Source organism: Micromonospora sp. NBS 11-29 (assembly GCF_002140155.1).
Classification (GTDB): domain Bacteria; phylum Actinomycetota; class Actinomycetes; order Mycobacteriales; family Micromonosporaceae; genus Micromonospora.
In genome coordinates this window covers 474957-532627 of record NZ_NAPR01000013.1, presented here as the reverse complement: position 1 = coordinate 532627, position 57671 = coordinate 474957, and the positions used below count along the sequence as shown (strand labels likewise).

General features: G+C 72.3%; 50 protein-coding genes and 3 pseudogenes (1 of these 53 only partly in view). 19 read left to right on the top strand and 34 right to left on the bottom strand.

Annotated features, from left to right (window positions below):
- Together B1205_RS18865 and B1205_RS18860 are read left to right on the top strand one after the other, a co-directional pair.
- Positions 1 to 178: the 3' end of an endonuclease gene (locus B1205_RS18865; RefSeq protein WP_089156788.1), read on the top strand. Its footprint begins 1004 nt before the window's first position; 178 of the gene's 1182 nt are visible here — the last part of the coding sequence; its start codon lies off the left edge, out of view; its stop codon occupies positions 176 to 178.
- 140 nt (positions 179 to 318) lie between these two features.
- Positions 319 to 1173, top strand: coding sequence for an aldo/keto reductase (locus tag B1205_RS18860; RefSeq protein WP_089156787.1), 855 nt, complete (start codon positions 319 to 321; stop codon positions 1171 to 1173).
- Between the two features lie 55 nt (positions 1174 to 1228).
- On the opposite strand, the gene B1205_RS18855 is transcribed toward B1205_RS18860, so the two are convergent.
- Together B1205_RS18855 and B1205_RS18850 are read right to left on the bottom strand one after the other, a co-directional pair.
- Positions 1229 to 2773 (bottom strand): carboxypeptidase-like regulatory domain-containing protein, encoded by a 1545-nt coding sequence (locus B1205_RS18855; RefSeq protein WP_140158097.1) that lies wholly within the window; start codon positions 2771 to 2773, stop codon positions 1229 to 1231.
- A 216-nt stretch (positions 2774 to 2989) separates the two neighbouring features.
- Positions 2990 to 3196 (bottom strand): hypothetical protein, encoded by a 207-nt coding sequence (locus B1205_RS18850; protein ID WP_089156785.1) that lies wholly within the window; start codon positions 3194 to 3196, stop codon positions 2990 to 2992.
- Here B1205_RS18850 and B1205_RS18845 point away from each other — a divergent pair.
- A pseudogene (locus B1205_RS18845) lies at positions 3125 to 3832 on the top strand (snapalysin family zinc-dependent metalloprotease); the annotation flags it as partial. The gene B1205_RS18850 and the pseudogene B1205_RS18845 sit on opposite strands and share 72 nt — an antisense overlap.
- A gap of 69 nt (positions 3833 to 3901) precedes the next feature.
- On the opposite strand, the gene B1205_RS18840 reads toward B1205_RS18845, so the two are convergent.
- The 5 genes from B1205_RS18840 to B1205_RS18820 form a co-directional block, all read right to left on the bottom strand.
- Positions 3902 to 4921: a hypothetical protein gene (locus B1205_RS18840; RefSeq protein WP_254910039.1), complete on the bottom strand. Its 1020-nt coding sequence runs from the start codon at positions 4919 to 4921 to the stop codon at positions 3902 to 3904.
- Entirely contained in the window at positions 4918 to 5352 is a 435-nt protein-coding gene (locus B1205_RS31815) for a hypothetical protein (protein WP_254910038.1), read from the bottom strand. The genes B1205_RS18840 and B1205_RS31815 overlap by 4 nt, the downstream gene beginning before the upstream one ends.
- Before the next feature lie 708 nt (positions 5353 to 6060).
- A complete protein-coding gene (locus B1205_RS18830; protein ID WP_254910037.1) occupies positions 6061 to 6453 on the bottom strand; it encodes a DUF6403 family protein in 393 nt (130 codons plus the stop codon).
- A 49-nt stretch (positions 6454 to 6502) separates the two neighbouring features.
- Complete coding sequence (locus tag B1205_RS18825) at positions 6503 to 6706, bottom strand: hypothetical protein (RefSeq protein ID WP_089157083.1); 204 nt, start codon at positions 6704 to 6706, stop codon at positions 6503 to 6505.
- A gap of 63 nt (positions 6707 to 6769) precedes the next feature.
- Positions 6770 to 8050: an AAA domain-containing protein gene (locus B1205_RS18820; RefSeq protein ID WP_089156784.1), complete on the bottom strand. Its 1281-nt coding sequence runs from the start codon at positions 8048 to 8050 to the stop codon at positions 6770 to 6772.
- A gap of 1029 nt (positions 8051 to 9079) precedes the next feature.
- Between B1205_RS18820 and B1205_RS31810 the strand changes: the two genes are divergently transcribed.
- The 3 genes from B1205_RS31810 to B1205_RS31800 all read left to right on the top strand — a co-directional run bounded on the left by B1205_RS31810 (position 9080) and on the right by B1205_RS31800 (position 10915).
- On the top strand, positions 9080 to 10312 hold the full coding sequence (locus B1205_RS31810; RefSeq protein WP_254910036.1) for a choice-of-anchor J domain-containing protein: 1233 nt from the start codon (positions 9080 to 9082) through the stop codon (positions 10310 to 10312).
- 58 nt (positions 10313 to 10370) lie between these two features.
- Positions 10371 to 10634 (top strand): hypothetical protein, encoded by a 264-nt coding sequence (locus B1205_RS31805; RefSeq protein WP_254910035.1) that lies wholly within the window; start codon positions 10371 to 10373, stop codon positions 10632 to 10634.
- Complete coding sequence (locus B1205_RS31800) at positions 10610 to 10915, top strand: flavoprotein (RefSeq protein ID WP_254910034.1); 306 nt, start codon at positions 10610 to 10612, stop codon at positions 10913 to 10915. The genes B1205_RS31805 and B1205_RS31800 overlap by 25 nt, the downstream gene beginning before the upstream one ends.
- Here B1205_RS31800 and B1205_RS31795 read toward each other — a convergent pair.
- The 4 genes from B1205_RS31795 to B1205_RS18790 form a co-directional block, all read right to left on the bottom strand.
- Positions 10890 to 12239, bottom strand: coding sequence for a DUF6082 family protein (locus B1205_RS31795; protein WP_089156783.1), 1350 nt, complete (start codon positions 12237 to 12239; stop codon positions 10890 to 10892). The genes B1205_RS31800 and B1205_RS31795 overlap by 26 nt on opposite strands.
- Entirely contained in the window at positions 12232 to 12501 is a 270-nt protein-coding gene (locus B1205_RS18800) for a hypothetical protein (RefSeq protein ID WP_089156782.1), read from the bottom strand. The genes B1205_RS31795 and B1205_RS18800 overlap by 8 nt, the downstream gene beginning before the upstream one ends.
- Before the next feature lie 98 nt (positions 12502 to 12599).
- Positions 12600 to 12977: a GIY-YIG nuclease family protein gene (locus B1205_RS18795; protein WP_089156781.1), complete on the bottom strand. Its 378-nt coding sequence runs from the start codon at positions 12975 to 12977 to the stop codon at positions 12600 to 12602.
- 51 nt (positions 12978 to 13028) lie between these two features.
- Positions 13029 to 14024: an FAD-binding oxidoreductase gene (locus B1205_RS18790; RefSeq protein ID WP_089156780.1), complete on the bottom strand. Its 996-nt coding sequence runs from the start codon at positions 14022 to 14024 to the stop codon at positions 13029 to 13031.
- Positions 14025 to 14511: 487 nt separating this feature from the next.
- Here B1205_RS18790 and B1205_RS18785 point away from each other — a divergent pair.
- Positions 14512 to 15794, top strand: a pseudogene (locus B1205_RS18785) (helix-turn-helix domain-containing protein).
- A complete protein-coding gene (locus B1205_RS18780) occupies positions 15791 to 16690 on the top strand; it encodes a phosphotransferase enzyme family protein (RefSeq protein ID WP_254910032.1) in 900 nt (299 codons plus the stop codon). Before B1205_RS18785 ends, B1205_RS18780 begins: the two are co-directional and overlap by 4 nt.
- A gap of 560 nt (positions 16691 to 17250) precedes the next feature.
- On the opposite strand, the gene B1205_RS18770 is transcribed toward B1205_RS18780, so the two are convergent.
- Both B1205_RS18770 and B1205_RS18765 read right to left on the bottom strand, forming a co-directional pair.
- A complete protein-coding gene (locus B1205_RS18770; protein WP_089156778.1) occupies positions 17251 to 18096 on the bottom strand; it encodes a GIY-YIG nuclease family protein in 846 nt (281 codons plus the stop codon).
- Positions 18089 to 19273: a DNA cytosine methyltransferase gene (locus tag B1205_RS18765; protein WP_254910031.1), complete on the bottom strand. Its 1185-nt coding sequence runs from the start codon at positions 19271 to 19273 to the stop codon at positions 18089 to 18091. Before B1205_RS18765 ends, B1205_RS18770 begins: the two co-directional genes overlap by 8 nt.
- Positions 19274 to 19395: 122 nt before the next feature.
- On the opposite strand from B1205_RS18765, the pseudogene B1205_RS33075 reads away from it, so the two are divergent.
- Positions 19396 to 19955, top strand: a pseudogene (locus tag B1205_RS33075) (DUF3427 domain-containing protein); the annotation flags it as partial.
- A 72-nt stretch (positions 19956 to 20027) separates the two neighbouring features.
- Here B1205_RS33075 and B1205_RS18755 read toward each other — a convergent pair.
- Positions 20028 to 21422: a cell wall-binding repeat-containing protein gene (locus B1205_RS18755; protein WP_140158096.1), complete on the bottom strand. Its 1395-nt coding sequence runs from the start codon at positions 21420 to 21422 to the stop codon at positions 20028 to 20030.
- Positions 21423 to 21855: 433 nt separating this feature from the next.
- Between B1205_RS18755 and B1205_RS18750 the strand changes: the two genes are divergently transcribed.
- Complete coding sequence (locus tag B1205_RS18750) at positions 21856 to 22308, top strand: PH domain-containing protein (protein ID WP_140158095.1); 453 nt, start codon at positions 21856 to 21858, stop codon at positions 22306 to 22308.
- Positions 22309 to 22365: 57 nt separating this feature from the next.
- On the opposite strand, the gene B1205_RS18745 is transcribed toward B1205_RS18750, so the two are convergent.
- Positions 22366 to 24525 (bottom strand): MMPL family transporter, encoded by a 2160-nt coding sequence (locus B1205_RS18745; protein ID WP_089156775.1) that lies wholly within the window; start codon positions 24523 to 24525, stop codon positions 22366 to 22368.
- A gap of 1928 nt (positions 24526 to 26453) precedes the next feature.
- Here B1205_RS18745 and B1205_RS18730 point away from each other — a divergent pair.
- On the top strand, positions 26454 to 27269 hold the full coding sequence (locus tag B1205_RS18730) for a hypothetical protein (RefSeq protein WP_089156772.1): 816 nt from the start codon (positions 26454 to 26456) through the stop codon (positions 27267 to 27269).
- Positions 27270 to 27383: 114 nt separating this feature from the next.
- Positions 27384 to 28118 carry a YqjF family protein gene (locus B1205_RS18725; protein WP_089156771.1) on the top strand — a complete coding sequence of 245 codons (735 nt, stop codon included), beginning with the start codon at positions 27384 to 27386 and terminating at the stop codon, positions 28116 to 28118.
- A 118-nt stretch (positions 28119 to 28236) separates the two neighbouring features.
- Here B1205_RS18725 and yidD read toward each other — a convergent pair whose 3' ends face one another.
- Complete coding sequence (yidD, locus tag B1205_RS18720) at positions 28237 to 28605, bottom strand: membrane protein insertion efficiency factor YidD (RefSeq protein ID WP_254910073.1); 369 nt, start codon at positions 28603 to 28605, stop codon at positions 28237 to 28239.
- Between the two features lie 126 nt (positions 28606 to 28731).
- Here yidD and B1205_RS18715 point away from each other — a divergent pair, with 126 nt between their 5' ends.
- Complete coding sequence (locus tag B1205_RS18715) at positions 28732 to 29592, top strand: AraC family transcriptional regulator (RefSeq protein WP_089156769.1); 861 nt, start codon at positions 28732 to 28734, stop codon at positions 29590 to 29592.
- Here the strand turns inward: B1205_RS18715 and B1205_RS18710 are convergent.
- Both B1205_RS18710 and B1205_RS18705 read right to left on the bottom strand, forming a co-directional pair.
- On the bottom strand, positions 29589 to 30899 hold the full coding sequence (locus B1205_RS18710) for a phosphotransferase family protein (RefSeq protein ID WP_089156768.1): 1311 nt from the start codon (positions 30897 to 30899) through the stop codon (positions 29589 to 29591). The two genes, B1205_RS18715 and B1205_RS18710, sit on opposite strands and share 4 nt — an antisense overlap.
- Positions 30900 to 30963: 64 nt before the next feature.
- Entirely contained in the window at positions 30964 to 32085 is a 1122-nt protein-coding gene (locus B1205_RS18705) for a hypothetical protein (protein WP_089156767.1), read from the bottom strand.
- A 208-nt stretch (positions 32086 to 32293) separates the two neighbouring features.
- On the opposite strand from B1205_RS18705, the gene B1205_RS18700 reads away from it, so the two are divergent.
- Positions 32294 to 33835 carry a gluconokinase gene (locus tag B1205_RS18700; RefSeq protein WP_089156766.1) on the top strand — a complete coding sequence of 514 codons (1542 nt, stop codon included), beginning with the start codon at positions 32294 to 32296 and terminating at the stop codon, positions 33833 to 33835.
- A gap of 22 nt (positions 33836 to 33857) precedes the next feature.
- On the top strand, positions 33858 to 35375 hold the full coding sequence (locus B1205_RS18695; protein WP_089156765.1) for a GntT/GntP/DsdX family permease: 1518 nt from the start codon (positions 33858 to 33860) through the stop codon (positions 35373 to 35375).
- A gap of 8 nt (positions 35376 to 35383) precedes the next feature.
- On the opposite strand, the gene B1205_RS18690 is transcribed toward B1205_RS18695, so the two are convergent.
- The 11 genes from B1205_RS18690 to B1205_RS18645 form a co-directional block, all read right to left on the bottom strand.
- Positions 35384 to 36142, bottom strand: coding sequence for a MerR family transcriptional regulator (locus tag B1205_RS18690; RefSeq protein ID WP_089156764.1), 759 nt, complete (start codon positions 36140 to 36142; stop codon positions 35384 to 35386).
- A 62-nt stretch (positions 36143 to 36204) separates the two neighbouring features.
- Positions 36205 to 36450 (bottom strand): EAL domain-containing protein, encoded by a 246-nt coding sequence (locus B1205_RS31790; RefSeq protein ID WP_254910072.1) that lies wholly within the window; start codon positions 36448 to 36450, stop codon positions 36205 to 36207.
- A gap of 35 nt (positions 36451 to 36485) precedes the next feature.
- On the bottom strand, positions 36486 to 37511 hold the full coding sequence (locus B1205_RS33445) for a putative bifunctional diguanylate cyclase/phosphodiesterase (protein WP_441338523.1): 1026 nt from the start codon (positions 37509 to 37511) through the stop codon (positions 36486 to 36488).
- Between the two features lie 1152 nt (positions 37512 to 38663).
- Complete coding sequence (locus B1205_RS18680) at positions 38664 to 40217, bottom strand: glycosyl hydrolase (RefSeq protein WP_089156763.1); 1554 nt, start codon at positions 40215 to 40217, stop codon at positions 38664 to 38666.
- Positions 40218 to 40314: 97 nt separating this feature from the next.
- Entirely contained in the window at positions 40315 to 41787 is a 1473-nt protein-coding gene (locus B1205_RS18675; protein WP_089157081.1) for a hypothetical protein, read from the bottom strand.
- 148 nt (positions 41788 to 41935) lie between these two features.
- A complete protein-coding gene (locus B1205_RS18670) occupies positions 41936 to 43006 on the bottom strand; it encodes a hypothetical protein (protein WP_089156762.1) in 1071 nt (356 codons plus the stop codon).
- A gap of 248 nt (positions 43007 to 43254) precedes the next feature.
- Positions 43255 to 43488 (bottom strand): zinc-ribbon domain-containing protein, encoded by a 234-nt coding sequence (locus tag B1205_RS18665; RefSeq protein WP_089156761.1) that lies wholly within the window; start codon positions 43486 to 43488, stop codon positions 43255 to 43257.
- An 86-nt stretch (positions 43489 to 43574) separates the two neighbouring features.
- Positions 43575 to 44402, bottom strand: a complete 828-nt coding sequence (locus tag B1205_RS18660; protein ID WP_089156760.1) for an SRPBCC family protein — start codon at positions 44400 to 44402, stop codon at positions 43575 to 43577.
- On the bottom strand, positions 44395 to 44955 hold the full coding sequence (locus tag B1205_RS18655; RefSeq protein WP_089156759.1) for a winged helix-turn-helix domain-containing protein: 561 nt from the start codon (positions 44953 to 44955) through the stop codon (positions 44395 to 44397). Before B1205_RS18655 ends, B1205_RS18660 begins: the two co-directional genes overlap by 8 nt.
- Positions 44956 to 45046: 91 nt before the next feature.
- The gene (locus B1205_RS18650; RefSeq protein WP_089156758.1) at positions 45047 to 46390 is read right to left on the bottom strand and encodes a class I SAM-dependent methyltransferase; all 1344 of its coding nucleotides are present in this window, start codon (positions 46388 to 46390) and stop codon (positions 45047 to 45049) included.
- Positions 46387 to 47772 carry an FAD-binding oxidoreductase gene (locus B1205_RS18645; protein WP_089156757.1) on the bottom strand — a complete coding sequence of 462 codons (1386 nt, stop codon included), beginning with the start codon at positions 47770 to 47772 and terminating at the stop codon, positions 46387 to 46389. Before B1205_RS18645 ends, B1205_RS18650 begins: the two co-directional genes overlap by 4 nt.
- Before the next feature lie 82 nt (positions 47773 to 47854).
- Between B1205_RS18645 and B1205_RS18640 the strand changes: the two genes are divergently transcribed.
- Both B1205_RS18640 and B1205_RS18635 read left to right on the top strand, forming a co-directional pair.
- Positions 47855 to 48139, top strand: coding sequence for a DUF427 domain-containing protein (locus B1205_RS18640; protein ID WP_089156756.1), 285 nt, complete (start codon positions 47855 to 47857; stop codon positions 48137 to 48139).
- Between the two features lie 57 nt (positions 48140 to 48196).
- Positions 48197 to 48913: an RICIN domain-containing protein gene (locus B1205_RS18635; RefSeq protein ID WP_089156755.1), complete on the top strand. Its 717-nt coding sequence runs from the start codon at positions 48197 to 48199 to the stop codon at positions 48911 to 48913.
- 4 nt (positions 48914 to 48917) lie between these two features.
- Here B1205_RS18635 and B1205_RS18630 read toward each other — a convergent pair whose 3' ends face one another.
- Complete coding sequence (locus B1205_RS18630) at positions 48918 to 50216, bottom strand: MFS transporter (RefSeq protein ID WP_089156754.1); 1299 nt, start codon at positions 50214 to 50216, stop codon at positions 48918 to 48920.
- A gap of 70 nt (positions 50217 to 50286) precedes the next feature.
- Here B1205_RS18630 and B1205_RS18625 point away from each other — a divergent pair, with 70 nt between their 5' ends.
- A complete protein-coding gene (locus B1205_RS18625; protein WP_176308672.1) occupies positions 50287 to 51282 on the top strand; it encodes a GlxA family transcriptional regulator in 996 nt (331 codons plus the stop codon).
- Here B1205_RS18625 and B1205_RS18620 read toward each other — a convergent pair.
- From B1205_RS18620 to B1205_RS18605, 4 genes are all read right to left on the bottom strand, one after another.
- The gene (locus B1205_RS18620; protein WP_089157080.1) at positions 51256 to 51732 is read right to left on the bottom strand and encodes a hypothetical protein; all 477 of its coding nucleotides are present in this window, start codon (positions 51730 to 51732) and stop codon (positions 51256 to 51258) included. The two genes, B1205_RS18625 and B1205_RS18620, sit on opposite strands and share 27 nt — an antisense overlap.
- A 120-nt stretch (positions 51733 to 51852) precedes the next feature.
- Positions 51853 to 52404, bottom strand: a complete 552-nt coding sequence (locus B1205_RS18615; protein ID WP_089156752.1) for a hypothetical protein — start codon at positions 52402 to 52404, stop codon at positions 51853 to 51855.
- Between the two features lie 756 nt (positions 52405 to 53160).
- Entirely contained in the window at positions 53161 to 55113 is a 1953-nt protein-coding gene (locus B1205_RS18610) for a vWA domain-containing protein (RefSeq protein WP_089156751.1), read from the bottom strand.
- Positions 55114 to 55115: 2 nt separating this feature from the next.
- Positions 55116 to 56573, bottom strand: coding sequence for a magnesium chelatase (locus B1205_RS18605; protein WP_089156750.1), 1458 nt, complete (start codon positions 56571 to 56573; stop codon positions 55116 to 55118).
- An 85-nt stretch (positions 56574 to 56658) separates the two neighbouring features.
- On the opposite strand from B1205_RS18605, the gene mgrA reads away from it, so the two are divergent.
- Positions 56659 to 57648, top strand: a complete 990-nt coding sequence (gene mgrA, locus B1205_RS18600; RefSeq protein WP_089156749.1) for an L-glyceraldehyde 3-phosphate reductase — start codon at positions 56659 to 56661, stop codon at positions 57646 to 57648.
- Positions 57649 to 57671: the final 23 nt, after the last annotated feature.

Genomic DNA, 57671 nt, shown 5'->3' with positions numbered 1-57671 from the left:
GGTCGCCAACGGCAGCGCGCCCCGGCTCGGCCGGTTGACGAAACTGCTCGCCTGGCACGAGCAGGACCCGCCGGACGCCTTCGAGCAGCGCCGCAACCAGCGCATCTACGAACGCTGGCAGGGCAACCGCAACCCGTTCGTCGACCACCCGGAGTGGGCGCGGGCGATCTGGGGCTGACCGCGTTGTCCCAGATCACCTGCCGGGTGCCGTGAGGACGCCCGGGAAGCGGGTAGGAACACCGGGTGGCACGGCCCGGGAGCCGCCGCGTGGAAGCGCTCCCCCGGGCAACCCCCGAACGATCGGAGATGAGACACGACATGGCCCCGAACAGCGTTCCGGACATCTCGCTCAACGACGGCAACTCCATCCCGCAGCTCGGCTTCGGGGTGTTCCAGATCGAACCGAAGGACACCGCGCAGGCGGTCGGCACCGCGCTGGAGATCGGCTACCGGCACATCGACACCGCGCAGATGTACGGCAACGAGGCCGAGGTCGGGCAGGCGGTGCGCGCCTCCGGCCTGGACCGGTCCGAGGTCTACGTGACCAGCAAGCTGAACAACGGCTTCCACCGCCCGGACGACGCCCGCAAGGCGTTCGAGCAGTCGCTGCGGGAGATGAAGTTCGACTACCTCGACCTGTTCCTGATCCACTGGCCGCTGCCCACCCTCTACGACGGCGACTTCGTCGCCACCTGGAAGGTGCTGGAGGAGTTCCGCCGCGACGGCCGGGTCAAGTCGATCGGCGTGTCCAACTTCCAGGTGGCGCACCTGGAGCGGCTGGCCGCCGAGGCGGAGGTGGTGCCCGCGGTGAACCAGATCGAGGTGCACCCGTACTTCGGCAACGAGGAGGTGCGGGCGTACGGCACGGCGCACGGCATCCCCACCGAGGCCTGGTCGCCGATCGCGCAGGGCAAGGTGCTGGACGACCCGACCGTGGTCGACGTCGCCGAGCAGACCGGGCGCACCCCGGCCCAGGTGGTGCTGCGCTGGCATGTGCAGCGCGGCGACATCGTCTTCCCGAAGTCGACCACCCCGAAGCGGATCGAGGAGAACTTCGCGATCTTCGACTTCACGCTCGACGACGCCGCGATGGACCGGATCACGGCCCTGGACAAGGGTGAGTCCGGCCGGCAGGGCCCGAACCCGGACACGTTCGACTACGTGCCGGACTGAGGCCGACGCCGGCCCCGGGTCGGGTGGGTGCCCATCCGACCCGGGGCCGGAGCAGTCAGCCGGCCGGGAAGCGGTCCACCTCGACGTCGAGCCGCCGGGTGCCGGTGGCCGGCACGGTCACCCGGGTGGCGTCGGCCGGGCCGGTCGCGCCGTCGTACCAGCCGGCGTAGCGGACGAACGGCGGCGTCCAGAGCCAGGCCATGGTGACCGACTGGCGGCCGAGCACGCGCAGCGCGTACCGGCCGTCGTTGTCCAACGTCCACCCGACGACCTCACCGGTGTCCGCGTTGCGGACGGTCAGCTCCGCGCTGACCGCACGGCCCTCCGGGTCGACCAGCCGACCGGTGACCAGCGTGCCGACCCGCAGCGCCGGGCTGTAGACGGTGGTGGCGCCGGCGCGGACGACGACCGGTTCGGCCCCGCCCCGCAGGGCCGCCCCGCCGGACCACTGCGTGGCGTGGTCGGCGGCGGTGAAGAGCAACGGCCACCGGTACGGGCCGAGCCAGTCGATGCGGTAGCACCCCTGGTTGTCCAGCTCGACCCCCCACTCCGGGGTGGCGTCGCCGGGCTCGTGGCTGAGGGTCACGCTGCCGGCGGTCACCGGCGCACCGGTGGCGGTGCTGGTCACGGTGCCGGTGACCACGCCGGCCCGGTCGAGGCGGATCGGCGGGACGGTGACGGTCCGCCCGGCGTCGACGGTGACCGTGCGGGCCCGGCGCGGGTCACCGGTGCCGCCCGTCGCGCCGACCCACTGCGCGCCGTACGGTGACGACGTCGCCGGGCGGGCGAACAGGTTCCAGGAGCCGGCCTCGACCAGGTCGAGCCGGACCGCGCCGGTCGCGTCCGAGCAGTATCGCGGATAGGCGGGTGGCAGATCGCCGGTGCCGGCCGGCGCCAGGTGCACGCACGCCCCGGCGACGGCGGCGCCGGTCGCGGCGTCGACCACCCGCGTGACGACGTGCGCGGCCGGGGTCAGGTCGACCACGGCGGTGCCGCTGCCGTCGGCCAGCACCGTGACCGTGGCGGACCGGGGCAGGTGGGAGTCCGACTCGGTGTAGACCCAGACCTCCTGCGGGCCGGGCAGCAGCGGCGGCACGGTCACCTCGGTCCCGCCGCACGGGTTGCGGCGCGGGTCGACGAACACGCAGACGCCGTCGACCGGGGCGCCGGTGCGCGCGTCCCGCGCCCGCAGGGTGGACCGGCTGGGCGCGAGCAGCCGCTCGGTGACGTCCGTCGTGTCCCCCGCGGACACCCGGACCGTGCCGGCCTGGGCCCAACTCGTCCGGCCCGGCACCCACTGACGAAGCACCTCGTCGGGCAGGTCGGGCACGTAGGCCGGGTCGATGGCGATCTTGTAGTCGTTCGGCGGCAGCTCCAGGCTGAGCCGCCCGGACTCGTCGAGCTGCTCGTACAGCCGGCTGTCGCCGCTGTCGGCGGCCACCACGTTGACGGTGCCCTGGATCGGGGTGCCGTCGGGCCGGGTCACGCTCAGGTGGAGGACGCCGGTGGCCGGTTCCCCGGCCGCCGCGGCGGTGATGGGCACGGTGGCGGCGAGCGCCGCCACGGCGAGCGCGGCGAGCGCTCGGTGGACAATGGACACGGTGGACCCCTCTCCGGTCGGTGCGCGACGAGGGACCCGCGTGGCCGTAGCCGAGACGCGCCCCCGTGCGTCAGATGCCGGGGCAGCCTACGGCGACCGGACAGTCACGCACTGTCCGCAATCCGCCTCTCGACCGACTCCTGCGGGAAGGGGCAAATCGTCACCCTCCGGTCGAGCCCTCGACCCTTTCGCGCGTCCGGCCCACCGGCCGCGACGTCACAGGCTGCCGCCTCCGGTGCTCCGCAGGTTGCTGCCGTCGGTCGGGTTGCGATGGTCGTCGAGTCGGCGACGGGCCTCGGCGGACGCGGCCAGGTCGCGGATCTGACCGGCGTCCGGACTCCGCCGGAGGCGATGACGCCGCAACGCCAGGGCCGTCAGGACCACCAGCACGACGACGGGGATGAGGATGAGGATCCAGCGCATGACGTCCTCCTCAGGAAGAGCACCCGCATCCAGTGTCCGCCGGCCGGTCAAGCCGGGTGCACGCCGCCGAGCCGAGGCGTCCCGCCCCTTGATATTGATTCATGCCTATCTATAGGCTGTCGGCGTCCGCACACCCCCATCCCCCAAGGAGTGCGAATCATGCGTACGCCGAAGCTGTCCCGGATCCTCGCCACCCTCGCGGCCGGCACGCTCGCGGCGCTGGGCGCGGTCGCCGTCAACCCGGCACCGGCCTCCGCCGCCGTCCGCAACGTCTGCTTCACCACCAGCCAGGCCGGCCCGTTCGCCAGCACGGCGGTGCAGGCTGCGTCGATCTGGAACAACTACACGAACAACATCAACATGGCCCAGTGCGGGTCGAACCTGGTCATCTCCTACACCTACGGCGGCGGGTCGTACGCCCAGCGCACCAGCCTCGGCAACGGCCGCGTGGTCATCGACTACAACCAGGCCCAGCAGTACTCGCCGCTGCGCATCATGACGCACGAGATCGGCCACATCCTCGGCCTGCCGGACAACTACAACGGCAACTGCGCCATCCTGATGTCCGGCGGCAGCGCCGGCACCAGCTGCACCAACCCGTACCCGAGCTCCGCCGAGGCCGCCCGGGTCGACTCGCTGTTCGGCTTCGCCGCCCGCAGCGCGACGTCCGCCGAGGTCTTCAGCGGTAGCTGGCCGGCCGNCGGGTCACCGCCGGCCCCGTCCGCGCGTCCGCGCCCCGTTCCGCCCCGACCGGGCCGCCGGGACCTCGCCGGCCCGCTTCCGCGGCGTCGCGCCGGGCCCCTGCCCCGACGCGCCACGGACGCCCCGGCCGGAGGCTTCCTCGGCCAGGTCCGCCGCCCGACGGCTCAGCTCCGCCACCCGTTCCCGCAGCCGACCCGCCGCGTGCCCGTCGCCGTCGTCCAACCCGGTCACCTCGTCGAGCAGCCCCACGTAGTCGCCGGCCAGCCGCCGGTACGCCGGACCGCCCGGCCCACCCGCCCGGTCCAGGTCGATGATCTGCTGGGCCAGGACCGCGGTGGCGGCACCCAACGCGGCCCGCTCGTCGGCCCGCGCGTCCCGCCCGGCCCGCCGCGCGTCGGCCAGGCGACCGGCCCGCCGGCCACCCAGCCACAGCACCACCGCGCCGGCCACCACCCCGGCGACCGCGCCGCCGGCCAGCAGGTAGCGGGGCAGCGACGGGCTGATGGTGCGGGCGCCGTCCGGCATCAGACCGGTCCGGACCAGCCGGTCGTAGTTCAGCACGATCACCTTCAGCGCCTCGACCGGCCGGTCCACGAACGCGTCCGCCCCCTGGCTGACCACGGTCTCCACCACCACCGAGCGGCCGACGTCACGGGGGCTGTCGCCGCCCACGCGGGAGCAGCCGTAGGTGTCCCAGTCGTCGCCGTCGCGGCTCATCGCCAGCACCAGCGTGCCCTGCGTGGCGCGCTCGGTGTCGTCGCACGCCGCCGACAGATCGGCGCCCGGCGCCATCATCAGCACCACCAGCCGCCGGTTGCCGATGACCCGCTCGGCGGCGGCCCGGTCCAGGTCGACGCCGGGCGCGGCGTACACGGACGAGGCGCGCACCTGCCGGGCCGCCGGCCCGTCGAAGAGGCCGGCGGACCACAACGCCCACCCGGCCAGCACCAGGCAGGCCAGCACCGCCCGGCGGAACGCGGTGCCGACCAGCCAGCCGAGCACCCGGCGCGGCGTCGCGGTCACGACAGCCTCGTCCGCAGGTAGACGTCCGGCCGGTAGCCGGGCATCCGCACGTCCCGGGCCACGGCGTCCAGCTCGGCCGCCGCGTCGGCCAACAGCCCGCGTACGTGCCGGTCGGGCAACCCGTCGTCGATGGCGTCCCGGGCCGCCCGCAGCCGGCCGACGCCCCGCACCAGCGCCGGGTCGGTATGCGCGTCGGTGAGCAGGGACAGCTCCACGGCCAGCGCGGAGAGCCCGGCCAGCCGCGCCGGCGTACCGCCCGGCCCGCCCTCGCCCGGCCGGCCGCGACCGGTGCCCCGCACGGTGCGGATGGACAGCACCACGAACCCGGCCACGCAGCCGGCGAAGATCCAGGGCAGCGCCGGCAACGCCACCCGCAGCGGGTCGAACGGCCGGTACGGCAGCGGCCGGTCGAACAGCCCCGCGTACCGCACGTNCTCAGCCGAGCGCCGAACTGGGCGTAGAAGCTGGCGGCGGCCACCTCGGCGAAGTCCGCGGCGGCGGGACCGTGGTACTCGATCCAGCCGCCGTACATCACCACCACCGGCCGGTCCGGGGCGAGCCGGTGCAGCGCCGGCCCGTACGCCGGCAGTGGCGTCCCGTACGGCTGGGCCGGCAGCGCCACGAACCAGGCCGTACCCGGGAACGCCTCCTTCGCCGCCTTTTCCGGCAGCCGGGGCAGCGTGGCGCCGGGTGCCGCGTACCGGCCGGTGGCCCGCAGCGCGGCGGTCACCGGCGCCAGCTCACCGGCGGTCGGCTCCCGCCAGCGCAGGTCGTCGCGGTCCGGCGGGGACGGCTGCTTACGCACCGCGGCGATCAGCGCGAGCACCTGACCGGTGACGTCACCGGTGGCGAACTGCGCCCGCCAGCTCGGCAGGTCGTCCGACGAGGCCACGTAGAAGCCGCCGCCGACCTCGGTGCCGACGATCCGGATGGTGGCGTTCTCCACGTCCTTCACCCGCCGGCGTTCCGCCTCGTCGAGGCCGGGCGGCGCGACCAGGATCCGGGTGTCGTCGCCGCCGATGGCGGCACGGACCCGGGCTTCGTCCCAGCGGGCGACCGCCCCGGGCAGGCGTACCACCGGCTCGGCCGCGACCAGCGCGGTCATCTCCGCCACGGACGGGACGGTGGCGTCGCTCAGCTCACCGGCCGAGCCCTCCGGCAGCGACGCCGTGGCCGGCGAGCGCCCGTAGCTGACCTCGACGCTCTGCCGCTGCGCCACCAGGAACACCGCCAGCACGGCCGCCGCGACGACCAGCAGCGACCAGCGCAGCACNCGCCGCGCGGGCCGCGTCCGGGCCGCCGCGCCCGGCGGCGAGCATCTCGGCGCGGGCCAGCAGCCGCTCCGCCTCGGGCACCGGCGCACCGGCCGCGTCCCGGCTGACGGTGGCGTCTTGGATCGCCGCCCGCGCCGACGACCACGCCACCCGGCGGCCCTCCGCGCGGGCGCGCCGCCGGGGCAACAGCGTGGCCAGGAACCCGGCGGCCACCGCCACCACGGCCCCGACCAGCCAGGTCAGCACGCTTGCGGTCATGATCCCGTTCTACTGCACCACCGCCAACCCCGCGCGTCGAGGGGCCCGCCTACGACGACGAGTACCCCTCCTGGAAGCCGTCCATGAACGCCCCCGCGAAACCCGACACGACGCACCCGGCGCAGCAGAGGATCACCAGGAGCGCCGGCACCGCGACCCACAGCACGGTCGACCACCGGAACGTGTCCTGCTCCGGCTGCGGATAGTGCGGCGGATAGTACGGCTGCTGCTGGTACGGGTCGTGAGGATGCATCCGGCCATCCTGCCCACCGCCCGCCACCGCCGGAAGATCCAAACGGACCGCCCGGGGCGGCCGTCAGGCGCGGTGCGCGTCGAGGTGGGTCAGCACGGTCTGGTTCGCCTCCCACCCGTCCGGGAACCGCACCGGCACGTCCAGGTGCACCCGCTCGGTCGACGGGTACGCGTCGAGCAGCTCGCCGATCCCGGCCCGGGCCACCACCACGCAGGCGTGCCGGTGCCGCGACGCCAGCACGCACAGCCGCCCCGACTCCAGGTGGAACGCGGTCGCGTCGCGCCGGCCGGAGAGCGGGTGCAGCACGATCGTCACGTCGTACTCCCGGCCCTGGAGCCGGTTGGCGGTGTCCACCGTGATGCCCGCGCCGGCCGCGCCCAGCCGGGACCGGATGGCCGCGACCTGGTCGCGGTGCGCGGCCCCGACGGCGATCCGGTCCGCGGTCACCGGGGTCCCGCCGGGCGCGGCCTCGCTGACCGCGACCGCGCCGCGCGCCAACACCCGCAATGCCAGCTCCGCGCAGGCCGAGGCGGCCTCGGCGTCGGTACGCACGGTGTGCCGGGCCGGCAGCTCGTGCAACGCCCAGCCGGTGGCGGCGGCCAGCTCCACCGAGGCGTCGTAGTCGTCGCCCGGACCGGCCTCGGTGAACGTCAGCGCCCGGTCGGCCGGCCCGGTGCCGGCGCGGAACCCGGTGAACGGGTAGAACGCGGCGGACACCACCGGCGCGGCGGAGGCGGGCAGCCGCCACGACACCGGCAGTCGGTGCACCGGCAGCTCCGGGTTGTGCCGCAGCAGCGTGGCCACCGCCGACTGCATCGGATCCCAGGTCAGCCCGGTCCAGCGGGCGGTTTCGACGGTGGAGAACGGATCGAGCTGCCCCGGGTCGCCGACGAACAGCGCCCGCTCGAACCGTCCGGCCACGCGCAGCAGCGCGTCCGCGCGCATCTGGTACGCCTCATCCACGATCGCCCACGGCCAGGTGCCGTCGGTGACCGTGGCCCACTTGGCCGCCGTACCGATGGTCACCACCGGCCCGCCCAGGTCGACGACCTTCGCCGCGACCCGGACCGTGCCGTGGCCGGCCACCCGGTCGGTGGGCCGGTAGTCGGTCGCGGAGAGCCGGCCGATGCGCAGCTCGGGAGCCTTGCGGGCAAGCCGGTCGATGAGATCGTCAACCTGCTCGTTGGTCTGCGCCACGATCATCAGCGGCTCGCCGGTGACGGCGAGTTCGTGGGCGGCGCGCACGACGAGCGTGCTCTTCCCCGCCCCCGGCGGCGAGTCGACGACGACCCCCCGGTGCGTACCCTCACGCACATCGCGCAGCACATCCTCGACAACCTGCAAGGCGGGGGCCCTTCTTAACGGATTTGGTAGAGGCGGGGCCCCTTCTTAACACGTTCAACTGGTTGCCAAAGGCAACGGTGTGGCGTACGAACGACGTGACTGTCACTCCGGTGGATACGACGGTGACCCCGTCGGCCGGATTCCGCACACCCGACAAGGGGGGCCAATGGCACGCAGCCGGATCGCCGGTACCGCAGCCATCGCACTCGTCCTACCGTTCCTCGGCGTCCTGCCCGCCACGGCCGCGTCCGCCGCACCGGCCAAGGCGAAGGCCAAGCTGGTCGTCGACGACACCCGCGAGCTGACCCGCAAGGACTTCACGCTCGACGGCAAGCCGGTCAAGACCCCGGCCCGCTACCAGCAGCGCGCCCAGGCCCGGTCGAAGGCCGCCGCGGCGGAGACGCCGCCGGTCGGCACCGTCCGGCAGTGGCTCGGCATGGACGACTACCAGGGCAGCTACTACCGCAAGGACTACACGCTGCGCGGCGTCGGCGACAACGTCGAGGTGTGGGTCGCCAACGACATCGCGTTCCCGGCCGACGACTGCCGCAACCAGATCCCCACGTCGACGCAGATCACCGACGCCCAGGTGCAGAGCTTCGTGCGCGAGTTCGACACCAACATGTATCCGAAGGAAACAGTGGTGTTCAGCCGGCCGCCGGACCGCGACGGCAGCAACGCCCTGCTCGGCGGCGACTACACCGGCGGCGGCAACAAGACGGTCACCCTGATCGACAACGTCCGGGACGACAACTACTACGAGTTCCCGGCCGCGCCGACGTACATCGCCGGCTTCTTCTCGGCCCAGCTCAACGAGCTGTTCGACCGCAACGTGATGACCGTCGACGCGTTCGACTGGCTGCACCGCACCGGGGCGAACCCGCCGAACGAGCCGACCGACGACCTGTGCACCAGCCGCCCGGCCCGCCCGTTCAGCTACGAGGGCACGTTCGCCCACGAGTGGCAGCACCTGGCGCACTACTACAGCGACCCGTTCGAGACCACCTGGATGNGCAGGGCTTCGGCCCGGTGCAGACGCCGTACAACGCGAACCCGCGCGACTGCGGCGGCCCGGAGAACTCGCTGAACCTGTGGGGCGAGAGCCCGAACCCGAACGCGGTGCTGGCCGACTACGGCAACGCGTACGCGTTCATCCAGTTCCTCTACGACCGCTACGGCAACGACATCGTGCACCGGCTGCACAACGACGCCGACCTGCAGGGACTGACCAGCCTGGACGCGGCGCTCAAGGCCGAGGGCGCGAAGAACATGTACCAGGTGCTCCACGACTACCAGACCATGACGCTGGTCGACAAGGTCGTCGGGGAGTCGCGCACGGGCGTCATGCTCGGCGTACCCAAGAGCCGGGTGACCACGAAGAGCCTGCGCTCCACCGTCAACCTGGCCAACCCGGCCGCGTACGCCACGCCCGGCGCGGCGCCCAACGGCGCCGACTACGTCCCGCTCGCGAAGGCCGACGGCACCGTGCTGCGCGGCCGTGACCTGCGGTCGTTGTCGTTCCAGGGCGCGAAGACGCTGCCGGCGCTGCCGCTGGCCTGGACCGTGGTGAACAACGACCCGGACCGCCCCGGCAACCCGGTGCTGTTCTCCGGCAACGCGAACAACACCGACGCCGCCGCGGTCACCCCGGTCACCGTGCCGACCGCCGACCCGACGTTGCGCTTCCTCGCCAAGTACGGCGCGGAGCTGGGCTTCGACTACGGCTACGTGGTCGTCTCCACCGACGGCGGCGCCACCTACACCGCCGTCGCCGGTGACAAGACCACCGACGGGCCGCTCGGCCCCGCGCTCAACGGCACCACCGACGGCTTCGAGCCGCACAGCTTCGACCTTTCCGCGTACGCCGGCAAGAACATCCTGCTCGGCTTCCGCTACGTCAGCGACGGCGGCGTCAACGAGGGCGGCCTGCTCGTCGACGACGTCACCGTCGGGGGCGCCACGGTCAGCGACGGCAGCAGCCTCGCCCCGTTCGACTCGCCCACCGAGATCAAGCCGATCGCCGTCGCCAACTGGAACGTGCGGCTCATCGGCCTGGACGAGAAGCACTCGTTGGCCTGGCAGTTCGAGTTCGACGGCAAGTCGAGCCTGACGCTCAACCGGGCGCAACTCGCGCTGCTCGCGCTCTTCCCGAAGGTGGTCGCCGTGGTCGCCTACGACGAGCCCACCGAGCAGGTCCAGCAGTACGCCCCCTACACCCTCAAGGTCAACGGCGTGACCCAGAAAGGCGGGGCCCCCTTTTAACGCCTCCGNCCGAGCACCCGGTGCTCGGGCGGGGCCGTTTGCGGGTAGAACTGGCGGCATGAGTGAAGCGCCGGTGCTCCATCTCGTCGTCTGCGCCGCTCCCCCGGCCCAGCGGATCGGCGAACTCGCCGACCTGCTCGCCGCCGACGGGTGGCGGGTCTGCCTCATCGCCACCCCCGTCGCCGGAAGCTGGCTCGACCGCGACGCGCTCGCCGAACAGACCGGTCATCAGGTACGCGTCGAGTGGCGCCGCCCCGGCGACCCGAGCCGCACCCGCCGGCCGACGCCGCCGCGGTCGTGCCGGCCACATTCAACACGCTGAACAAGTGGGCGGCCGGCGCGAGCGACACGCTGGCGCTGGGCATCCTCAACGAACTGCTCGGCACCGGGCTGCCGATCCACGTCTTCCCCCGGGTCAACGCCGCCCTGTCGGCGCATCCGGTCTACCAGCCCAACCTGCGACGGTTGCGGGAGGCCGGGGTGGTGGTGCACGGCGGGGACGTGCTGCGGGCGCCGGACGAGATGACGCCGAGCCGGTGGGCGGTCGTGGTCGACGCGCTGCGCGCCGCTCGCCCCGCTAGGACCCACCTCGACGAGCGGTGAGCCGTCGAACCAGGTAGTGGCCGGCGAGCGCCATCCCACCGCCGAGGACGACAGCGCTTACGAGGGAGGCGGCGGGACGACTCGGCTCCGGGCTGCTCGACTCTGGCCGGGCACATACCGCGTCGGCTGCCGGGCCCGCCTCGACAGCCGCCTGGTAGCGCCGGTCCATGACCAGGGTGAAGCGCCGGGCCCGCCGCGACGTCTCGGCCTTCATGCGTGGGCCTCTTGCCTCCGCCCAGAAACGTCGGCCGGCGGTGCCCTTGAAGAACTGGTCGGCGAGCACTTCCAAGTGCGGCTCGCTCAGGGTGTCCACCTCCCACATGAGCTGCCAGTGGGTCACGATCAGATTGCTGTAGACATGCTTGCGGAACCAGCTCAGATCCGTCGACTCCTCGATCGGGCCCCAGCACTTCAACAGCCCGGGATCGTCGATGGCCATCTTGAGCAGGTCGGTGTGCAGGGCCCGAAGTGCCTGCTCACGCGCCGCCTTGGCCTCGCGCGCCTGCACGATCAGGGAGGCGACCACGCCGATCAGCGCGAGCGCCGCGAGAATGGCGGAGGCCGCGCCGTACGCCTGGCCGACGTTCCCGAGCAGCGGCCAGTCGTAGCCGGGACGCTCACCGATCCAGAGCAGGCCGATCGGCGTGAAGAGCACCGCGGCGAGCACGGCCAGCACAGCGAGCAGCAGCACCGTGGGCGTCGCTGACCGACGGGCCAGGCCGGTGACCATCCGCAGTCGGGGCACGCCTGCCTCCACGGTCGCTCGTGCGGGCAGGCTACAACAGGCGAGCGGTGGAGGGCGTCCGGCCGTCGACCTCCCGACGGAAGAACGACTCGAATGGCTCGGCGCGGTCGAGNCCCCCGCCTCGTCGTAACGGACGTCATAGACGGCACGGCTACCGGCCACCATCAGCTCGGGGATCCGGCCGTGGTCCCGCTCCAACTCCGAAACACCCTCTGCGGCAAGCACACCGATCCGCTCCCCCACCCGGGCGCGGTAGCGGAGGAAGTTCAGCTCCCAGATCAGGTACGGCGTGAGCGGCAGCTCCACGATCCGCAGCCGGTGCAGCCCGGAGCCCATCCCGTCGAGGCGGGCGAAGAACTGCGCCAGTTCGGGGTTGGGCTGTGCGGCGATCCTCAGCGCCTCGTCCCACCGGCCGGCAGCGAACGCCTCCCAGCTCGGGCTGCCCGGCTCGCGGAACGTCTGGATCCGCTCGGTCTTGAGGATCGTCCCGTCCACGGACTCGACCGTGGCGTAGAAGTCGGTCTCGTACTCGGGCAGGCTCAGTTGTCGGGCGGACGCCGTCCGCAGCAGGTCACGCATCCGGGATGTCCGGCTTGGCGGCCCGGATCATGCTGCGCGGAACGACGACCAGTCGCTCGTCGGGACCGACGCTGACGCCGTCCGGCAGGCGTCCGTCGTACGCGGTGGTGAGGTCGCGGCCGATGACTGCCACGTCGCCGTTGGAGAGTTCCCAGATGTCGGGGCAGGTGGTAGTGCCGCCACTCTCGCCCAACTCGGCGGCGGACCGCCCGAGGCGCCGGGCGAACGTCGCGGCGGGTTCCGCTTCCCAGCCACCAGCCATCGTCAACTCCTCGGAGTAACGGATCGAGCACTCAGAATAGCGAGGGTCGGCTCACGGACGCCCCTGGATTTTCGCGAACTGAACTGAATCTCCGATGGTCAGCGGGTGCGGGGCACCTGGCGGTTGAAGCGGGGACGCAACGCCACCACCAGCGCTTCCTTCGTACCCTCGGGGTTGTCGGTCTCCTGCCAGCGGACCTCGCACCGGCCCAGCCACCCGGCGACTTCGTCGCGGGTCGCCGGGCGACCCGGCGCGTCGAGGAGCTGGCCGACCTGGTCGTGCAGCACCGACGAGTCGCGGTTGCCGGTGAGGTGCTGCCGCAGCCGGGCGCGCAGGTTGCTGGTGTAGCCGACGTAGACGACCACACCTCCGTCGAGCACCAGGTGCACGCCGGGCGCGGCGGGCGCGCCCGCAACGACATCCCTGGTGTACGGCCGGGCGGGCGTGAACGCGGCCAGCAGGTCGGTGTCGAGCATCTCCGGGACGCAACCGGCACCGGCGCCGCCCTGTTGCCCCGTGCGTCGTCGTCAGCGCTCCCCGATCCTCGGCAGGTGCAACCGTTCGGTTGGCACGCCGGCCAGGGTCAGCCGCCGGCGGGCCGTGGTGAGCATGGCGGGCGGCCCGCAGACGTGCACATCCTGGCCGGGCCGGTGGTGGCGGGTCGCCACCTCGATGGCGGTGCCCCGCTCGGTCGGCTCGGCCTCCGGGTCGTCGGAGAACGCCGGCACGATGGTCAGCCAGTCGTGGACCTGCTGGAGCTTGTCCAGCGCGATCGCGTCGTACACATCGCTGAACGTGCGCGCGCCGAGGACCAGCGTCGCCCGTCGGGCGACCGGCGCCTGCGCGGCCTGCTCCACCAGGGCGCGCAGCGGCGCCAGCCCGGTGCCACCGGCCACCAACAGCAGATCGTCGTCCCCGTCGGTCAGCTCCAGCCCGGAGTCGGCGGGCGCGCCGAGATGGAGCAGGTCGCCGGGGCGTACCTCGTGGACCAGGCTGCCGGAGACGGACCCGCCGGCCAGCGCGCGGACGTGGAACTCGACGGTCCCATCCGCGCGCGGCGTGTTGGCCGGCGACAGCCACCGCCATCGTCCCGGCCGGTGCGGCGTGCAGACCGGCACCGCCTGGCCCGGCCGGTGCGGCAGCCGCCACCACGGTCGTACCGTCAGCACGGCGATGCCCTCGGCGGCGCCGTCGCGGTCGACCACCTCGGCCGGCCACCAGGCCGGGCCGTCGCCCACCCGGGCCGCGGTCCGCTCGACCAGCCGCCACACCCGCCGCCACCGCACGCCGGGCACGGCCAGCAGCGCGCCGCCGATCGCCGCCGCGTGCCAGGGCCGCCAACCCAGACTGCGGTACGCGGACCCGAGCACCCGCAGCGACGCCAGGCGTACCGGCCGGTCGTCGCCGCCGTCGAGCAGGCGCAGCAGGGTGGCGTGCAGCAGCACGGCGTCCCGCTCGGACAGCGGCCCCGAACACCGGTCCTGCACCGCCGCCCAGAACCGGCCCGCCGTCTCGTCGGTCACGAGAGCTGCCCCGGACCGACGTGCTCAGTGGCGTGCCCCGGGCGACGCGGGTACGGGGTGCGCTCGCGGCGACAGGGCGGTCGGCTTTCGGGCACCGGGACGCGCACGGTCGGCGCGTCCGGGGCGGCGAGCGGGGGCAAGCCGGGGCAGTGATCGGGTACGGCGGGCATGGGTGGGCGCCTCCGGGGTTGGGTGTCGGTAGCGGCACCGGGGCGGGCGGGAGCGGCGAGAAGCGCGATCGGGAGCGCGGTACCGCCGGAGCCAGCACCCGCCCCGGGCCATACGTCGACTCTCACCCTTGATCGGCCAAGGCTGTATTCCCTGGTGATCGTCGACTTCATACACGCTCGGCATACTTTCAGTAACGGTTAGCTCGCATTACGTGAGCGTCGACGATATGCGTGGTATGCATACCGGCACGCCGCGGATCGGTTTGAATGGTTAGGCTCGATTTCGGACACAGCCACCCGCGAGAGCGAGGTTGCCGGTGACACTCGCGAACTGTCCCCGCTGCGGCGGACGCCTGGCCCGTGACAACTCCAGTGGGCGCTGCGCGCCCTGCCAGGCCGCCGAGCGGGATCGTTTGAGCGGGCCACCGGTGGTGCCGGAGTCGTTCTGGGAACACGAACCGGTGCGGACCGCGCTGGCCGAGCGGCACCTCGGTCGAGTGATTCGTGCGTACCGATACCACCCGTATCACGGGCGGAGCCCGCTGCCGCAGACCGTGGTGGCGCGGTGGTTCAGGATCACGCAGGCCCAACTAAGCCGGATCGAGAACGGGCCAGCGCTGGTGCACCTGGATCGGCTGGCGCATTGGGCGGCGTTACTTGGCATCCCACCGACACATCTCTGGTTCGCAACCGGCCCGCACTCCCCGGCAGACGCTCCATTCGGCTCGAACCATGTCGGACCTGACGAGGGCAGGCGTGCACTGCTGGCCGGCATCGCCGCTGTGGCGGTCGGCGCCGGACTGGTCGGCGGAGCCGGGGATGCCCCGCCGCGCCGCATCGGCAGTGCGGACGTCGCACGGCTGAACGCCGTACTGGACCTGTACCGGTCGGTGGACCGCGAGAGCGGCGGCGGCCTGCTCTACCGGGAGATCGCCCGTTTCGCTGAGTCGGTGTACCGCACGCTGGACTGGTCTCATCCGACAGGGCTAACGCCCAGCCTGGTCGCCGCAGTAGCGGCGGCTCGTCAGTTGGCCGGTTGGACCGCGCTCGACGCCGGCCGACACTCGGACGCCCAACGACATTTCGTTGCCGCTGAACGGGCNCTGCAGTTGGCGCACACCCAGCTCGGATCGCGGGCTACGCCGGCAGTGAAGGCTTTACTCTGGGGTGCGGAAGCCGCCTCGGCTGCGGCGCTTGCAGACCACCAGGAAGCGCTGAACCTGCTCGGTCGGGCGACTGAACAGTTCGAGCGCATAGACCCTGATCGCGAGCCAACGTGGGTGGCCTTCTACGACCGAGGCGAGCTGCTTGCCCAGTACGGTCGGGTGTACCGAGACATGGCACGGCAAGCGGGCACACATGCTTTGCGGGCGGTGCAGAGTGCGGAGAGCGCCATCGCGGCCTTCGGCCCTGCGAATGTCCGCAGCATGGTGCTCAACGAGGTCGGCCTGTGCAGTGCGCTCTTCCTGGCNCCCTCAGCTCCCGCCGCGTGGTCGACCGAGTCGTCAACCTGCGCCGTGACCTCAGGCAGTATCGCAGGATGCCGAAGGTCGCCGAGTTTGAGCGTGCGCTGAAGGCGCGGGCTGCGGTCAGCATATGAGCGGACGCTTCTCGAAAGAAGTGATGACCCGAGCCATGCGGGAGATCGCGGCCGGTCTCGGCGTCCCGACCGAGGATGCTCGGCTGCTCCGCCTGACCAATAATGCGGTGTTCGCGCTGCCGAGTTCTGGTCTCGTCATCCGGATCGCCCGGACGCATCGCCTACGAGACAGGGTCACGAAGGTCGTCCAGCTCGCCCGCTGGTTCGCCGAGATCGACGCGCCGACGATCCGCCTAGCGCCGGAGGTCGTGCAACCCATCGAGGTCGCCGATCTGACTGCATCGGTGTGGACCTACGTTCCTGGGAACGCCTCGGCTCCGACTGTGGAAGACTTGGGTTCAGCCTTGCGCCGCTTCCACGCACTCGACTCGCCGCCTTTCTCCGTCGCTACCTGGGATCCGGTTGAAGATGCCCGTAGACGCCTGGTTGATGCCGACGGGCTAAGCGCGGAGGATCATGACTATCTCAAGGCGCGGTGCGACTACTTAGAGCCACAGATTGCCAAACTCAATCAGCGTTCGGAGCGAAAGCTGATTCATGGAGACGCCCATGTCGGCAACCTGCTGCGCGATCCATCTGGCCGGGTCGTCTTCTGCGACTTCGACGCCACCTGCGTCGGACCGTGGCAGGTCGACTTGGCGGCGGTCGCTGTCGGCGCGGCACGTTTTGGGAATGGCGAAGCGCACCGTAGGCTCACTGACGCCTACGGGTACGATATCACCTCCGACCGCGACTGGACCGTTCTGCGGGAGGCGCGCGAACTTAAGATGATCGCAGCTGCAGCCCCTCTTCTCGCTAGTTCTGCAGCGGTGGCGGCTGAATTCGCCCTACGAATGCGGTCCATCTATCAAGAAGATCCAATTAGGCATTGGACGCCATTTGCTGATCTCATGTAATTACGCTGCGATGCAAGCGCAGAGATCGTCGGCTGATATCTCCCGGCGTGTCAGCCCACGCGAGTCATCCAGCATTCGCTGCCCTATCAATCAATCCTCAGCACCCCTCCCCGGTAGCAAGGGCACGCCGCCGGCGGACCGTCTCTTCGACACGGGAGGCAGCGGCACTAGGGGCTTCGTGCTCCCATACCGTGATCAGCACCCAACCGGCATCTCGTAGCAAATCTTCGTTCTTTCGGTCCCGAGCAACGTTTCGATCGATCTTGGCGACCCAATATTCACTATTGGCGGTTGGCCTGCGATGGTGTTCAGGGCAGCCATGCCAAAAGCAGCCACGTACTTCTACGGCCACCCGAGCCGGCCGAAAGACTATGTCAGCCTTCATCCGCAGCTCAGGAAGCGGCTTTACANCTTGGTGTCGCGACTGCGGTTCGACTGCATAGACCGGCGCACAGCCGGTGTGGACGCCCAAGAGCCACCAGCCGTGCTCCTTTTCCCGAGAGACATATCAGCAAACAGCCAAACCGCTTTGGCCGGTGACTATCTGACGTCTCGCGAGCCTATTCGTTTTCCAAGCCGCCGTTCTCTTCTTCTTCCTCAGTTTCTGTCTCATCCTTGTCTTTCCGTCCCCGCGGATCGGAGGGTTCGTACAGAACGGTGCCAACGAGGCCCTCGACATCGATTGCCGAAGCGGAGGGCTCGGGTCGTCCTTCAACATATGCGAGGCGGACGGCTGAGATGTGCGCTAGACGTACGGCCTGGATCACCAGAACTCTCCGCAGACCCTCTGACACTTCCCCGCGTTCATGAGCCACCGCAGCAAGCCGGGCGATGGTTTCTGCTCGCCGCGCGATGCGCACATCTGGATGACCCCGCTCCTTGCGAGTATCAGCACTAATCAAGGGGAATCCCTGCGAGGGCGGCAACTTAACTGGATGAGATAGCGGAGGGATTTTTTCGTTGAGAATGGCGTGAAAACGGCTTTCCTCAATCGCCCTCAAGTAGGCGGCGTACTCCACCGCATCTAGACGCTTTCTCGCCGCCTCGTAGCCCTCCTTGTCACCCTTCTTGGTCAGCGTCTCATACTCCCACAGAGGCCACAGCCGCATTTCCGCAACCTCAAACACGTCCAGAATCCTCATAGCGACAGCATCAGTCCGCTGGTTCGTCAAATGCCGCCGGATGCGTGTGCGAAGCTTCTCGTTTGTTTGTCCGACGTAGATGGGCTCGCCGTCGTAATCATAGAAGGCGTAGACACCCCAGCGAGCATCAGCCCATTTGCGACCATAGGCGTCACTCGCCGATAGAGCCTCCTCCAGAAGGCCGCGAAAATCACGAACAGAAGTTGCTGGAAGCTTGCTCTTCGCCGGCTTGCTCTTCTTCGACGACCGGTTGGCGTCAACCATTGACGACTGCCAACTTGAGTGCAGTGCGCGTCTGCAAGCTACCCAGCACGAGAGGCACCAAGTAGTGCTTCGCCAGCCACGACACCACCGGCACACATACGGCGTCACCGAAGCCAAAGAGAACCTGATTGCTACGGAGGTTGTCGAGCGTGTAGTTCCCGGCTCCCATCAGGCGCGCATACTCAAGCGGAGTCATCCACCGTACGCGGACGGCTCCATTGCCCACTTCTACTACCGCCTGCTTTGATGACCCGCCGCGGGCGGTCCGCAGACATCCAGAGATGTCATCGGGACGAATTTCCCAAGTCGGCTTACCGTTCCGTGTCCGGCGGTAAGCAGTGCGGTAGGTCACGTTGGCCTGTGCCTTCAATTTCTCAAGCCGCTCTGCCTGCATCGGCGACAAGGAGCCGAGGAACGCGTCCCGACGCTTCTCCTCCCACCAGCCGTCAGGAGCGACCTGCTCCACGAGGTCAGAGAGCCCGGAGGTGAGGGGAGGGGGCGGAGTGGGGAGCTTCGCCCGGTGAGTCCTTAGGGAAGGGTCGCCAAAGGGTGCGAGGAGCCAGTCAGGGCGAAGCTCGCTGTTTGGAACCGGCTCATCGGCTGGAGGGTTCAAAGCCCCAATGACGAACAGGCGGGGACGCGACTGCGGCACGAAACGCCTTGCATCGAGGGTCAAGACGTCCGCTGAGTAGCCGAGGCGATTGAGTTCACGGATGGCAGTCGCCAAATCTTCGCCGCCGTGGCTTGTGGCGAACCCAACGACATTCTCAAGCGCGACGACGGGCGGGCGGGCGTCTTGCCCCATCTCGTCCAGGACGTTGGTGAAGCCCCAGAATGTCGATGATTCACTGCCGCTCAGCCCTCTACGCCAGCCGGCCAGGGAGAGATCGGTGCAGGGGAAGGAGGCCCATGCGAGAGCAAGGTTGGAAGGCATGTCGCTGCCCTTGACCTTACCGACGTCGCCTGGCTTGAAGACGTGGCCGTCGTCTTTCCCGAAGTGGCCTTCGTACATCTCCTGCTTGGCTGGCTCGATGTCGTTGGACCACACAACGCTGAGACCGGCTTGCTCCAAGCCAAGGCGGACAAGGCCGATGCCCGCGAAGAACTCGGCGGCTGTGGGCTTGGAAGCGACGTCCGGCCCTGTCGGGACACTCTTCAGCGTTGGTGCGATCTTCACCCTGGCGACCCTAAGTCAAAACCCTTCGTAGGTCGATCCTGCGTGGCAGGTGTCGCAGGGCCACTTGAGCCCTCCGCTGGATCCAACGATGCTCACGGTAGCGAGACTTGCTGATGGCACCGCCCACCTCGAGCAGACGGCTGGTGAATTCCCAGTCAATCTGGGGGCCGGCGGTGCCGTTGACCGAACGCGATGCTCGGCTCAAGCGGCTGTGGGCGGAGCCGGCGCGGTGCGCGGAGCTATGGCAGGTCGCCGACGTGCTGCGCGACCGGATCCACCGGGTGAGCGAGCGGCCCGCCCCTGGGCGGGTGCCGCTGCGGGTCCACTCCCGCTACAGCCAGAACGAGGCGTGCGCGGCGTTCGGCATGACGAACCCGGGATCGTTGCGCGAGGGGGTGAAGTGGTTGCCGGACGAGAAGGCGGATCTCTTCTTCGTCACACCTCGGAGGCGTCGGCGAACGGCCGGCGGTACGTCGGCCATGTCGCGCAGGGGTCGACGGTACACCTGTTCGTGCGGGAAACCAGGGTGGCCGACCGCGACCTTGGCGCACCGCCGTACCTGTATGCCGGGCCGATGACCTATCAGGAGCACAGCGGTGACCGACCGATGCGCATCGTCTGGGAGCTGCGGCATCCGCTGCCGGCCGACATGTACGCCGCCGCCCGGGCGGTCGCCGCATGACTGGCTGATGACGCCCTACGACTCAGCTCGAAAGGCGGGAAGAGAGCATCACTGCCAAACGCGTCCGCCCGGTCAGTTGCCGCCGTCGCCGTACCGGCCGCCGGTGGCCTGCTTCCACACCCGCCGGTTCGACATCTCCGAGATGTAGTCGACGTGCGCCTGCAACGGCCACGACAGCATCGAATAGTCCCCGATCACGAACGTCATGTTGTACGGCCCGTCGGCCGGCGTCGTGATGAACGTCGGCGCCACCATCTTGTAGTAGTCCTCCACCTCCGACGGCAGTTTGCCGGAGTTGTCGGTCAGCAGCAGCGGCGCGTGGTAGCCGAGGTGCGACAGCGGGGCGGACGCGACCGCGCCCTGCCAGTTGTCGATGTTCACCAGCGTGAAGCCGTGGCCGGGGCCGAGGATGTTCCAGCCCATCATGCCGGCCGGGTCCCACATCTTCGCGAACGCCACGGACAGGTTGAACGGCGTGGTCGTGGCCGGCGTGTTGAAAGCGACCGCGTCGTCCGCGTCGACGCGGGTCACGCTGCCGTATTCGCCGAGTTTCTTCACCACCGACGCGGACACCTGGTCGGGGCCGCCGAAGACGTAGATCAGGGCGTGGCCGTTGCGGCGTTTGAGCGCGTCGATCGTCGGCTTGGGAATGCTGTTCCGGTGCGACCAGAGCAGCCCGGCCGGCATGTGCGACGCCCAGTGCGTGGCGGGCAGGTAGTACTGCCAGTCGCGGCCGTCCGCCGAGCCGATCAGCACGTCCTGCGCCCCGTTGCCGCCGGTGCTGGCGCTCGTCTCCATCTGCGGGACGCCCAGGTCCGGGTTCTGGATGCTCCCGTACAGCTTGTCGATGTTGTTGGACAGTTCGAAGACGTTGCGGCCGGTGACCGCCTCCCATTTCACCCCGATGGCGGTGAGCTGCCGTTTGACGGCGTCGTTCGCGGCGGTGCCGACCAGGAACGCGTCGACGTCGTTACGCCGGACGATGCCGGTGTCACCGAGACGCTTGATCTCGTTGAGCGTGACCGCCGGGATGCCGGTCCGGGTGACGTACAGGATCGGTGCGTCGTCCGGGAAGTGCAGCAGCGGCACGGCCGAGATCGCCTGGAGTGGGTCGTCGGGTGTGACCAGCGTCAGCCCCCACGGCCGGTCGGGCACGTTGTCGGTTTCCCCCGGTGCGTTCTCCGGCAACGCCGCCGGCCAGATGTGCTGGGTCACCGACACCGCCTCCTGGAACGGGTCGGTGCCCCAGAGGCGGGTGGTCGTCTTGGTGGCGATGGTCGGCACCAGGCTCGGGGCCTCGGGCGGCGACGGGACGTCGAAGTCCCGGCCGCACACCACCCCGAACGGCCACAGGTTCGGGTCCGGCGACGGGCACGAGCTGCTCGGCGTGGGCTCCGGACCGGCGGCCGCCGGGGTGGTAGCCAGCGCCGTCCGGGTCACGCCGCCCGGGATCGTCACACCCACCACGAATGACAGGGCGCACAGCACCGCCACGCCCGCCACCGGGAACGGTCCCGGATGACGCGCTGACACTCGGGTCCACCTGAGGTTCCACATGCGGATCACCCCTCGCTCGGCCGGGGACCCGATCCTTCCTCGGGCGACGTCATCCGAGCGTGACCAGCACCCGGCGGTGGCGTGCCGGGATGGTGACGGCCGACCGGCTCAGCGCCAGCCAGGAAACCCGGACGAGCCTCGGGTACGACCGCGAGTGCGTCCCCGTGAGGGCTGAGCGCCCTTTGCTACGGTCGGCGGACCGGCGGCCTGGCGCACCACATGGTGGCGGAAGAGGTGAAGCGTGCACGTCGATCCGATGGGGCGCAGGGGCAGGGATCGAGTCTTCCGGGGGGTCGCCGATCGGTGGATCGGACGGCTACTTCTGCTGTTCGTGGTGGTGGCGGTGCCGAAGGCGTTGTCCGAGCCGAGCCTGGCCGGAATCCCGTTCGACCTCGGCACCGCCGCCGTTTTCGCGATCATCGGCTGGGTCTGCTTCCGGATGGGCTTCCGCGCCCAGTTGGCGGCCCGCCGCGACCACTTCGAGGTGGTGAATCTGCTGACCGTCGAACGTATCCCCTACCATGACGTGGCTGATGTCCACATCGATCAGCTCTCGGTCCGCATCACCCTGACATCGGGACGACGTGTCCGGGCCTGGGGTCTCGCCGACTCGCTGCTGAACACCGGCGGATCCGAGCGACAAAACCTGGCGGACCGCCTCCGCCTGATCGCCGCCGAGCGGCAGACCGGTGCGGCCCCGCGCCGTACCCGCAGTCGCCTCCCCGACCGGTGGGCGCCGGTCGCCCTGTTCGCGCTCTTCTCCGGCGCGATCGTCCTCCGCCTCGTGACGCAGTGACTCCACCGGCAGGCGGTCCGCCCCGGCGGGAGTCGACCCGGCCGGGGCGGACCACCGTCAGACCTGGGTCGCGGCCACCGGCTCCGGTGGCGGGGTGGCCGTGCCGCCGTTGCGCCGCTCGTCGCCGTGCCCCGGCCACCACGCCTTGTGTCCGATCAGCCCGGTCAGCGCCGGCACGAAGAACATCGACATGACGAACGCGGACAGCACGATCCCGATCGCCACCGCGAAGCCCATCTGCTGGAGGAACGAGATCGGCGCGATGATCAGCACGCCGAACGTGCCGGCCAGGATCAGCCCGGCCGCGGCGACCGTCGGGCCGGCGTGTTCCACCCCGATGGCGGCGGCCTGGTGGGGTTCGTGGCCCTCCCGTGCCTCCTCGCGTAGTCGGGCGATCATCAGGATGTTGTAGTCGGTGCCGATCGCCACCACGAACAGGTAGAGGATGATCGGCAACTGGAACGTGACGCCGGGATTGCCCTGGAGCCCCTGGAACACGTAGACGGTCGCGCCCAGCGTGGCCGCGAAGTTGAGCAGCACCGCGATCACCAGGTAGACCGGCGCGACGAGGCTGCGCAGCAGCAACGCCAGGATCAGCGCGATCAGACCGGCGGCGACCGGCAGGATCACCGACAGGTCGCGGTTGTTGGCCGAGTTGATGTCAGCGAAGATCGCGGTGGGCCCGCCCACCAGCGCCCTGGTGCCCGATGGCGCCTTGGCGTGCAGGTCGTCACGCAGGTCGTCGCGGACCAGGCTGATCGCCTCGTTGGAGACCGGGTTCTCGTCGAGCAGCAGGTTGATCCGGGCGACGCCCGGGTCGGTGGTGCTGCGCTCCGCCGGCTGCACCCGGGCCACGCCGGGCGCGCTCGCCGCCGCGGTGGCGAACTCGTTGACCTGCTGCTCGGTGAGCGGGGTGCCGTTGCCGGTGGTCAGGTACACCTCGGTGGGCGCCAGCGCGCCGGCCGCGAACCCACGCTGGAGGTCCTTGGCGGCCCGCGCCGACTCGGTGTCCTGCGGGAAACCGGCGCTGAAGTCGTAGTCGGCCTTGTACCCGAGCACCCCGGCGGCGAGCGCGACCAGCAGCGCGCCGGAGGCCGCGGCCACCACGGCGGGCCGGCGACCGATGGCGGCGCCGAGCCGCCGGGACAGGGTCGCCTCGGGTACGCGCTGCCACGCCTTCGACGGCCAGAAGACCCACCGGCCGAGCAGCGACACGACCGCCGGGATCAGGGTCAGCGAGGTGATCAGCATGACGCCGACGGCGATGGCGAGCGCCGGGCCGAGTGAGCCGAAGAAGCCGAGTGAGGCGAGCAGCAGCACCAGGAACGCGACGATGACCGCGCCCGCGGCGGACGTGATGACCTCGCCGACCCGCTGCACCGAGACGATCATGGCGGTGCGCTTGTCGTCGCCGGCGCGCAGCCGTTCCCGGTAGCGGAACAGCAGAAAGAGGATGTAGTCGGTGCCGATGCCGAACAGGACGATCAGCAGGATGGTCTGGAGGTCCTGGCTGACGTTGAGGTCGAACGCCTTTCCGGCGGCGGCGACCAGCCCGGTGGTGACGGTGATGACCACGCTGATCACCACCACGGGCAGCAGCGCGGCGATCGGGCTGCGGAAGATGATCAGGATCAGACCGATGATGAGGACGATGGTGGCGATGCCGACGACCGCGAACGCGGAGTTGAACGTGTCCTCGTTGTCGACGAAGCTCGCCACGTCACCGGCCACCCCGGCGGTCAGCCCGCTGCCGGACAGCTCCGGCCCGATGGCGGCGCGCAGGTCGCGTACGGCGTCGAGCAGGCCCGGGTCGTCGGGGGTGTCGGCGTCGAGACCGACGGCGACCACCTGCACCGACTTGTCCGGCGCGACGGCCTGCGGGCCGGTGACGTAGCCGCTGGTCTGCGGGATGTTGCGGGCCTTGAGCGCCTGGGCGAGCTGACCGACCCGCGCCTCGTCGGCCGGGGTGAGCGGCGTCCCGTCGCTGCGCTTCACCACCACGCTGGCGGTGGCGGTCGCCGCCTGCGGGAACGACTTGCTGGCCAGCTCGGTGGCCTGCACCGACTCGTAGGAGTGCGGCAGGAAGCTCTCCTGGTCGGCCGAGGTGATGTCACTCAACGACGGGCTGGTGACGATGATGGCGATCGCGGCGAGCAGCCAGCCGCCGATCACCCACCATGCCTTGCCCACGACGAATCTGCCCAGGCGCTCGAACATCGTTTCCCCCGTGTGTTCGACTGTGTCGCGGGCATCTTACCCTCCGCCACCAATCCTTTTCGGACGGCACGCGTTAATCAGTCGATGGCTCCGACGGTCGGCCGAACGTCCGTACCCGATCGGTCCGGCGGCCGTGAGCGGGGTGCGTTCGCCCCCTGGGCTGGTTAGGCGGGCGTCGATACAGTCCGGTCCATGGGGCCGGTGGGCGCGATCACGCGAAGGGCGGGCGTCGTCGTGGCGGTGGCGGCGTGGGTCGCCTCCATCTTCCTCATGTCCCTCGTCGTGGGAACCGCGGCGGAACCCACCGAGACGCCCAGCGACCCGTCGCCGCCGCCGTCGTGGATCCGCCCGGAGCCCGACCGTAAGGGGACCGTGACCACCGTCCTGTCCCCTGCGGGCGACCGGGTCGACATCCGCACCGACTACGTGGTGTCCATGCGGGCCGATGATCCGCTCGCGGTGGCCGCGCGGGCCGGCGACCTCGACGGCGCGGAGGCGGCCGACCGGTTGTTCCACGAGGACGTCACGGCCAACGGGTTGTTGCATGTCGACACGTCGCCGCCGACGGTGTCGTGGAGCAGCGACGACCCCACCTGCGTCATGCGTTTCACCACCAGTGGCTGGCTGAGTCTGCTGCCGGGCGAAACCACACTCCTGAGCCTGCAGTCGCTGCGGGAGGACCATCCTGCGGTCCCCCGTCAGCACCTGAAGGTGCGCGTCGTGGGCGACCTCCGGATCGTGGGGAGCGCGGGCGCCCGCCTGCTCCGCCAGAGCGATCGGGAGGCCGAATTCGACGGGCCTCCCGGCGGGGTGAGCATTTCGCTTCATCGGGAGGATGGCACCGCGCCGCCGACGGCGGCTCCGGTGGTGGACTTCTCCGACGACGAGTCCGGCAGCGACCTCTTGACGCTGGCCAGTGGTTGGAGCATCCCCGCCTCGGCGCTCCTCCTGGCCCTCCCGTGGCTGGTGCTGACGGCGTCGACCCGACGGGATGGTGCGTTGGGTCGACTGCTCCGGCCGGTGTGGCCGCTGCGCTGGCTCGTCGGTCTCGCCGTCCTCGCGGGCGGCATTCTGGCCTTCCTCACCCCCGGGCCGACCAACGGGCCCTGGTTCAGCGAAGGCTTCCTCGCGCTCAGCTCGTTGCCCCTGTCCACGGCGGTCGGGGCCATCCTGCTCACCGGTATCGTCCTGCCCAGCGAGCCGAACCGGCGGCCGCCGGGCTGGCCGACCGCGACCGGACTGCTGCTGTTGCTGCTCGCCGCTGTCTGGCTCGTACTCTCCAACGGCGAAGTGGCGCCCGGTCACTCCTGGGCGGACCTCACCGACACCATGTCGCTCGCGGTCGCCGCCGGCACGGCCGCCGCGTGGCTGCTCACCTCCTGGCGCTGGGCGCCCCTGGGCGGTGCCGTCGCCGGCATGGCGTGGGCGCTCGCCACCCTGACGCTGGTCTGCGCGGGCCGGTATCCGGAGCACGGACTGACGGCCCTCGCGATCGCCGGAGCCGGCCTGGCGCTCTTCGTGGTGCCCGCCCTCCCCGACAAACGCTGGCCGGTCCTGGTCGCCGTGGCGCTGCTCGGAGCCACCCTGTTCATTCCGATCTGGGGGATCGGCGCCTACGGCCCCGACGACGTCTACTACTCGACGGACTTCGACGACCCCACCGGCACCACGGTCGACGGTGCCCGGCTGGCGCAGGTGATGCTGCTGGCCTGGACCTTCCTCTACCTGGCCCGCGTCGGCCGGCGGATGTCGAACACCGTCGCGTCCTGGTCGTGGGCGCTGGCCTTCGCCGGCCTGCTGGCTCTGGCCAGTGAGGTCGGGCCGAGCACCTGGTTCAACCTGCTCGGGGTGGCCGCGACCGCGGCCCTCTGGCCCTGGGCCACCGGCCGGCGGAAANGCGGGCCGAGATCCGCCGCCGGATCGCCGAGTTGGGCGCGCACGACTTCTACCGGTCCGCGCGCACCCAGTTGCGGGAACAGACCCTGAGCCTCGACGAGTACGACCGCGGCCAGCACAAGCTCGACGAGGCCGCAACCATCAGGGGTAAGAGCATCCGGGGCGTACCGCTGTCCGGCGCGCTCGCCACGAACGCCGGGGAGACGCCGTCGGCGAACGCGCTCGCCGCGATCTACTGCGCGGTGCCGGTCGCCGTGACCATCGCCGGCTTCGACCTGTGGAACTTCCTGGCCGGTCCGGGCCACCCGTGGGCGTACTCATCGGGGTTGGAGCTCGCCTGGACGCTCGTGCGTGTCTTCCGGTGGATCGGCTACGCCGCCCTGTACGGGTTCTTCTACCCCCTCATCCGGGGGCGCACCCCGGTCGCGAAGGCCATCACGCTCGCGTTGCTCGTCATGCCGTCCGAGTTGCTGTCCGTCACCGGCGCGCTCGACTTCACGCCCCCGGCGGATGAGGCCGGCATCTACCGCAGCCTGCTGCTCGGCCTCGCCATCCGGCTGGGACAGGTCATCGTCTTCTCGGTCGTCCTCGGGCTCGCCTGGGAACGCCGGCTGGCACGTCTCGCCGGGTACGGGTGGAGCCGGGTACGCAACGTCCGCAGCCTGCGTGCGCTGGCCACGCCCGCCACGACGGTCGTGGTGGCGGCCGCAACGGCGCTCGGGACGGCCCTGGCGGGAACCGCGGTCGCCGCCCTGTTGTCCACGCCCGGCCCGACGGCACCCTCACCCGGCCCGTCGCCCGCCCCGCCCGCCACGTCACCGACCTCCGCGCCGCCACCCGGTCGCTAGGCGCGGAGTGTCGCAGGGGGCTCGTAGTCTGGGCCGGTCATCGACGATCGCAGGGAGGCGACGTGCGCGATGTGGTGGCCAGCGGCCCGGTCTGCCGCCGTCCGGAGTGACGCGGTGGAGATCGAGCCGGTCGAGCACGCCCCCGTCCGCGCCATCCGCCGGGCCTGGCTGGCGCAACGCTGGCACGACCTGACGTTCCTGCACTGGGCGGTGCCGCCGGAACGGGTCGCGCCGCTGCTGCCCGCCGGCACCCGTCCCGACACGATGGACGGGCTGACCTACGTCGGGCTGATCGGCTTCCAGATGGTCGGGGTGGGGCTCGGCCGAGGGCCGGGCGTGCCCTACCTCGGCACGTTCTGGGAGACGAACGTGCGGCTCTACTCGGTCGACGGCGCCGGCCGGCGGGCGGTGGTGTTCCGCTCGCTCGACGCCTCCCGGCTGCTGCCGGTGCTGGTCGCGCGGGTCAGCCTGCGCCTGCCCTACATGTGGTCGGCCATGCGACTCGACCGGGCCGGCGACACGCTCACCTACCGCTGCCGCCGCCGCTGGCCCGGCCCGACCGGGGCGACCAGCCGGATGACCGTACGCGTCGGCCCGCCGATCCCCGAGCCGACGCCGCTGGAGCACTTCCTCACCGCGCGCTGGGGCCTGCACACCCGGGCGTACGGGCGCACCCGGCACCTGCCGAACTGGCATCCTCGGTGGCCGTTGCACCGCGCCGAGCTGCTGCACCTGGACGACGAGTTGGTCACCGCCGCCGGCCTGCCCGCGCCGGACGGCCCGCCGGTCAGCGTGCTGCACTCCCCCGGCGTCCCCGTCGTCTTCGGCGGCCCCACCCCGGTGCCCTGACCGGCTTGATCACCTGCCAGCTCGGCGAAGTGGCGGCATCCACCGCACCGGGACGCCACCACTTCACCGAACTGGCGACGCGACCGCCGGGCCGAGGCGACGCGCCCGGCGAACGCGGTCAGCGCGGCGGGTCGGGAGTGCCGAGCGGGACGTCGGGGCGGCAGCGGCGCACCCGCTCGGCGGCCATCCGACCGCCCACGGCCAGCCCGTGGCGTTCCACCGCGGCCAGCCCGTACGCGCTGCATGTGGGCGTGTAGCGGCACGTCCCCGGCCAGCGGTGCGACAGCCAGCGCCGGTAGCCGAGGATGGCGGCCCGGCCGGCCCGGTCCACCGTCGGCGTCCGCACCAGCCCGGCGGTCACCGAGCCGAGGGTCAGCAGCATGGAGAAGAGGCCGAGGTCGCAGCAGCCCGGTCCGTCACAGTCGGGCAGGTCGCAGTTGCACCCGTCCCCGCTCTTCTTCTTTTTGTTGTGGCGTCGCGTCCGCATGATCACGACGCCATGATGCGACACCCCCGCCAGTCTTGGTCAGCCGACCGCAACGGGTCCGGCGAGGTCGGGTCGGTGGGCGGGCGGACGCCTAGCGTCGAGGACGTAACCAGGAAGGAGCACCGGGTGTTGGATCGCCTCAACCAGGCCATGGACGACCTCGAACAGCGGCTCGACCAGCCGCTCGACGTGGCGGCGCTGGCCCGGGTCGCCTGCGTGTCGGAGCACCACTTCCGGCGGCTGTTCTCGGCGCTGGCCGGGATGCCGCTGTCGGAGTACGTGCGCCGCCGCCGGCTCACCCTGGCCGCCGCCGACGTGCTCGCCGGCCGGGAGTCGCTGCTCGACGTGGCGGTCCGCTGGGGGTACGGCTCGAACGAGGCGTTCGCCCGCGCGTTCCGGGCCGTGCACGGCGTCGGACCGGCCGAGGCCCGGCGGGCCGGGTCGGTGCTGCGGTCCCAGCCCCGGATGTCCTTCCGGCTCGTCGTCGAAGGGAGCACCAGCATGGACTATCGGATCGTGACCAAGGACGCCTTCCGGCTCGCCGGGTTAAAGGCCCGGGCGCCGCTCGTTCACGAGGGGATGAACCCGCACATCGTGGCGTTCGTCAAGGGCATCGAACCGGCCACCGTACGCCGGATCGAGGCGCTGTCCGACCAGGAGCCGAGCGGCATCGTCAACGTCAGCGACGACCTGGCCGGCTCCCGCGCGGAGGGCACCGAGCTGGACTACTGGCACGGCGTGGTGACCGGCGCGGACGTGCCGGACGACCTGGACAGCCTGCCGGTGGCGGCCGGCGACTGGGCGGTGTTCCACAGCTCCGGCGCGTTCCCGCAGACGTTGCAGTACCTGTGGCGGGACGTGTTCACCCAGTGGTTCCCGTCGAACCCGTACGAGACGCGCCCGGGTCCGGAGATCTCGAAGGTACGGATCGCCGAGGGCGGCGGAACCGCCGACGCGGAGCTGTGGATCCCGGTGCGCCGGGTCTAGGGTCGCGCCTCGGCGGCGGCCCGCGCCAACGTGGCCGGCACGTCGTGTACGTGGTAGGGGTGTTCGCTCGGCTCGATGGCGGCGAGGAACATCGCGTACACGGCGGCCAGCCGCAACGCCGCGACCGGCCGCAGCAGGTCGGCGGCGCGGTGCGGGTCGCAGCCGGGCGCGTCGGCCCGCCACCGGTCGGCCCACGCGTCGACCAGCCGGGCGGCGGTGGCCGCGTCCAGGCCCTCGGTGAGGCGCAGAATGTCGAACGCGGGGTGACCGACGAACGCGTCCGCCCAGTCGATGACGACCCGCCGGGTGCCGTCGCCGCGCGCGTTGCCGGGGTGCAGGTCGCCGTGCACGAGCGTGTCGGGCAGCCCGCACCCGCGGACCCGGCGGAGCCGGTCGTCGAGGCCGGCGAGCAGCCCGGCGGCGGCCGACACGTCGTGCCCCGCCAGTCGTTCCCGGATCCACCCGGCCAGCCCCGGCCCACGAAGGTCGGGTACGCCGGCCGCGACCAGCCGATCCACGTCTCCGGCAGCGCGCACCTGCACGCGGTGGTGCTCGGCCGCGATCTCCGCCCGCTCCCTCGGGTCCGCCCCGTACCGGTCCTCCCCCGGCACGTCGTCGAGCAGCACCCGCCCCACCCCGTCGGCGGCCAGGACCCGCACCCCGTCGATCAAGGAGTTCGCGTCCGGAGGGAGATCGACGCCGACACGAACTCCTTGATCACCGGGGCGAGGGGGAGGGTCAATGAGCCAGGTCAGGACGGTCGGCTCGTGGTGGGCGAAGGTGGGGAGCTGTTTGAGCCAGGCCGGGCCGGCCGGGGTGTCCAGGCGCCAGATCGCGGAGAGGTTCCAGGTGCGTTGCTGCGTCACGGCGGTCACCGGGCGACCGAGGCGGCGCAGCTCGTCGGCGGCCCAGGCGACGCTGCGGGCCGGGCCGCCGGGCTCCGCCCACGGCTGGCGCAGCGGATGCGGCGTGCGGTCCACGGCGACCGGTTCCAGGGGTACCGCGGGCGCCGCGGCGCCCACCCCCAGGGGTACGGCGCCCACCCCCAGGGGTACGGCGCCCACTCCCAGGGGTACGGCGGGCGCATCGGCGACCTGCGCCAGGTAGCGGACGTGGCCGCCGGGTGGGCGCGGGCGGTCGGCGTCGAGCAGCCGTAGTACGGCCACGTCGAGGCCGTACCGCCGGCGGGCTCCGTCGACGACCGAGTCGACCTGCTGCCACCACGGTTCGGGCACGCCGAACGGGGGCAGCGCGCCGAGCGGGGCGCCGGCGGCGTCGACGAGGACCAGGGTCACGGTGCGGGACACGGCCGGACGCTATCCCCGACCGGCGGCGACGGCGAACGGTTAAGCGGCGAGCGGCGAGCTGGCCTCAGGTTCGCACGACACGGCGGAGTCCCTGGTGGCCGGCGCACACGTCGGGCTGCCCGCCGGTGCGGCTGACCATGCCGTCGCGGCACTGCACCAGCCAGCCCCGCCCGGCCCAGAACCCGGGTACGCAGGCAAACCAGTCGCAGATCCCGGTGGCCGGTTCGCGGATCCGCTCGCCAGCGCAGAAGTCGTACCCGAAGGGGTTCGCCGGGGCACCGCAGCGGCCCGGCGCGGGTCGGGTGCGCGTCGGCGTCGGGGCGGCGTCGGGGCGTACCCGGGCGGCGGGGGCGACCGGCGGCGCGGGCGTGCCGGTGGACGCGGGGGTGGCGGCGGCGGCCCGCTCCGACCCGGCCCGGGTCGGCGGGTTGGACTCGACGAGCAGGGCCGGCACGGCCAGCGCGAGCGCCGCGCCGACCGCGACCGTCCGCCGCCCGGCGGGTAACCGCGCGGCGGGTCGGTCCTGGCCGGGGGTGAGCACGGCCGGGCGTTCCGGGCGCAGCTCGGCGTGTTCCGCGATCAGGTCGTCGAGTTCGGCGACGACCGCGGCGCGCTGCTCGATCGCGTCGGCGAAGGCCAGCGTCAGCGTGAACCGGAAGTCGGCGACCGCGTTGGTGGGCAGCAGCAACCCCGAGGTACGCCGCCGTTCCAGCACCTGGATCAGGGTGACCGGCGCGGCCGGGTCGTGGGACAGTCCGGTCATCCGCCCGTACGTCCAGTCGCGTCGACCTCGCCCGCCGAGCAGCGCCAGGCGTCGGTTGGTGAGCACGGCCAGCCCGGCGTCGACCACCTTGACGCCTTCCGGGCGGCGGGGGCGCAGCACCGGCGGGTCGGGGTCGACGATCAGCTCCGGGGCCGGCAGCACGGCGGTGTGCCGCACCTCGACCAGTTGCGCGGCCGGCAGCGTCCAGAAGACCACCTCGCCGGGGGCCAGCTCCATCGGCAGGCCCACGCCGGCCTCGACCGACCCGTGGAAGGACACCGCGAGGGTACGCCGCCGCCGTAGTTCGTCGGCGCGGCGGCGCCACGCCTCGTCGGCCGCGCGGAAGGCCCGCTGCCGCCGCTCGTCGCGCCGGTGTGCCCACCGGTGACGCCATGTGGAACCCGTCGAATCAGTCATCGCCACGCCGACTCCTCCGCCGCGCGAGCCCACCGGGGTGTCGTTCAGTTCAACGACGAGACATGGGTACGAAGACACGCGAAAGTCAACAATTGGTCCGATCGGCTGATTGACCGTCAGGATCGCTTCGCCATGCGGGCCGGTGAACTCGTCGGTAACGTCAGCCGCAGGACGGGGCGTACCGCGGTCCCCGGCGGCGAGTGGAGGTGCACCGGTGGGCGACGCGGCCGTGGTGGTGGGTGTGGACATCGGCACCACCAGCAGCAAGGCGGTCGCGTTCGACACCGACGGGCGTCAACTGGCCAGCCACTCGATCGGCTACCCGCTCGACGAGCCGCACCCCGGATGGGCCGAGCAGGACCCGGACCTCATCCACGAGGCGGTCGTCGGCGTGATCCGCGCGGTCGTCGACGAGCTGGACCGGCCGGTCGCCGGGCTGTCGTTCAGCACGGCCATGCACAGCCTGATCGGGCTCGACGCCGACGGCAACCCGCTCACCGGGTCGATCACCTGGGCCGACTCGCGGGCCAGCCGGCAGGCCGAGCGGCTGCGCGCCACGCCGTCCGGGCTGGCCCTGCACCGGCGCACCGGCACCCCGGTGCACCCGATGGCGCCGCTGCCCAAGCTGATCTGGTTCGCCGAGCAGGAACCGAAGCTGCACGAGCGGGTCGCGCACTGGGTCGGCATCAAGGACCTCGTACTGCGGCGGCTCGCCGAGGCGCTGGTCACCGACCACTCGGTCGCCTCGGCCACCGGGCTGATGGACATCCGCCGGCTGGCCTGGGACGCCGAGGCGCTGCGGATCGCCGGCATCACCGAGGAACAGCTCCCCCAGCTCGTGCCCACCACCCATGTGCTGCCCGGGCTGACCGCCGAGGCGGCCCGGGCCACCGGCCTGCCGGCGGGCACGCCGCTGGTGGTGGGCGCCGGGGACGGGCCGCTGGCGAACCTCGGGCTCGGCGCGGTCCGGCCGGGCGTGGTCGCCTGCTCGATCGGCACCAGCGGCGCGATGCGGGTGATGGTCGAGCGCCCCGGCGTGGACCCGCTCGGTGGTGTCTTCTGCTATGCGCTGACCGAGGACCGCTGGGTGGTCGGCGGTGCGATCAACAACGGCGGCATTGTGCTCCAGTGGGCCAACGACGCGCTGGCTCCGGAGCTGGGCGAGGGCGCCGAGGAGGAACTGCTCGACCTGGCCGCCCAGGCGCCGGTCGGCTCCGGCGGGCTGATCATGCTGCCGTACCTGCTCAGCGAGCGGGCTCCGCACTGGAGCGCGCTGCCCCGCGGCGCGTACGTCGGGCTGACCCACGGCCACGGCCGACCCCACCTGGTGCGGGCCGCGCTGGAGGGCGTCTGCCAGCAGCTCGCGCTGGTCCTCGCGTCCGTCCGGGCGGCCGGCAACGAGGTACGCGAGGTCCGCGCCAGCGGCGGTTTCGCCCGCAGCCCGCTGTGGCGGCAGATCCTCGCCGACGCGCTCGGCATGCCGGTGCGTTTCCCCGCCGGGCACGAGGGGTCCGGCTTCGGGGCCGCCCTGCTCGGCATGCAGGCACTCGGCCTGATCCCCTCGATCGAGGTGGCGGCCGACCTGGTCCGAATCGAGGAGACGGTCCAGCCGGACCCGGCCGCCGCCGCCACGTACGCGACGTTGCTCCCGCTCTTCTCCGAGCTGTACGACGCGCTCGTGCCCACGTTCGCGTCGCTGCGGCGGCTGGCCCCGAGCCTGCCGCCGGAACCACCGCCCACCGCTCCTCCCCGATGACCGAACAGAGGTCGTGACAGCCATGGTCACACTGCTCGCCGCACCGGCGGAACCACTCACGAACGCCGGCAGCACCCAACTCGTCGTCGCCGCCCTGCTGGGCATCGCCGCGGTGGTGCTGCTCATCGCCTGGGGCAAGGTGCACCCGTTCCTGGCGCTGATCCTCGGCGCGGCGGTGCTCGGCGTGGTCGCCGGCGTCCCCGCCGACAAGATCGTCACCTCGTTCAGCGGCGGCGTCGGCTCCACCGTCGGCGGCGTCGGCCTGCTGATCGCGCTCGGCGCGATGATCGGCGGCATGCTGGCCGAGTCGGGCGGGGCGGACAGCATCGTGGAACGGGTCGTCGGTCGGGTCTCCGGCGGCGCGCTGCCCTGGGCGATGGCCGGCGTCGCCGCGCTGATCGGCCTGCCGCTGTTCTTCGAGGTCGGCGTGGTGCTGCTGGTGCCGATCGTGCTGCTGGTGTCCCTGCGGGTCGACGTGCCGCTGATGAAGATCGGCATCCCGGCGCTGGCCGGCCTGTCGGTGCTGCACGGCCTGGTGCCGCCGCACCCGGGCCCGCTGGTCGCGATCGACGCGCTCGGCGCGAACCTCGGCCAGACGCTCGCCTTCGGGCTGCTGGTGGCGATCCCCACGGTGATCATCGCCGGCCCGGTCTTCGGCAACCTGATCGCCCGGTACGTGCCGGCCACCGCGCCGGAGGCGCTGCTGCCCACCCGGCGCGACGCCGCGGTCGCCGGTGACCGCAGCCCCACCCGCCCCGGTGACGGCCGGGCCGACGCCGACGGCGACCTGGTCACCGAGGACGACCTGCTCAACCCGGGCGCCGGGCGGCCGGGCGCGTCGATCGAGGAGCCGACCGGCCGGCGTTCCCGCCGGGCACCGGCGCTCTGGGCCGCCGTGGTCACCGTGCTGCTGCCGGTGGCGCTGATGCTGCTGCGGGCCATCGGCGAGCTGACCCTCGACGAGGGCACCGCCGGCCGCAAGGCGCTGGACATCGTCGGCACCCCGATCGTCGCGCTGCTCGCCGGCGTCATCTTCGCCATGGTCTTCCTGGGCTACCGGACCGGCTTCAGCCGTACCCAGGTCTCCGGTTTCCTGGGCGGGTCGCTGCCGGCCATCGCCGGCATCCTGCTGATCGTCGCCGCCGGCGGCGGCTTCAAGCAGGTGCTGGTCGACGCCGGCGTGGGCAACCTGGTCGCGGACGCCGCGGAGGGCGCCAACCTGTCGCCGCTGCTGCTCGGCTGGCTGGTCGCGGTCGGCATCCGGGTGGCCACCGGCTCGGCCACCGTCGCCACCATCACCGCCGCCGGCATCGTCGCGCCGCTGGCCAATACGCTCGCCGGCCCCGAGGTGGCGCTGCTGGCGCTGGCCATCGGCTGCGGGTCGCTGTTCTTCTCGCACGTCAACGATGCCGGCTTCTGGCTGGTGAAGGAGTATTTCGGGCTGACCGTGGGGCAGACCATCAAGAGCTGGTCGGTGATGGAGACCATCATCTCGGTGGTCGGCTTCCTCGGTGTCCTCCTGCTCGACGTCTTCGTCTAGCCGGCGGGTCAGGCCCGGGTGATCGCGTTGGCGTGGATCGCCACGTTCAGGTAGGCGGCCATCCCGGGCCTGATCGTGTCGTAGTAGGCGGTGAACCGCGGGTCGGCCACGTACATGTCGGCCAGCCCGGTGTGCATCTCGTACGGGCAGTCGTACCACCAGTGGTTGATGAGCTGGCGGTGCTCCTCGGCCAGCGCCATCGCCTCCGGCCCCTCGGCCGGCGCGCCCGAGTCCATCAGCGCGGCGAACCGCCGCCCCCAGTCCTCGTTCTGCGCCTTGTTGCGCAGCCAGTCCTCCTTCGAGTAGCGGCCGGTCCGCTCCTGCGACTGCCGGTACGCCTCCGTCTCACCCCAACGCCGCTCGACCTCCTCGGCGTGCTCGTCCGGGTCGTAGTCCCCGAACACCTCGAACCGCTCCTCCGGCGTCAACTGGATCCCCAACTTCCTCGCCTCCATCGCGTGCTCGATCGCGGTGACCATCTCCTGGAGCTTGCCGATCCGCCCGGACAGCAGCTCGTGCTGCCGGCGCAGGTGCGCCGGCGGGTCGGCGTCCGGGTCGTCCAGGATCTGGGCGATCTCGTCCAGCGGGAACCCCAGCTCGCGGTAGTACCGGACGAGCTGCAAGCGGTCCAGGTCGGCGTCGTCGTAGCGGCGGTAGCCCGCCGGGGTCCGCCCGCTCGGGCGCAGCAGCCCGATCTCGTCGTAGTGGTGCAGCGTGCGAACCGTCACCCGGGCCGCCCGCGCCACCTGACCCACCGTGTACGCCATGGTCCCCTCCCTTCCGCGACCAAGGCTCCCGCCTCACGCGGCGTGAGGGTCAAGTCCTCCGGTCAGCGGACGACGCCGGTCGGCGCCAGCGTGGAGAGCAGGGCGGGCAACGCGGCCGGGCGGCCGTACCGCCAGCCCTGACCCTGCCGGCAACCGATCGCGGTGACCGCCGCGTGCTGGGCGCCGGTCTCCACCCCCTCGGCCACCACCGCCAGGTCGAACGCGCCGGCCAGCCGGTTGACCATTTCCACCGTCGCGTACGCGCGGGCGTCGCCGGCGTCGAGCCGGGACACGAAGGAACGGTCGATCTTCAGCTCGGTGGCCGGGATCCGGTGCAGGTAGCTCAGCGANGGGCGAGACGGTCCAGCACCGCCTCGCTCCCCTCGATCAATGCCGACTCGGTCAGTTCGAGCGTGAGCGCCCGGGGCGGCAACCCGGCCGCGCCCATCGCGCCGGTGACGGTGGCGATCAGGTCCGGCCGGCAGAGGTGCGCGGCGGCGATGTTGACCGCGACGGTCACCTCCGGCGCGTGCTCGCGCCAGGTCGCCGCCGCCCGGCACGCCTCGTGGATCACCCAGCGGTCGATGGCCAGGATCAGCCCGGTCTCCTCGGCCAGCGGCAGGAACTTCGCCGGGGTGAGCACCCCGAGCCGGGGATGCCGCCAGCGCACCAGCGCCTCGGCGCTGCGTACCGTGCCGGTGGCCAGGTCGACGATGGGCTGGAACTCCATCAGGAGCTGGCCCTCGTCCACCGCGCGGCGCAGGTCGGCGATCAGCTCGGCCCGGCTGACCGCCGACTCGCGCAGCTCCGGCGTGCACGTCCGGTACGCGGACTTGCCGGCCGCCTTCGCCGCGTACATGGCGATGTCGGCGTCGCGGAGCAAATCGGTGTGGGAGGTGTGCTGCGGGCCGTACTCGGCGATGCCGATGCTGGCGGACGGGTGGACGCCGAGGTCCTCCTCGCCGGGCAGCGGTTCCAGCGCGGCGAGCAACCGGCGGGCGAGCCGCTCCGGCGGCACCGGGCGGTCACCGGCGACCAGCACGGCGAACTCGTCCCCGCCGAGCCGCGCGATCATCCCGTCCGGGCCGATCGCGTCCCGCATGCGCTCCGCGGTCGTGGTGAGCAGGCGGTCACCGGCGGCGTGCCCGAACCGGTCGTTGACCTGCTTGAACCCGTCCAGGTCGAGCAGCACCACGGCGACCGGGCCACCCGCGCGCAGCGCGCGGCGCAGCCGCCGGATGAAGGTCAGCCGGTTGGGCAGGCCGGTGAGCTGGTCGGAGTACGCGAGCCGGCGCAACCGGGCGACCAGCCGCAGGTTCTCGTTGGCGGCCAGCCCTTGGCGCAGCGCGAGCACCCCGAGCAGCGTCATCATGCCGATGAAGACCAGGTGCGGGGTCTGCCCGGTGGGCCGCCGGGACAGCGTCACGGCGACGATGGCCCCACCCACCGGCAGGTACGGCAGCGCGACCCGCCACCACGGCGGCAGCGGCGACTCACCGGCGTCCTCCTCCCCGTCCCCGCCGGCCGGCGGCGGGTAACGGGTGGCCAGGCCGACCAGCAGGTAGCTCAGCGGCCAGCAGACGTCCACCGGGTGCCCCGGGACGTAGTCGCCGTGCGCGACCAGGGACACGTAGACCGCGTCGGCGCCGGCCCGGATCGCCAGGCCGGCGCCGATCACGGTGAGCGCCCGCCACATCTGTCGGCCCGGCCCGGCGACCGCCACCAGGATGGTGAGCTGCATCAGGTCGAACATCGGGTAGAGCAGCCCGAACGTGCGCAGCGGATCGGACAGGTCGGCGTCGGCGAGGTCGCGGAAGACCACCACCCAGCCGACCGGGATGAGCGCCAACGCGACGATCACGCCGTCGAGCAGCGTGCGGGCCTGCCCGACCATGCTGCGCGGGCCGGCCCGGGAGCAGAGCAACGCGGCGGTGCCGGTGACGATGCCGGCGGTGAAGAGACCACCGACCAGCGGGGTGTGTGGCAGCTCGATGCCGCCGAGCCGCTCGGCCGTCCACACCGCACGACCCAGCGCGGCGAGGACCATGGTGGCCGCGAGCAGCCCCCAGAACCGGCGCAGGCCGGCGGGGTGACGCCGGGCCGCGCCGACGCAGAGCACCGCCGCCCAGCTCGACGCCGCCATCGCGCCGAGATCGCTCACCAGGGCCGCGCCCGGCAGGGCGGCGACCAGCCAGACCGTCTCCCCGAGTACGACGACGGCGGCCGCGACGAGTCCGACACGGCCGGCGAGCGGGTGACGTGCCGACGCCGCGGCGGCGGGGCTCACGTCGTGCTGGGGTACAACGATGCGCTCCGGCTCTCTTCCAGACGTGCACCCTCGACGACGAGGACCGGACGGCGGACTACGAACGGCGCAAGCCTAGCCAGCGCCGGGGGCCGCCGCCAGAGTCGTTACCTGTCAGTCACCAGACCTCGACGAGACGCCGGTGGAAGCTCCGCCGGCGTGGCCGGAAGCGACGGTATCCGGCCCGGCACAACGGCCGGGCCGGACCAGGTGTCGTCACTGGACGGTGACATCGTCCACATAGATCGCGGAGGTGCCGCTCGCGCCGCTGCCCGGCACGAACTGCACACCGATCTCGCGCACGTCGCCGAGGTTGGCCACCCCGGACAGGTTCAGCGAGAGGTTCGCCCCGGACGGGGTGACGGCGACGCTACCGCCGTCGAACCACTGCCAGCCGGCGCCGGTCTTGACGTACAGCTTGGCCTGGCTGCCCGTGCCGAGGCTCCCCCACGGCGCGACCCGGGCGGTGGCCCGCAGCGTGCCCCGACCGCTCAGGCTGGTGGTGGCGGTCTTCTTCAGGTACGCGGCCCCGGCGCCCAGGTTGACGTCGGACTTCAACGAGCGGGTGCCCTGCGACGCCCACTCGGTGACCTGCCAGGGCCCGCCGGTGACGCCTACGCCGGTCCAGCCCTCGGTGCCGGACTCGAACCCGTTGAGCAGCGTGCCGCCGGACGGGGGCGGGGTGGTGGTGCCGCCGCCCGGCTCGGTCACGTTGCCGAGGTCGACCTCGCCCCGGTTGGCGATCCAGGAGTTGTTGAACAGCGTGCTGCCGCCGGCGTTGCGCGCCGGGCCCCAGCCGTCGTTCCAGGCCAGGAAGTAGGACGTCTTCGGGTAGTTCTGCTGGAACGCGGTGACCCAACGGCCGTAGTCGAACGAGCCCTGGCTGTCCGGCCCGATCTCGGCGAACGCGAACGGCTTGCCCAGCCCGACCAGCTCGGAGTACGCGGACTGGATGCCGGAGACCTGCGGGTTGTCGTCGTAGGCGTCCATCCCCACGATGTCCACGTAGGAGCCGCCCGGGTAGTAGGCGGTGCGGTTGCCCCGGCTGAAGTCGGCGGAGTAGACCCAGAGCAGGTTGTCCAGACCCTTGGTGTTGGTGAAGTAGGTGTACGTCTGCTGCCAGACCTGCTTGAACGTGTTCGGGTCGCGGTTGCCCCACCAGAACCAGTCGCCGTTGACCTCGTGGAACGGCCGGAACAGCACCGGCACGCCGGCGTTCTCCAGGTCTTGCAGGCCGGCGGCCATCTTGTCCTGGAGCTGACGCCAGCGGGCACCGGCGGCGGTGGACGGGTTGAGCAGGTCGGCGAAGTTGCCCATCGGCGTGTTCAGCCCGCCCCCGTTGGCGTTGGCCGGGCTGGGCAGGTGCACGCTGATGGTGACCAGGCCGCCGCTGGCCGACCAGGACTTCAGCGACGAGTTGCAGGAGTAGTCGACGAGCGCGGTGATGGTGTTGTTGGTCGCCCAGCCGGAGCCGTAGTCGCAGCTCAGGATCGCCGGGTACTGGCCGGTGGCGGAGCGCAGCTCCTCGGTCTGGCTGAGCGAGAAGCCGCTGTTGCTGTAGCCGCCGAAGAAACCGGAGGCGATCCGGTTGCTGCTCCGGTTGGGCAGGTGGGCCAGCCAGTTGAGCACGGCGCGGCTGGCGGTGGACGCGTTGGCGTTGGCCGGGGCGACGGTGTGCGCCTCGGCCGGGGTGACGACGGAGAGCGCGGTGGCGGCGGCCAGGACGGTGGCGGCGGCGGTCGACGCGAGGCGGAACCTGCTGCTTCGCATGGGTCACCTTCTCGGTTCGGGAGGTCGGTGGGGTGTGGCTGCCACCAGTGCACTACTGAACCGGTTAAGTTTCAAGCATGTAAATAAAATGATGCCGTTACTCTTCGTGGTGCTCCGGCGGGCCGCCGTGCGTCCACGGTGTCTCCTCCGGCGCCGGGAACGCGCCACCCGGCAGGAACGCGTCCGACAGGCTGGTCAGACAGATCCGCTCCCCCACCTCCGGGACGCTGCCGGCCGGCGCGGACAGCCCACGCCCCATCCCGCCGGACAACTCCAGCACCACCTCGGTCTTCCCGTCCCCGCCCGGGGTCACGAACACCACCTTCGCCTTCTGCCCCGGCCGGGCCGGCGACCACAACGTCGCGCCCACCGGCATCGGCACCGGCTCGGCGGTCACCACCTGGATCCGTGGACGCAGCACCGGCCGCTTGCCGGAGTCGTCCACCCGCGCCGGGTCGGCCAGGGTCACCTCGCCGACGAACGCCTCCCCGGCCAGCCGGTGCTCGGCCATCACCAGCGGATCGTCGTACGCCCGCTGCACCGCCCACCCGGTCAGCGCCCGCTCCAACCGCTGCAACCGCAACGCCGCCGCCACCGCGCCGTCCCGACGCGGCTGCGGCCCGCCACCGGCGTCGACGTGCTCGGCGTGCGCGGTGAACGCGTCCCGGTCACCGGCCCACCGGCCGGCCACCCGCGCGCCGGGCGGCAGCCCCCGCAGCAGCCCGACACCGCGCCACATCAGCTCCCAGGTGGGCGCGAGCTGCTCGCGCAGCAGGCCGGCAAGCTCGTCGTACGCGGACGTGCGGGCAGCCGGGTCGTCCCCGGCGGCGGCGTACGCCTCGACGGCCGGGGCCAGCCGGTGGTTGTCGAACTCCGGATCGGTGGCCGGCCCGGCCGGCGGGCAGAGCGCCGGGTCCTCGGCCCGCGCCGCCGCCTCCGCGCCGGTGCGCCCCGGCGGCGGATCGATCCAGCCCAGCACCGCCGGCAGGTGCAGATCCTCCACCGCGCTCTGCCCGGTCGCCCAGTGCAGCGTCAACGCCTCGGTCAGCGGCAGCAGAGCCGCCGAGCCGGGCTGCTCGGCGCGTTCGGCGAAGAACGTCAGCCACCGGCCGAGCAGCGGCACCGACGGATGCACCGGATAGTCACCGTCGACGCGACGGAACCGGGTGGACCGACCGAACAGCCGCAGGAACGTCACCCCGGCCGGGTTCGGCACCAGCAGTTGCGGCGCGTCGACGCAGCGGTACCGGACGTCGCGGCCCCGGTCCACCGCCACCGCCTCGGTCACCTGACGAAACGAGTCCAGGTAGGGCAGGAGGACGCCGGCCAACTCGGCGGCGAACGCGAACCGCTGGTCCCGGTTGCGCGGCTGCGGCACCACCAGCAGCCGCGCCTCGTCCGGCGCGGACCCGACCAGGGCGGCCAGCGGAGCGTTCGCCTCACCGGCCAGCGTCAGCGGCACCAGCACCAGCGGCCGGTCCGACAGGTGCAGGTGCCGGACCACGGCCACCGGCTGCGCCCGCCCGGCGGCGACCGCCTGCGCCCTGGCCAGCGCACGCAACGTGCTCACCGACGCCCTCCCGACCGACGTCCAGACCATGCCCCCCGGGCCAACACACGCGGGGCGCTCACCGACGCACTCCCAGCCGGCGTCGGGGGCGGGCCGGCGGACGCGGGGCGGTCACCCGGCGTCGCCCGGTGCGGGCGTCGGGGCGTACTCATGCGGGGTTTCCGGTGAGGGCCTCGGCGCGCAGGCGCGCGGCGGCCCGGAGCACCGCGGCGGCCTCCGCCTGCTCCGGCTCGGGGGCGCGGGTGCCCTCGGCGAGCGCCAGCACGTCCGCCACCTCGACCACGCCGCCGAGCGCCTCGCGCACCGGCCGGCCCAGCGCACCGGTGTGGCCGCGCGCCTCGTGCCGGCAGAAGTAGGCCAGCTCGCAGGCGGCCAGGCAGTCCGGCGCGTAGCGGGCCGGCACCTCGCGCAGCGCGGCGGCCAACCTCGCCGGGTCGGCCGTCGGGTCGGCGGTGAAACCGGCCGGCACGGCGGCCAGCAGCTCGTCGACCCGGGCCATCCGGGCGAGCTGGCGGCGCAGCACGAGCAACTGCTTGCGGACGTCGAGCAGGCTGGCCATCGGCCGGTTGCCGAAGTCCCGCGGACAGATCAGCACCACCTCGTGCGAGACCAGCTCCGGGTCCCGCCCCTCGGCGGCGAGCAGCTCACGCAGCGCCAGCACGTAGACCGCGGACTGGATCGCGGCGGCGGCCACCTTGGCCGGGTCGGCCTGCCCGTCGATCACCGGGAACGACTTGATCTCCACGACGTGGAACCGGCCGGCCAGCCGGGCCGCCACCAGGTCGGGTTCCAGGTACACCCGTTGGCCGGCCACGTCCAGGCCGAGCAGCGGATGGTCGAAGAGCGCCGGGCCGTCGCCACCGGCGGTCAACGCCACCCGGGACCGCGCCGACCGGTCGTCGTCGCCGCCGAGATCCGTCCAGGTCGCGTCGGGCGGCACCGGTACGCCGAGCCGCTCCGCCACCAGCCGCAGCAGCTCCGCCCCGCCGTCCGCCTTGACCTGCGCCTCGAACGCGTTGCCCCGGGTGATGGCGAACCGGGACTGCCCGAAGCGGGCCGGGAAGCCCAGCCGCTGCGCCAGCGCCGGCTTGTCCGCCCCGGCGCTGTCCAGCACCGCGCGCCGGGTGCACCCGGGGTTCCCGGTCAGCGCGGCGATGGTACGCGCGTTGTGCCGCCGCGCCGGCCCACCACCCCTGATGTCCCTCAGCCGATCCTCCACCCGACGAAGTGTAAGGAAGGGGCCCCGGTTAACGCCTCCGGTAGAGGAAGGGGCCCCTGTTAACAACCGTCAGCGGCCGGCGGAGCGGTTCCACGGGGAGCGGGGGGACGACGCGCCCGCCGTCGGCCGGCGGCGGCGACGGTGTCGGCGGCCCGGCGTGCACGGCGGGCGGGCGGCGGTGTGCAGCGGCACGGCGGGCGGGGTGACCGGCGGGCGTCCGATCAGCCAGCAGAGGAAACGGGTCACGGTCAGCCGACCGGGAGGCGCTCGGCCTCGGCGCGCGACACGTCGTACTGGGCGCCGCAGAACGTGCACTGCTGCGCGTACCGGGTGCGGATCGGGATCAGCGGGATGAAGAAGAGGCTGAACTTGGTGACCCGCCGGGTGATCACCTGTGCGGCCTGGTTGCCGCAGTGGTGGCAGACCCGGGTGACGACGCCGGACCGGTCGACCTTGGTCCGCAGCCCGAAGATGAAGAACATCGCCTGCCATTACCCACCCGTGGCAGGTGTTAAGCGGGGCCCCCTGCTATACCGGAGGCGTTAACCGGGGGCCCCTCCTTACACCGTCAGAGCCAGATGGGCTGCCAGGCGGGGACCTCGTGGAAGCGGCGCAGCTCGGCGAAGCCGGCCACGGCGCCGGTCCAGGCCCCGTACGGCGGGTTGCCCTCGTCGAAGCCGGACTGCACGAACGTCAACTTCGTCCGGCCGTCGGACTCGGCCAGCTCCCACGTGCTGACGCCGGTGGGTCCCCAGTCGACGGAGATGGCCCGGCCGGGCGTGACGTCCAGCACCTTGGCCGCGTAGCCGGTTTCGAAGCCACCCATCGCGTAGCGGCCACCCGCCCAGGGCTCGATGCCGACGGGGTAGCCGAACCAGGCGCTGGTCCGCTCCGAGTCGATCAGCGAGGTCCACACCTCGTCCATCGGCGCGTCGATCAGCAGCTCACCGCGCAGGTCGGCGCTGGTGAAGTCGGTGCGTGGCAGCAGTGGCCGCCCCTCCAGGTGGGCGTTGAGGTTGGCGACCGACAGCGCCCAGAACGTCTGGAGCACACCCCGGATGCTGCTGCCGGTCATCGCCTCCTCGAACGAGAAGTGGCTCTGCCGCAGCGTCAGGATCGTGGCGTCGCCGTCGGGCGCCAACTCGATCTCGGTGGTGGTTTCCACGCCGTCGAGCGTCCAGGCGAACCGCAGCGACTTGTCGTCGGCGTGCAGCAGCCGCTGCTGTGGCGTGTCGCCCTCGGGCGTGTAACGGCCCCAGAACTCGTAGCGCGTGGGCAGGTCGACCTCGGCGTGCTCGGCCAGCCACACGCGCAGCTCGGCCGGGTCGGTCAGCGCCCGGTGCACGGTCGCCACCGGGGCGGCCAGGCGGGCGCGGACGGTCATCGGGTCACTCATGGTTGTCGCCCTTCGGGTAGCAGGCCACGGCGAGCTTGAAGGCGTCTCCCTCGGCGCCGCCGTAGCGGGTGAACAGGTCCTGCAGCGTGGACTGCAGGTCGCGCAGGAACTCCTGCCGCCGCTCGGCGGGCACCCGGATCTCGCCGGAGACGCCGATCGAGGGCAGCTCTCCGGCGGTGCGGTCCAGCCCGGCGATGTCGGCCTGGACCTCCTCCATCAGGTCGAGCAGGTAGCCGAGGCTCAGCTCGTCGCGCACCCGGCGTGCCCCGCCGATCCGGCCGACCAGCCGGGGGGAGAGCCAGTAGGACCGGGCGACGGCCTGGTAGATGCCCTCGGTGATGCCGCGCACCCGCCGTTGCGCGACCTGCTCGGCCAGACCGGCGGCGACGAGCTGCTTGACGTGGTAGTAGACGCGCTGGGGCGTCTGCTCCAGCCGGGCGGCGACCTCGGTGCAGGTGCGGGGCTCGGCGAGCTGCCGCAGCACCTCGATGCGCTGCGGCTTGAGCAGGATTTCGGCCTGCTCGCGCTCTTCCAGGTACAGGACGTCTCTCATGGCAAAAACAAGTTTGAACGTACAAAACTTCTTTGTCAATAGCGACGGGAAGAGGCCGCGCGGGTGCGCGCGGCCTCTTTCTGAGTACGGGTCAGGGCGTCCAGTCGGGACGCAACGGGTAGCCGTTCACCCCCTGCGGGCCGTTGTGCGTGGCGAGCACCTGGTGCAGCTGGATGCCGTTGCGCTCGAACGCCATCCGGGAGCCGGCCATGTAGAGGCCCCACACCCGCGCGGTGCCCGGGCCGACCTCGCCGACGCAGAAGTCCCAGTGCTCGACCAGGTTGCGGCACCACCCGGCCAGCGTCAGCGCGTAGTGCTGGCGCAGGTTCTCCTCGTGGTGCACCTCGAACCCGGCATCGTGGATCTCGCTGATCAGCCGGCCCGGACCGGCCAGCTCACCGTCCGGGAAGACGTACCGGTCGATGAACGCGCCGGAGCGGTGCGGAGCCCGGTTGTCGGCGCGGGTGATGCAGTGGTTGAGCAGCCGCCCACCCGGCTTGAGCCGGGACCGCAACGCGCCGAAGTAGGCCGGGTAGTTGCGCACCCCGATGTGCTCGGTCAGGCCGATGGACGAGATCGCGTCGAACTGCTCGCGCGGCGCGTCCCGGTAGTCGAGGTGCCGCACCTCGGCCAGGTCACCCAGCCCTTCCCGCTCGATCGCCGCCTGCGCCCACTGCGCCTGCTCGCGGGACAGCGTCACGCCGAGCGCCTTGACGCCGTACTCCCGGGCCGCGTGCCGGACCATGCCGCCCCAGCCGCAGCCGACGTCCAGCAGCCGCATCCCCGGCTTGAGCGCGAGCTTGCCGGCGACCAGGTCGTACTTGGACCGCTGCGCCTCCTCCAGGGTGTCGTCGGGGCTGCGGAAGACCGCACAGGTGTACGTCATGGAGGGGCCGAGCACCTTCTCGTAGAAGGCGTTCGACACGTCGTAGTGGTGGGAGATCGCGCTGCTGTCCCGCACCCGGGAGTGGCGCAGCCCGGTCATCACCCGCTTCCACCGCGGCGCCGCCTCCTGCGGCGGGGGCGGCGGGGGCCGCAGCCGCTCCCAGCCCAACCCCTTGGCCAGGGCCAGCGCGTCGGCCACCGGCGGCATCCGCAGCGGCAGGTCGTCCTTGAGCACCCGCAACGCCTCGTACGGGTCGCCGGGGTGCACGCCCTCCAGCCCCAGGTCGCCGCTGACGTAGGCGCGCGCCATGCCCAGGTCGCCGGGCGCGGTGAGCAGGTAGGACAGGCCCCGCTCGGTGCGGATGGTCAGGGTGATCCCCGCGTCGGCCGGGCCCACCGCGCTGCCGTCGTACCCGATGATGCGCAGCGGCAGGTCGCCGGTGGTGACCGCGCGGATCACGTCCGCGACGGTCGGCGTGGGATGCCGGCCGCCCGCGGGCGGCCCGGCCGGGGCGCTCGCCGCCCCCGGTGTCCGGTCGGTCAGACTCATGCTCGGGTTACCGCCTTCTCGTACAGTCCGGTGAGTCGGTGGTCCGGGTCGTAGCGTTCCTTCACGGCGCGCCAGGTCTCCCCGCCGTAGAGCCGGTCGAACGCGGCCCGGTCGTAGTACGCGTCGGAGTAGAGCGACTTGTGGCCACCCGACTCCGACACCATGCGCTCGATCTGGCGGTTGACGTCACCGTCGGCGGCACCGGCCGCGATCGGCACGCTCCCCCAGAAGCCGATGTTCACATAGGTCTCGCCCGGCCGGAGCGGATAGAGCGGCCAGGCCCGGGCCGACCCCGGGCCGGACGGCTCGCGCAACCGCAGCGGGCAGAGCCAGACCGGCGTCATCCCGACGTGGCCGGCGAACCAGCGCAGGAAGTCGGCCGTGCGGTCCAGCGGGATCTCCACGTCCTGCACCACCCGTTCCCGCGCCGGCCGGCCCCGCCACCGGTCGACCCGCGCGGCCACCTGGTGCCGGTGCTCCAACCGCACGATGCGGTGGTACACGTCGCTGCGCCGGTGCCGCCTCGGCCAGAGCCGGCGGAGGACCGGGTGCTGCACCCCGAACGCCGCCGAGCACCAGAACCAGTCGGTGTCCCACCGCCAGAGGTAGTCGTGGGCGGTCAGCACGTCGCGGGTGCGGCGGCGCAGCGAGCGGTAGTAGATCTCCTGGCCGGTGTAGTCGGAGGGGCGGCCCTCGGCCTCGTCGGTGAACGTGCCGAGCACCAGATAGGCCTCGCCGGGGCTGAACATCACCCCGTCCATGGCGTCGACCGGCTCACCGGCCCAGGCGCCCTTGTCGACCACCTCGCCGACGGCGTCGACCAGCTCCTCCAGCCGGGTGAACCGGATGTTGCGCAGCGCCACGCGCCGCCCGACCGGTTGCAGCTCGATGCGCAGCCGGGTGGCGTAGCCGAGGCTGCCCAGCGAGTTGGGGAACGCCCGGTGCAGGTCGGCGTGCTCGCCCTGCGGCCGGACCGTGACGACCTGCCCCGCCCCGGTGAGGACGTCCATCTCGGTGACCGACTCGTGCGGCAGGCCGTTGCGGAACGAGGTGGACTCGATGCCCAGGCCGGTCACCGCGCCGCCCAGCGTGATCGTGCGCAGCTGCGGCACCACGAGCGGCATCAGCCCGTGCGGCAGCGTCGCGGCGACCAGGTCCTCGTAGGTGCACATGCCCTGCACGTCGGCGGTGCGGGCGGCCGGGTCGACGCCGAGCACCCCGGTCAGCCCGCGCACGTCCAGGCCGGGGGTGCGCGGCGCGGACCGGGGCCGGAAGAGGTTCGAGGTCTGCTTGGCCAACCGCACCGGCTCGCCGGCGGGCACCTCGGCGTAGGAGCGCCGCAGCGCCTCCACCGCCCGTTCATGATCACGGACAGCTCGCATGAGATCACTTTACGCCCGGGTACGACAACTCGGGGGGACGTCCACGGTGGTCGGCGGGCCGACACCGGCATAGCGTGGGGGCATGCCGAAAGCCGTCTGGAACGATCTGGTCGTCGCCGAGAGCGACGACACCGTGCTGGTGGAGGGGAACCACTACTTCCCCCGTACGGCCCTGCGCGACGACCTCATCCGCGAGTCGGACACCCACACGGTCTGCTCCTGGAAGGGCACCGCCTCCTACTACACCCTCGAACACGGCGGGGCCACCAGCCCGGACGCGGTCTGGTACTACCCGGATCCGAAGCCGGAGGCCGAGATGGTGCGCGACCGGGTGGCGTTCTGGAAGGACGTCCGCGTCGTCGACTGAATCACCGTATCGCCGGGGTGACTGGCCCTCACGGCCCCGGTCAGTCAGGATGCCCCCATGGCCGACCCGCACACCGACCCGTCCGGCACCGTCTACGGCGGTCGCCGCCCGCGCGGCGTCCGGCTGCCGCAGGACCCGTTGATGCGGATCGCGCTGGGCGTCGCCACGGCCGGCGTACTCCTGGGGGCCTTCTTCGCCACCGGCGTGCTCGGCGGTGGCGGCGGCGACCGGCCGGTGGTGCCCGCGGCGGCCGTGCCGACCCCGACGGAGGCCGAGCCCACGCCGGCCCCGCCGACGACGGAGGCCGCGCCGAGCCCGACGCCGTCGAGCGCCGCCCCGGCCACGCCGGACGCGCCGGTGGCCACCCCCCGGGTGATCCGGGGCGTGCCGTCCGGGCGCTGCCTCGGCGTGACCGGCGACGACCCGGAGGGCGCGCAGGCCGCGCTCGCCGACTGCACCGGCGGGCCGGAGCAGCAGTGGGTGGTGACGCCGGTCGCCGCCGACACCTATCTGCTGGTCAACGCCGCCAGTGGCAAGTGCCTCGACGTCAACGAGGCGGCCACCGACGACGGCGCCGACGTGCAGCAGTGGTCCTGCAACGGGCAGGGCAACCAGCAGTGGAAGCTCAACCCGACCGGTGCCGGCCCGGTGCTGCTGGTCGCCGTGCACAGCGGCAAGTGCGCGCAGGTCGACGACGCGGGCACCGAGGCCGGGCGGGAGCTCGAACAGGCGCCGTGCAGCGGCGCCGCCGAGCAGCAGTGGGCGGTCGGTTGACCGGTCAGCCCCGATAGCTCCAGGCCCGCCGGCCGGTCGCCACCGGCAGGGCGAACGCGGGCGATTCGGCCGCGGGCCGGCGCAGCAGGAGGGAGAGCCCGGCCGCGCCGACCGACAGCGCGCCGGCCACATACCAGGCCACCGCGTAGTCGCCGAGCCGGTCGCGGACCAGACCGGCGCCGGTGGCGGCGAGCGCGGCGCCGAACTGGTGCGCGGCGAACACCCAGCCGAAGACCACCGCGCCGGACGCGCCGAACCACTCCCGGCACAGCGCCACCGTCGGCGGCACGGTGGCCACCCAGTCCAGCCCGTAGAAGACGATGAAAACCAGCATGCTCGGCTCGGCCGTACCGGCGAACAGGCTCGGCAGCACCAGCAGCGACCCGCCGCGCAGCGCGTAGTAGGCGCCGAGCAGCAGCCGGCTGTCCACCCGGTCGGTGAGCCAGCCGGAGAGCACCGAGCCGACGATGTCGAGAAGCCCGACCACGGCGAGCAGGCCGGCGGCGGTGGTCTCCGGCATGCCGTGGTCGTGCGCGGCCGGCACGAAGTGCGTGCCGACCAGCCCGTTGGTGGTCGCGCCGCAGATCGCGAAGCCGCCGGCGAGCAACCAGAACGGCCGGGTCCGGGCGGCGGCGGTGAGCGCGCCGACCGCACGCGCCGCCGCGCCACCCGCCGGCTGCGGCGGCGCGACGACCTCCGTCGCGCCGTAGGCCGGCCGACCGAGATCCGCCGGGTGCTCGCGCAGCAGCCACACCACCAGGGGTACGACGGCCAGCGCGGCCCCGGCGACGACGAGTGCCGCCGTGCGCCAGCCGTGATCGCGCACCAGCACCGCGAGCAGCGGGAGGAAGACGAGCTGACCGGCCGCCCCGCCGGCGGTGAGCACGCCGGTGACCAGGCCCCGCCGGCGGACGAACCAGCGGCCGGTCACCGTCGCCACGAACGCCAGCGCCATCGAGCCGGTGCCCAACCCGACCAGCACGCCCCAGCAGAGGATGAGCTGCCAGCTCGCCGTCATGCCCACGGTCAGGCCGCTGCCGGCCGCCACCAGCAGCAGCGCGACGGCCACCACCCGGCGGATGCCGAACCGGTCCATCAGGGCCGCGGCGAACGGCGCGGTGACGCCGTAGAGCAGCAGGTTGACCGAGACGGCGGCGGAGATGGTGGCGAGCGGCCAGCCGAACTCGGCGTGCAGCGGGTGCAGCAGCACGCCGGGGGTGGCGCGGAAGCCGGCGGCGCCGACCAGGGCGACGAAGGCGACGGCGGCGACGAGCCAGGCCGGGTGCAGTCGGGTGCGGTTCACGCACCGAGTCTCGGACGGCAGGACCCACGCGACGAGTGGCCGGAAAGCCAACGTGCGCAATAATCGGGCCATGCCCGCATCGCCGCACCGCGTCGCCGTACTCGCCCTGGACGGCGTGGTCGCCCTCGACCTGGGCACCCCGGCCCAGGTCTTCGGCGCCGCCCGCACCGACGACCAGACCCCGCTGTACGCGGTCGCGACCTGCACCCCGGGCGGGCGGCCGGTCCGCAGCACCGCCGGCTTCCAGGTGCTCCCCGAGCACGGGCTCGACCTGCTGGCGGCCGCCGACACGGTGATCGTCCCCGGCGTCCAGGAGGGTCCGCCGCTCACCGACGGCACGGTGGCCGGCGAGGTGGTCGCCGCGCTGCGCGCCGCCCACCACCGGGGCGCGCGGATCATGTCGATCTGCACCGGCGCCTTCGTGCTCGCCGCCGCCGGCCTGCTCGACGACCGTCCGGCCACCACCCACTGGGCGTACGCCGCGCGTTTCCGCCGCCTGCACCCCGCCGTACGGCTCGACCCCGAGGTGCTCTTCGTCGACGACGGCCCGGTGCTCACCTCGGCCGGGGTGGCCGCCGGCGTCGACCTCTGCCTGCATGTGGTCCGCACCGACCACGGCAGCGCGGTGGCCAACCGGGCGGCCCGGCGCTGCGTGGTGCCGCCGTGGCGGGAGGGCGGCCAGGCCCAGTACATCGAACGGCCGGTGCCCTCGGTCACGGCGGCCGGCACCGCGGCCACCCGCGACTGGGCCCGGCAGCGGTTGCACGAGCCGGTCGCGCTGCGCGAGCTGGCCGCCCACGCCCGGATGAGCGTCCGCACGTTCACCCGGCACTTCCGCTCGGAGACCGGGCTGAGCCCGGCGCAGTGGCTGCTTCAGCAGCGCACCGAGCACGCCCGGGTGCTGCTGGAAACCACCGACCTGAGCGTCGACCGGGTCGCCCGGGACGCCGGCTTCGGCACCACCGCCGCCCTGCGCCAGCACTTCCACACCCGGGTCGGGGTGTCGCCGACGGCCTACCGCCGCACCTTCCGCGCGCCGTCAGGCGAGGTGGGGCTGACGGCGTAGCGCACGAAGCTGGGTCAGGTGCAGCGGCAGGTGCACCCGGAGGTGCAGGTCCAGGGCCCGTCCCCACGGCAGTGAGTCGTCCACGTCGAGGTCGAAGCCCTCCCGCAGCACCGTCTCCACCGGCGTCTCCGCCGCCGGGCCGAGCCGCTCGGCGAGCGAACACAGCTTCAGGCTGGTGGCCCGGAGCAGGGCAGCCAGCCCGTCCAGCCCGCCACACTCGGACACCAACGCGTCGAGTTGCGGGCGGTGCACCGTGTCCAGGTCGTAGTACGCGAACGGCGACCCGGCCAGCACCGCCTCGGTCGCCTCGCTCATCAACTCGTCGTTGGCGGCGAGGTGCGCGACGATCTGCTCGGCGCTCAGCTCGCCCACCGGCGGCGGCCCGAAACCGCCCGCGTCCACCTCCGCGAGCAGCTCGTCGTACGCCCGTCGCAACGCGGCGGCGTCCACCTCGTCCATGCCCGCATCCAACCCTTGCCGCCACCGTCCGCACCACGGCTACCCGGTGCGGTTCACCCGGACGAGCGAAGGCCGGCACCCCGATGTTCCGGGGTGCCGGCCTTCTTCTTCTTAGCTGTTCCAGTGCTGGTTGACGAGGTCGGTGGCCTGCTTCTCCCACTGCGCGTACGCGTCGGGGTAGGCGGAGACCTGGACGGTCTGGGCGGCCTTGGTCAGGGGCATGTCCTGCCAGCCGTCGACCTGCTTCAGGCCCTTCAGAAAGGCGAGGGTGGAGTATTCGGGGTCGGTGATCTGCTCGACCGTGCCCCACCCGCTCGACGGGCGCTGCTGGAACAGGCCCAGCGAGTCGTGGTCGTTGCGGTCGCCGAGGTGGCCCAGGTTCTCCAGCTTCGACTCCTGCAAGCTCGTCGCGATCGAGATGACCGCCGCCCGCTCGGGCAGGCCGGCCTTCTTCGTCGCCGCGATGATCGCCTTCACGTTGCCGGTCTGCTCGTCGTTGAGGGTGATGGTCGACTGCGCGCCCTCGGCCTGCACGGCCACCGACTTACCGGCCGTGGCGTGGGCGGGGGTGTCGGCGTGGGCGGCGATCGGACCGGCGAACACACCACCGGTGAACGCCAGACCAGCGATACCCAGAACGCTCTTGCGCAGGATCGTGTTCATGAGGGGCTCCATTCGGGGTCGACACACCCCCAGGGGACAGGGGATGTGCACAGCACCGTCAGGCGCTCAAGAAGGTCTTCGGGGGATTCGGCTGCACCGCGGGGCGGGGCCTCTACGCGGGCGCCGGGAGACTGTGCAACGACCGGTAGCCCACCATCATTCCCGGGGGCGGGTCGGCGGCGCGGGGGATGCCTGCGTGAGCCTTCCTCGGTCGTTCACCGGGCTACAACGCCCCGCACCGGGCGACGATTCCGCCGCCAGGGTGCCACCCACCACCGCCGAACCGGACATCCCACCCACCCGACACATCGAGTGCACCACCACAGGACGCGCTCTGGGCACAGGAGACACCCATCGCGTTCCAGTCACGCCGGGCCCGGGCCGTGGGTGGAACGCCATGGCTGTCTCAGCGCGCCGGAGACGCCCATAGCGTTCCGGCCACGCCCCACGCACCCCGGTGGCGGAACGCCATGGGTGTGTCAGGGCAACGCACACGGCAATAGCGTTCCACCGCGCTCCGCCCTGCCCCGGGGTGCACGGCCGCTGGACCAACTCCCGTGCCGCCACTTCCATGATCACCCGAACGATGGTGGTGGACGACTCGGTGCTGGCGTCAAAGATCAACAACGCCGCCCTTTTCGTCGATCTTGGAGTTGGGGCACCTCGCAGAAGGTGCATTCGGCGCAAACCCTGGCACCACAAGTCCAAGATCGACGAGAACGGCGGGACGGGGACGGGGCGGGACGGGGGCGGGGGTCAGCGGCGGCCGTGGCGGGCGCGGAGGTAGTCGGAGACCACGTACTCGCCGAGGTCGTCCAGGTCGGGCGTGAACACCCGGCCCCTCGACCGGCGGGCCACCGCGTCCATGAACCGCCGCAGCCCCGGGTCGTCGCCGAGCATGAACAGGTTGAGCGTGGCGCCGTACCGGGCCAGCTTGTCCACCTCACGGACGGTGGCCTCGACGGTCTCCGGCAGCGGCGGCCAGTGGAAGTACGCCTCGCCGTCCTCCGGGTCCAGGTGCGCGGTGGGTTCGCCGTCGGTGACCACGAGCACGACCGGCTCGGCCCCGGGGTGCCGGCGCAGGTGCCGCCCGGCCAGCCGCAGCGCGTGCTGGAGGTTCGTGCCCTGCTGCATGTCCGGCTCCGCGGCGGCCAACTCCTGCTGGGTCAGCGGCATCGCCTCCCGCCCGAACCCGACGATCTGCAACGCGTCCTGCGGGAACCGGGTGGCCATCAGGTGCGACAGGGCCAACGCGGTCTGCTTCATCGGCCCCCAGCGCCCCTGCGAGATCATCGAGTACGACAGGTCGACGCAGAGCACCACCGCCGCGGACGCCCGCCGCTCGGTCTCCATCACCTCGAAGTCCTCGACCGCGAGCTGCACGGGCACGCCGGTGCCGCCCCGGCGTACCGCCCGGGTGAGCGTGCGCACCACGTCCAGCGGCTGTTCGTCGCCGTACTCCCAGGGTCTGGAGGCGCCGCTCACCTCGCCGGCCGCGCCGGCCGAGCGCAGGTCGTGCTGGCCGCGCGGGCCGGCGGTCAGGTCGGCGAAGACACGGCGCAGCGCGGTGCCGGCGAGCCGGCGCAGCGCCTTCGGGCTGAGCGTCAGCCCGTCCGCGTCCCGGGTCACCCAGCCCTGGCGGCGCAGCTCCCGTTCCAGCTCGCGCAGCCGGCGTACGTCGTCGGCGGCTTCCCGGCCCAGCGTCCGGGCCACCGCGTCGACGTCGACGTCGTCCAGGGTCGCGCCGGCCTGGTCCTGGTCGAGGGAGTCCAGCAGCTCGTCGAGTTCGGCGATCTCGTCGAGCGCGCCGGTGGCCTCGCCGTAGCCGAGCGGCTGATCACCGCGGACCCGCTCGCCGCGCTGCCAGTTCAGGTCGGGGCGCAGCGACCGCAGGTGCTCGTCGAGCTGGGACAGCTCACCGGTGAGCCGGTCGCCGAGCGACTGGCGCATCAGCCCGGCCAGTTCCTCGCGCTGCCGGTCGGAGAGCGACCGCATCAGCCGCTCCCCCGCCGCCGCCCGGCGGGCCAGCACGTCGACAAGCTCGTCGACGTCGCGGGGGCGCTCCGGGAAGAACTCGCCGTGGCGGCGCATGAACTCGGCGAACGCGTCGGTGGTGTCCTCCGCGCGGGCGTGCCGGGCGAGCAGGTCGTTGAGGTCCCGCATCATCTCGGCGAGCTGCCGCTGCGCCCGCGGGTCGGCGGCGGCCCGCGCCGCGTCGCGCAGCCCGGCGAAGCGCTGCTCCAACACCTCACCGCGCAGCCCGTCGAGGATCCGCTGGTAGGTCTGCCGCGCCTCGGCGCTGGCCCACTCGTACCCTTCCAACTCGGACACCGCGCGGGCGGTGGAGCGGGGCAGGTTGTCCAGCACGGCCTCGGCGAACCGGGCGTCGTCGCCGTCACGGCCGCGCAGCTCGTCGCGTTCCGCGGCGAGCGCCTGGTCGAGCAGCGCCCGCGCCCGGGTCACCGCGCCGTCCAGGTCGCCGCGGCGCAGCGCCTCCCGGCGCATCCGCCGGGCCCGCGCGGCCAGGTCGTCCAGGCCACCGCGCCCCTGCGGACCACGCCGCAGCAGGTCGCGCAGCGACTCGCGCAGGCTGCCGCCGGCCAGCACCTCCGCGCCGACCGCGTCCACCGCGGCACGTACGTCGTACGGCGGGGCGAGCGGGTCGGGGCCGCCGCGCCACTGCCCGTACCGGAACCGGTTGCCGGCCACGGTCAGCCCCGGCCGCCGTAGACGGTGCGCCCGGTCTCGGTGACGTCCTTGCCGAGCCGGCGGGTCAGGTGCAGCCCTTCGAGGACGAACTCGATGCCGGCGGCGGCCTCCTCCGGGTTGGGTGCGTCGCCGAGGCCGAGCCGGTCGAGCACCTTGGCCAGCCCCGGCACGGTGCCGACCTGGCGCAGCAGCTCCGCCGAGGAGACCAGCTCCCCGGTCTCGACCACCTCGTCCTCGGCGACCAGCGCGGTGAAGCCGGACAGGTCCAGCCCGGCCAGCCGGGCCCGGAACGTGTCGGCGGTGGCGGTCCGCAGCAGGTGCCCGAGCACCTCGGTCTCGCGCCCCTCCTCGCCGCTTTCGAACTCCACCTTGCCGCGCAGCGTCGAGGTGACCGAGACGGCGTCGCCGACCCGCGCGACGGGCGCCTCGACCCGATCGGTGGTGGAGCCGGCGGCGAGCAGGCCGGAGCGGCGCAGCGCGGCGGCGGCGACCGTCTCCGCGGCGGCGATGGCGAACCGGGCGGAGACACCGGAACGCGGGTCCACCGACGGCGACTCGCGCACCGCACGGGCGAACCGGGCGAGCACCTCCAGGACGTGCTCCGGAACGGAGGCGACCAGGTCGGCCTCCTGTCGGATCAGCGCCAGCTCCAGCTCCAGGTCGAGCGGGTAGTGGGTGCGGATCTCGGCGCCGAAGCGGTCCTTGAGCGGCGTGATGATCCGGCCCCGGTTGGTGTAGTCCTCCGGGTTGGCGCTCGCCACCAGCAGCAGGTCCAGCGGCAGCCGGAGCTGGTAGCCGCGGACCTGGATGTCGCGTTCCTCCAGCACGTTGAGCAGCGCCACCTGGATCCGTTCGGCCAGGTCGGGCAGTTCGTTGACGGCGAACACGCCCCGGTTGGTGCGCGGCACCAGCCCGAAGTGGATGGTCTCCGGGTCGCCGAGCGTGCGCCCCTGGGCGAGCCGCACCGGGTCGACGTCGCCGATCAGGTCGCCGACGCTGGTGTCCGGCGTGGCGAGCTTCTCGCCGTACCGCATCGAGCGGTGCAGCCAGCCGACCGGCAGGTCGTCGCCGGCGGCCTCGACCCGCTCGCGGGAGGCCGGGGTGAGCGGATGCATCGGATGCTCGTTGAGCACCGAGCCGGGGATCACCGGGGTCCACTCGTCGAGCAGCCCGCCGAGCGCGCGGATCAGCCGGGTCTTGCCCTGGCCCCGCTCGCCGAGCAGCACCATGTCGTGGCCGGCGAGCAACGCCCGCTCGACCTCGGGCAGCACCGTGTCCTCGTAGCCGACGATGCCGGGGAAGCGCTCCTGGCCGATGCGCATCCGGGCGAGGAGGTTGTCGCGGATCTCCTGCTTGACCGTGCGGTAGTGGTGGCCGGACGCGCGCAACGCGCCAAGCGTGGCGGGCAACTCGGCGGGCGGGACCGGGGAAACCTGTGTGTGAGCGCTCACCCGCCCCACGCTAGCTCAGATTTCCCGTACCGCCCGGTGGTCCACCGGCGGCCACCGACGCGCGCCCGTGCCCTGGTCACGGCAGAATGATCGGGTGACCTACCTCGCCAGCGACGACCGTTACGACTCGATGCGCTACCGCCGCAGTGGCCGCAGTGGGCTGAAGCTGCCGGTGATCTCCCTCGGCCTGTGGCACAACTTCGGTCCCGACCGGCCCGTCGAGCGGCAACGCGACATCGTCCGCCGCGCCTTCGACCTCGGCATCACCCACTTCGACCTGGCGAACAACTACGGTCCGCCGCCGGGCGCGGCGGAGGAGGTCTTCGGCCGGCTGCTCGCCACCGACCTGAAGCCGTACCGGGACGAGCTGGTGGTCTCCAGCAAGGCCGGCTACCTGATGTGGCCCGGCCCGTACGGCGAGTGGGGCTCCCGGAAGTACCTGATCTCATCGCTGGACCAGTCGCTGCGCCGCCTCGGCCTCGACTACGTCGACATCTTCTACTCGCACCGGTTCGACCCGGACACTCCGCTGGAGGAGACGATGGGCGCACTCGACGCCATCGTCCGCTCCGGCCGCGCGCTCTACGTCGGCATCTCCAACTACGACTCCGAGCAGACGCTCCGGGCCGCCGAGATCCTCCGCGACCTGGGCACGCCGCTGCTGATCAACCAGCCGTCGTACTCGATGCTCAACCGCTGGACCGAGGCCGACGGCCTGCTCGACACGCTGGAGCAGGTCGGTGCCGGGTGCATCGCCTTCAGCCCGCTGGCCCAGGGCCTGCTCACCGACCGCTACCTGGACGGCATCCCGGCCGACTCGCGCGTGCGCACCAGCGGCTTCCTCAACGAGAGCGACCTGGACGAGGCGAAGATGGCGACGATCCGCGCGCTCGCCGGGGTGGCCGAGCGGCGGGGTCAGAGCCTGGCCCAGCTCGCGCTCGCCTGGGCGCTGCGGGATCCGCGGATGACCAGCCTGATCATCGGCGCGAGCAGCGTCGAGCAGTTGGAGGGCAACGTCGCCGCGGTCGACGGTCTCGATCTGGCCGGCGACGACCTGGCCGAGATCGAGCGCCTGCTCGGCTGAGCCTCACCAGATCCGGCGGCGTC

Excerpts from the sequence above, each read along its gene's own strand:
- B1205_RS18625 (WP_176308672.1), top strand. The coding sequence starts at position 50,287 with ATGCCCGCATCGCCGCACCGCGTCGCCGTACTCGCCCTGGACGGCGTG.
- B1205_RS18780 (WP_254910032.1), top strand. The coding sequence starts at position 15,791 with ATGAGCGGACGCTTCTCGAAAGAAGTGATGACCCGAGCCATGCGGGAG.
- B1205_RS18860 (WP_089156787.1), top strand. The coding sequence starts at position 319 with ATGGCCCCGAACAGCGTTCCGGACATCTCGCTCAACGACGGCAACTCC.
- B1205_RS18680 (WP_089156763.1), bottom strand. The coding sequence starts at position 40,217 with ATGCGAAGCAGCAGGTTCCGCCTCGCGTCGACCGCCGCCGCCACCGTC.
- B1205_RS18640 (WP_089156756.1), top strand. The coding sequence starts at position 47,855 with ATGCCGAAAGCCGTCTGGAACGATCTGGTCGTCGCCGAGAGCGACGAC.
- B1205_RS18795 (WP_089156781.1), bottom strand. The coding sequence starts at position 12,977 with ATGCTCGACACCGACCTGCTGGCCGCGTTCACGCCCGCCCGGCCGTAC.
- yidD (WP_254910073.1), bottom strand. The coding sequence starts at position 28,605 with ATGCGGACGCGACGCCACAACAAAAAGAAGAAGAGCGGGGACGGGTGC.
- B1205_RS18665 (WP_089156761.1), bottom strand. The coding sequence starts at position 43,488 with ATGTTCTTCATCTTCGGGCTGCGGACCAAGGTCGACCGGTCCGGCGTC.
- B1205_RS18825 (WP_089157083.1), bottom strand. The coding sequence starts at position 6,706 with ATGCATCCTCACGACCCGTACCAGCAGCAGCCGTACTATCCGCCGCAC.
- B1205_RS18800 (WP_089156782.1), bottom strand. The coding sequence starts at position 12,501 with ATGGCTGGTGGCTGGGAAGCGGAACCCGCCGCGACGTTCGCCCGGCGC.
- B1205_RS18615 (WP_089156752.1), bottom strand. The coding sequence starts at position 52,404 with ATGAACACGATCCTGCGCAAGAGCGTTCTGGGTATCGCTGGTCTGGCG.
- B1205_RS18660 (WP_089156760.1), bottom strand. The coding sequence starts at position 44,402 with ATGAGTGACCCGATGACCGTCCGCGCCCGCCTGGCCGCCCCGGTGGCG.
- B1205_RS18745 (WP_089156775.1), bottom strand. The coding sequence starts at position 24,525 with ATGTTCGAGCGCCTGGGCAGATTCGTCGTGGGCAAGGCATGGTGGGTG.
- B1205_RS18690 (WP_089156764.1), bottom strand. The coding sequence starts at position 36,142 with ATGGCGTACACGGTGGGTCAGGTGGCGCGGGCGGCCCGGGTGACGGTT.
- B1205_RS18635 (WP_089156755.1), top strand. The coding sequence starts at position 48,197 with ATGGCCGACCCGCACACCGACCCGTCCGGCACCGTCTACGGCGGTCGC.
- B1205_RS18650 (WP_089156758.1), bottom strand. The coding sequence starts at position 46,390 with ATGAGTCTGACCGACCGGACACCGGGGGCGGCGAGCGCCCCGGCCGGG.
- B1205_RS18850 (WP_089156785.1), bottom strand. The coding sequence starts at position 3,196 with ATGCGCTGGATCCTCATCCTCATCCCCGTCGTCGTGCTGGTGGTCCTG.
- B1205_RS31805 (WP_254910035.1), top strand. The coding sequence starts at position 10,371 with ATGAGTGAAGCGCCGGTGCTCCATCTCGTCGTCTGCGCCGCTCCCCCG.
- B1205_RS18655 (WP_089156759.1), bottom strand. The coding sequence starts at position 44,955 with ATGAGAGACGTCCTGTACCTGGAAGAGCGCGAGCAGGCCGAAATCCTG.
- B1205_RS18645 (WP_089156757.1), bottom strand. The coding sequence starts at position 47,772 with ATGCGAGCTGTCCGTGATCATGAACGGGCGGTGGAGGCGCTGCGGCGC.
- B1205_RS18770 (WP_089156778.1), bottom strand. The coding sequence starts at position 18,096 with ATGGTTGACGCCAACCGGTCGTCGAAGAAGAGCAAGCCGGCGAAGAGC.
- B1205_RS18695 (WP_089156765.1), top strand. The coding sequence starts at position 33,858 with ATGGTCACACTGCTCGCCGCACCGGCGGAACCACTCACGAACGCCGGC.